Genomic DNA, 54759 nt, shown 5'->3' on the forward strand with positions numbered 1-54759 from the left:
GCAGACCGCGCTGAACGCGGTCTGGGGGATCGTCGCGCACCTGGGCGGGTCCACCCCGCCGGACAACCCCGGTCCCGGGGACCGGTTCGCCGAGCTCGCGCCGCCCGCGCTGCCGGACTGATGCGCGTCGCGCTGCTGCAGACCGTCTCCCGGCCGCACGACGTGGCCGGGAACCTCGCCCGGCTCGCCGAGGCGTGCGCCGCCGCGGACGCGGACCTGCTCGTCACCCCGGAGATGTTCCTGACCGGCTACGACATCGGCGCCGATGCGGTGGCCGCGCTCGCCGAGCCGGCCGACGGGCCGTCGGCGGACGCCGTCACCGCGATCGCGAGGACGTCGGGCACGGCGGTGCTCTACGGCTACCCGGAGCGCCACGGCGGACGGGTCGCCAACGCCGTCACCCTGGTCGGGCCGGACGGGACCCGGCTCGCCGGGTACCGCAAGACGCACCTGTTCGGCGCGCTCGACCGGGCCTGCTTCACCGCCTCGGACACCCCGCCCGCCGTCGTGACCTGGAACGGGTGGGGCCTCGGCCTGCTGGTCTGCTACGACGTCGAGTTCCCCGAGACCGTCCGCGCGCTGGCGCTGGCCGGCGCCGACGCGGTGCTGGTCCCGACCGCGAACATGCTCCCCTACGACCACGTGCCCCGGGTGCTCGTCCCGGCCAGGGCGTGGGAGAACCAGGTGTACGTGGCCTACGCCAACTGGTGCGGCACCGAGGGGTCGCTGACCTACGGCGGGCTGTCCTGCGTCGCCGGGCCGGACGGCGCCGTGGTGCGGGCCGGCCGCGACCCGGAGCTGCTGGTGGCCGAGCTGGACCGGTCCGCGCTGGCGGTGTCGCGGCGGGCGAACCCCTACCTGGCCGACCGCCGCCCCGACCTCTACGGCTGAGGGTCCGGCCGGGGGCCCGCCAGCAGGATCCACTCCAGGCACCCGCCGGGCCCGGGGGCGAGCACGTCGACCCGGTGGGCGTGCCCGCCCGCCACGTGCACGACCTCGTACGCGGCGAGATCCACCGACGGCCCGCCGGCCTCGACGCCCACCCGGGCCCGGCCGGCGAGGACGACGAGCAGCCGGTCGCACGGCGCGGCCGGGGCGTGCCACGCCCCGGCACCGGGGGTGAGCGCGAACCGTTCCAGGGCGAGGTCGCCGTAGCCGTCGTCGCGGCCGACGAGCAGCTGGCGCGACACCGGGGCCGGTTCCGGCGCCGGATGGTGCGCGGCTGCCGGCGTCGTGCCGATCGTCGCGGTCATGGCCTGCCTCCACTCATCTGAGCGGTCCCAACACCGTCGAGTACACGGCTGCGGGCACGGACGGTCAACATCACCGGCCGATGCGCGCGCTACGGTGCTCAGATGAGCGGTGACGACGATGCACCCGCCTGGGGCCCGGCCCGCCGGGTGCTCGCGGCCGAGGTGGCCGAGCAGGTGCTGCTGCACGGGCGGTCCCGGATCGCGGTCGGCACCGAACTGGGGCTCAGCCGGTTCCAGGTGGCCCGGCTGCTGGACGCGGCCCTCGAGCGGGGACTGGTCCGGGTCGACATCGACCCGGGCGCGGACGTCGACGCGCGGCGCTCGTCCGCCGTCCGCGCCGCCCACGGGCTGCGCCGCGCCCTGGTCGCCCGGGACGACGGCGGGGTGCCCGCGCTCGCCGCCGCGCTGCTCGCCGAGACCGTCGGCACCGGCGACGTCCTGGGCCTGGCCTGGTCCCGGACGGTCAACGACGTCGTCGGGCTCCTCCCCCGGCTCGCGCGCTGCACGGTCGTGCAGCTGTGCGGCGCCTACTCGCTGCCGTGGCGGCGCGACGGCTCGGCCACCGCGGTGTTCCGGGCCGCCGCGCTGTGCGGCGGCGACGCCTACCCGGTCTACGCGCCCCTGCTGCTGCCCGACGCCGACACCGCCCGCGCGGTGCGGGCCCAGCCGGGCGTCGCCGACGCGCTGGCCCGCTGCGCCGCGCTGGACACCGCGGTCGTCGGGATCGGGGCGTGGCGGGCCGGGCACTCCACCGTGCACGACGTGCTGACCGCCCCCGAACGACGACGGCTGGCCGCGGGCGGCGCGGTCGGCGAGGTCGTCGGGCTGCTGATCGACCGCGCCGGCCGGGTCCTCGACAGCGGACCGGCGCACCAGCTCGTCGCGGCCGGGGAGGCGGACCTGCGCGCCGCGGGCAACGTGATCGCCCTGGTCAGGGACCCGGAGCGGGCCGACGCCACCCGCGCCGTGCTGCGCTCGGGCCTGGTCCACACCCTGGTCTGCGACGCGGCGACGGCCGACGCCCTGCTCGCCCCGGGCGATGGGCGGCACCCGCCGGGCGGCGCCTGAGGTACCGGCCCCGGCCACGACGCCGTGGTGCTCACCAAGCGTCGGGCTCGACCTCGGCGGTCATGTCCCGCCACGCCACCGGCTCGGCGCAGTGTGTACAGGTGAGCCGGGGCTCGGCGGGTGGCCGCAGCCGCGGTGCACCAGCCGGACCGGCGGGACGTCGACGGCGTACCGGTCGCAGCCGGTCGTCGAGGACGTTGCTGCGCCCGCCCGCTACGTGCACTGCACCTTCACCGAGGTCCCGCCCGGCAGCGTCTCCGTGGCCGGGGAGCCGGTGGAGGGCCCGCGGATGGTCGGGCTGATCCACGACGGCCGCTCCCCCGAGGTCCGGGCCCGGCTGCTGCACGGGATCGCCGACGCGTGGTGCGCGGTCACCGGGGACGCGAAGTCCGACGGGGCGATCTTCCTGCACGAGGTGCCGCGCGCCAACGTGCTGGAGGACGGCGAGATCCTGCCCGAGGCTGCCGACGACCCGGTCGCCGCGCACGCCTGAGCTCGGGAGCGGGCCGGCCCTCTCGGCACGGGGACCGGCCCGGGGCGGTCAGGTCCCGGTGGCGAGCCGGTTCTCGGCCGAGGCCAGCGGGTCGTAGCTCGGCTCCATCAGCATCTCGTGCAGGTGCCGTCGCCGGACGCCCATGTTGCCGCCGTCGTACACGGGGAAGCACAGGACGTCCTGCATGATCCCGGCGATCGGGGTCTCGGTGGTGTAGGCGTCCACGCCGACCAGGCGCATCGCGTCGTAGACCACGTCGACCGACCGCTCCGAGGCGTAGATCTTCGTGATGTTGGCGAGCTCGCGGTCCTTGCCGCCGGTGCGGTCGAAGTGGTCGGCAGCCTTCCACGCCAGGTACCGGGTCGCCTCGATGCGGATCTTGATGTCGGCGAGCATGTACCCGGCGTTCTGGTACTCGATGACCGGGTGCGGGCCGGAGCGGCTGTCGGTCCTCGCGAACTCGTAGGCGTAGTCGAAGGCCGCCCGCATCCGCCCGACGCAGGCCGCGCCGATCGGCGCGCAGGTCCAGGTGAACGCGCTCTTCACGATCTCCATGCCGTCGCCGGGGCCCCCGATCATGTTCGAGAGCGGGACGCGGACGTCGCGGAACTCGACGCGCGGCGAGTTCGCGGCGCGGTGCCCGATGGTGTCGAGCATGCCGGTGATCTCCACGCCGGGTGTGCCCCGCTCGACCATGACGACCGCGAGCGACTCCAGTGGCGGCAGTGCCGGGTCGGTGCGGCAGACGACCGCGATGAGGTCGGCGCCCTGGCCGTCGAAGCCCGAGGCGTTGGTGGTGTAGTGCTTGGAGCCGTTGAGGACGATCTCGTCGCCCTCGATCCGGGCGAAGGTCTGCACCCCGACCTTCGGGTCCGGCGAGTCGTAGTTCGCGCCGCCGGTGACCTCGGTGTAGGCGATCGCGGCGAGCTTCGGCTCGGTCCCGCAGAAGGCCGGCAGCCAGCGCTGCTTCTGCTCCTCGGTGCCGAAGTGGACGACCGGGTACAGCCCGAGACCGGTGCCGAGGATCGCCGTGGGGGTGTTGACGTCGACGCGGGCCAGCTCCTCGACGGCCAGCACGAACTGCAGCGAGGTGAACCGGCCGCCGCCGTACTCGGCCGGGATGAGCGCCTTCACGAACCCGGCCTCGACCATCTGCCGGTAGAACGGCTCGATGGCGTAGAACCGCTCGGCGGGCTGCGGGTGCGGGGCGATCGCCGGCTCGACGCCGGTCAGGACGGTGTCGGCGAACTGCCGGGCCTGCTCGCGCAGGGCCAGCTGCTCGGCGTCGAGGGAGAAGTCCAGTGTCATCGTCGAATACCTTCCGGTCGGGCCCCGACCCGACCGTGGGGTCAGGGACGCGACGCGATGGTGGCCGTCACACCCCGTCCCGGGATCGAACCGGTGCGCACGGCGGCCGGTACCGGCGTGCACGCTCCGTCCGGGCCGCGGTCGACGTACTCCGACGGCAGGCAGCCGTGCTGGGCGCGGAAGACCCGGTTGAGGTGGGACAGGTCGGCGAAGCCCCAGCGGGCGGCGAGCTCGGTGAGGGTCCCGGTCCGCGCCGGGGCGGTGAGCTCGCGGGTGCACCCGTCGAGGCGCAGGGCCATGACGGTACGGGAGAAGCTGCGGTCGGTGCCCTCGTAGAGCTGGTGCAGCTTGCGGACCGAGATGCCGAAGCGGGATGCGACCGCGCCGGCCGAGGTGTCCCCGGTCCGCAGGTGCGCCGCCAGGTAGCGATTGACCGCGGCCCGCAGACCCGCGTCGAGGTCCGCGCGCCCGGTGTCGCGCAGCTCGTCGGAGCCACCGGCCGCGGCGGCGAGCAGCGTGGTGAACGCGGTGTCGGCGGCGTCCGCGCCGGCCGGGTCGAGCGCGTCGAGGCCGTTCCAGGTGGACAGCATGGTGGAGGCGACGATGCGGGCCATGCCGGGCGCGGTGCCGTCGTGGGTCGTCGCGGTGGCGCCGTCGAGGTCGACGACCAGCGGCAGCAGCCGGGCGCGCGGCACCCGGAACGAGACGCAGCGCCACTCCTCGGTCCGGTCGTCGGCGACGAACTCCAGCCCGTACTCGCGGGTGGTGTCGAACAGCGCGAAGCCGCCCGGCTCCACGACGCAGCGGCGCCCGGCCTGGGTCCCCACGCAGTGACCGCTGATCTGCAGGTTCACGAACACGTGGTCGGTGACGGTGCGCCGCACCTCGGCCGCGCCGTGGGTGATGAGCTGCGTCGCCGACGACACCTCGGCACAGTTGGTCGCGGTGAGCCTGCTGGAGCGCACCCAGCTGCGGATCTCGCGCGCGTGGGCCCGGCCGGTCCGCCGCGCGCCGGGCAGCTCCGCGGCGAGCGGAGTGAACGCCTCGCAGATCACCTCGCGCCAGTAGCTGAACTGCTCACCGGCCGGGCGGTCCTCAGTGGTCCAGTAGCGCACTCGGGGCCTCCTCGACAGCTCGCATCGGCTCCGCCGGCGTCGGCGCCGTGAGCAAGGACACTATCTCGCAGGCGCCTCGGAACCCAGGTTCCGGCGGGGGTACGCGGGGTGAGCGCGAAGCATGACCGCTCCGGGGTACATCGGTGTTTCCGCCGGTGAACTCCGGGTCACGACCCGGCTCGCGGGTCAGCAGGGCCGCGGACCCGCCGATCCGACCGGGCCGGTGACCGGGCGCAGGGAGGCGTCGCCGCCGGCCCGGGCCGGCGCCGCGCCGACGACCAGGTCCGCCGGCTTCACGTCGCGGTGCAGCAGGCCCGCGGCGTGCGCGGGCGTCCAGGGCGTGCGCGGCGCGCACCTCCCGCCGGAACCGCTCGACGACGACCGGGTCCCCGGCGAGGTGGGCGGGCAGCACCGTCAGCGCGACCTCGCCGCCGTGGCGGCGGTCGTGGGCCCGCAGCACGACCCCATCCCCCGGCCCCGAGCCGTCCCCGGATCTCGAAGTCCCCCAGCACCGCACCGACGGCCAGGTCCTCGTCCATGACCCCACCCCTCCCGCGTCGTGTGACCGTTCTACCGGCCGGCGGGGTCCCGTCGATCCGCAGCGCTACGCAGATCCGGCCTCGGGCCGCATCGTGGCCAGCAGCGCGGGGTGGTCGGTGGTCCCGCCCAGGTCGATCACCCGGGTGCGCGCAGCGGCCGCCGCGGGGATCACGACGACGTGCTGGACCCCGTCGTCGGCGGCCGGTGCCGACCCCGGGGGCAGACAGGACCGCAGGTCGAGGTCGTCGGCCGCCCCCAGGTTGAGGTCGGCCCCCACGACGACCGGTCCGGCGTCGGCGCGGGACCGCAGGCCCGCGACGACGGTGTCGAACAGGTACCCGCACTGGGCACGGGTGACGGCGCGGTCGGTGTAGGCCAGGTGCGAGGTGCAGACCCCGAGCGGGCCACCCGCGGTCGTCGTGTCCAGGCAGAGCCAGGCACGCTCCTCGGGGTCACGCGGGTCCTGCGCCGGGTGGATCCCGGCGCTCGCGACGCTCGACGGGGCACGCGAGACCACGCCGATGCCGTACTCGTCACCGTTCGCGCAGCGGTACGGCGCGCCGGTATCGCGCTCGCGGGCCGGCTGGAACGACGACGATGTCGACGACCCCGGCGCGGCCCCGGCGAGCGCCCGCTCGATCCGCTCGACGCCCGCGCGGCACACCTCGTTGAGGGTGACCGCGTCCGGCATCTCGGTCCGCACGAGATCGGCCGCGGCCTCGACGGCTCGCCCGGTGTAACAACCGGCGATCCCGCTGTCGCACAGGTTCATCTGGACGACCGTCACCTCCGGGGTGTCCGGCGGGCCGGGCGACGCGGGAGCCGCGGACCCGGGCGCGCAGGCGACCAGGAGCGGGAGCGCACCGGCGACGACCGCCATCCGCAGGCGACGGGACCGCGCGGCGGGGGAACGGTGACCGGGCACACCTCCATGATCCGCCCGAACCGGACGAACCGCATCCGGGCCCACCGTTTCCCGCGCCCGCCACGTGGTACCCGGTCCCACGCCGTGCGCGACACCCCCGCGGTGGCGCAGGACAGCGGTGACGAACGAGCCGAGGAGGCACCCATGGGAGCGGACGACAAGGTCGACAACAAGACCGAGGAGCTCGCCGGCAAGGCCAAGGAGACCGTCGGCAAGGTCACCGACGACAAGGAGCTCGAGGCCCAGGGCCAGGGCGACCAGGCGAAGAGCAACCTGAAGCAGGCCGGGGAGAAGGTCAAGGACGCCTTCACGAAGGACTGACCGGCTCCTGTCGGCGCGACCCCTCGGCCCCGGTCACGACGTGACCGGGGCCGAGAGTGCGAGTCGGCCGATCCGGACACGAGAACGGCCCCGACCATAGGTGCTGGTCGGGGCCGGATCCTGATGTGTGCGCCCGAAGGGATTCGAACCCCTAACCTTCTGATCCGTAGTCAGATGCTCTATCCGTTGAGCTACGGGCGCGTTGCTGTCTCTAGCGTAGCAATCTTCAGTTGTCGGCCGGCGACCGGTGTACCCACCGCCGTGCCGGTGCGGAGGCTCCGGGATTTGAACCCGGGATGGGGGGTTACCCCAAACCGCATTAGCAGTGCGGCGCCATAGACCAGACTAGGCGAAGCCTCCCCGGTGCCTGACGGCCACCAGCGAGCACAACACTACACGGGCATTCCGGCCGTCCGGAACCGGGGTCCCCCTGGCCGGGGACCCCCGGTCCGCCGCAGGTCAGGACCCTGCGAGGGCCACGAACGGGGTCAGCGCGTCGGGATTCTGGAGGGCGCCGGCCGACACCGCCTTCTCCGGCGCGGTGCCCGCGAGGATCTTCTTCACCGGGACCTCGCACTTCTTGCCGTTCAGGGTGCGCGGCACCGCGTCGACGACGACGAACCGGTCCGGCACGTGCCGCGGCGAGAGCTCTTTCCGCAGCAGCGAGCGCAGGGTCGGCTCGACGTCGTCGAGCGCGACGCCGTCGTCGAGGACGAGGAAGCAGAGCAGGGCCCCCTCCTCTCGCTCGCCGAGCGCGGTCGTGTCGATCACCAGCGAGTCCGCGACCCCGCCGACGTTCTCGACGACGGCGTAGAAGTCGGCGGTGCCCATCCGGACCCCACCGCGGTTGAGTGTGGAGTCCGAGCGACCGTAGATGACGTAGGAGCCGCGCGGGGTGCGGCGGACCCAGTCGCCGTGCCGCCAGTTGCCGGGGAAGTCCTCGTAGTAGGACTCGCGCAGGCGGGTGCCGTCCGGGTCGTTCCAGAACATGACCGGCATCGACGGGGTCGGCGTCGTGATGATCAGCTCGCCGACGTCGTCGAGCAGGTCGGTGCCGTCCTCGGCCCACGAGCGGACGTCGGAGCCGAGCGCCGCGCAGGAGAGCTCGCCCAGCCACACCGGCACCGTGGGGGCGCTGGTGAGGAAGGCCGCACAGACGTCGGTGCCGCCGGAGACCGAGCAGATCTGGATGTGCGACCCGGCGGCCTCGCCGATCCAGCGGAACCCGTCGACCGACAGCGGCGCGCCGGTGGAGCCGAGCGCGCGCATCGCGGAGAGGTCGTGGTCGTCGCCGGGGCGCAGGCCGGCCTTCATGCAGGACTGCACGTAGGGGGCGGAGACCCCGAACAGCGACACCCGGTGCCGCGCGGCGAGCGCCCACAGCGCGCCGAGGTCGGGGTGACCGGGGCTGCCGTCGAACATCACGATGGTCGCGCCCACGAGCAGGCCGCCGACCAGGAAGTTCCACATCATCCAGCCGGTGGTGGTGAACCAGAAGAACCGCTCCCCCGGCCCGAGCCCGTGCTGCAGACGCATCGCCTTCAGGTGCTCCACGACGATGCCGCCGTGGCCGTGCACGATGCCCTTGGGCAGGCCGGTGGTGCCCGAGGAGTAGAGCACCCACAGGGGGTGGTCGAACGGGACGGGCGTGAACTCCAGCGGGCCGGGCTCGGCGGTGAACCCGGCCCAGGTCGTCGTGCCGTCGAGGATCGCGTCGGGGTCGAGATAGGGCACGAGGACGGTCGCGCGCAGCGTCGGCAGCTGTCGCTGCAGGTCGGCGACCTTGTCGCGGATGTCGAAGCCCTTGCCGTTGTAGCGGTACCCGTCGACGGCGACGAGCACGGCGGGCTCGATCTGGGCGAAGCGGTCGTGCACGGCGCGGGCGCCGAAGTCCGGCGAGCAGGACGACCAGATCGCGCCGAGGCTCGCCGCGGCCAGGAACGCGACCAGGGTCTCGACGGAGTTCGGGGCGAGCGCGACGACCCGGTCCCCCTGTCCGACGCCGGCCCGGACGAGCCCGGCACGCGCGCGGGCGACCTGGTCGCGCAGCTCGGCGTGGGTGACGGTGCGCTCCAGGCCGTCCTCGCGGACGAACTCGACGGCGATGTCGTCGTCGGCGCGGCCCGGGCCGGGGGTCAGGGCGTGCTCGGCGTAGTTGAGGGTCGCACCCGGGAACCACTGCGCGCCGGGCATGTCACGGGAGCCGAGCGTGGCCGTGGGGCGGTCGTGGAACAGCACCCCGGAGTACTCGGCGACCGCCGACCAGAAGCCCTCCAGGTCGGTCACCGACCAGGTGTGCAGCTGCGCGTAGTCGGTGACGTCGGACAGCGGGGCGCTCCGCTCGTCACGCGCCCAGGTCGCGAACCGGACGATCTCGGTGTCCGCCACCCGGTCCGGGTCCGGGCTCCACAGGAGCTCGGGGGTGTCCGGATCGGTGACGGTCTGCGGCGACGACACGGGCGGCATGCCCCGAGCATCCCCGACGGCCCCGGCCGCGCACCAGTGGCCGGACCCCACTCCGGCCCGCCGCGACAGGGTGCCCGTCACAGGGGGACGGTCAGGCCGGGGCGCCGACGAGCGGCGGCGCGAGCCGGGCGAAGGCCTCCTGCCGCTCGTAGGGGAAGTACGGGTAGGGCGCGGGGCGGTGCGAGGCCGCGTCCAGCCGGGCGACCTGGTCGTCGTCCAGACGCCAGCCGACCGCGCCGAGGTTGTCCTCCAGCTGCGCCAGGTCCCGGGCGCCGACGATCACCGAGCTGACGGTCGGGCGGGAGGTGAGCCAGTTCAGTGCGATCTGGGGCACCGTGCGGCCGGTCTCGGCGGCGATCGCGTCGAGCACGTCGACGACGTCGAACAGCAGGTCGTCGGGGACGGGCGGGCCCGCCTCGGCGGTGGTGTGCAACCGGCTCCCCGCGGGCAGCGGGGCGCCCCGCCGGACCCGGCCGGTGAGCCGCCCCCAGCCCAGCGGGCTCCAGACCAGGGCGCCGACGCCCTCCTCGTGACCCAGCGGCATGAGGTCCCACTCGTAGTCGCGGCCGACCAGCGAGTAGTACACCTGGTGCGCGACGGGCCGCGGCCACCCGTGCCGGTCGGCCAGGTCCAGGGTCCGCACCAGCCGTCGCCCGGGGTGGTTGGAGACGCCGGTGTAGCGCACCTTGCCCGACCGGACGAGCACGTCCAGCGTCGCGAGCACCTCCTCGGGCGGGGTGCCCGCGTCGTAGGCGTGCAGCTGGAACAGGTCGATCCGGTCGGTGCCGAGCCGGCGCAGGGCGTCCTCGACGGCGCGGACCAGGTGGAGGCGCCCGGCGCCCGCGTCGTTCGGGCCGGGGCCGGTCGGCAGGCCGGCCTTGGTCGAGATCAGGACCTCGTCGCGGCGCTGCCGCAGCGCCGCCCCGAGGACCTCCTCCGACCCGCCGTCGGAGTAGACGTCGGCGGTGTCGAACAGGGTCACCCCCGCGTCGAGGCACCGGCCCACCATCCGGCGCGCTCCCGCGACGTCGACCGACCCCCACGCGCCGAACAGCTCGCCGCGCCCGGCGAACGTGCCCGCGCCGAAGCTCAGGACCGGGACCTGCAACCCGCTGCGACCCAACCGTCGGTACTCCATGCCCGTCCTCCTCTAAAGGAACTGTGGTTTCTTTAGAACGTAGCACGTCAAACGGGACTCGGGTTCCGTCACGGGTTAGGGTGGGCGCCGTGCCACCGGAGATGAGCAGGCCGGGCGGCCGGACCGCGCGGGTCCGGTTCGCCGTGCTGGCCGCGGCGGGCGACGCCCTGATCGAGCTCGGACTGCCGGGCCTGGACCTCGCCGAACTCGCGCGCCGGGCGGGTGTCGGCAAGACGACGGTCTACCGCCGCTGGGGCAGCGTGCCCGCGGTGCTGGAGGACCTGGTCACCGACATGATCGAGACCTCCGCCCCGCGCGCCGACACCGGCACGCTCGACGGCGACCTGCTCGCCAACGCCGAGCTGGTCCGATCCACACTGGCCGACCCGCGACAGGGGCCGCTGCTCGCCGCACTGGTCTGCGCCGCCGTCGACGACGCCGGGACCGCACGCGCGCTGCGCGGCTTCTACGACGCCCGGACCGCCGTCTGGGAGCCGTGCGTCACCGACGCCGTGGCCCGCGGCGAGCTACCGGCGGGCACCGACCCGGCCGGCGTCGTCCGCGCGGTCTCCGCCCCGCTCTACCACCAGCTCCTCACCCGCGGGACGCGTCCGGACACCGCGGACGCCCACCGTGCGGCCGCGGCGACCGCGGCCGCCGCGCGCGCCGGGGTCTTCGTCAGCGCAGGTGCGCGTCGAACCAGTTGAGGACCCGCTGCCAGGCCTCGGCGGCCGAGTCCGGGTCGTCGTCGAAGCGGTAGCCGGTGCTCGGGTAGATCACGACGTCGGTCGCCTTACCGGAGGACGCCGCGGCGTCGCGCAGGCGGGCGACGGCGTCGGTGTCGGAGGCCTCCGAGTAGATGCCCAGCCAGGGGCAGGTGAGCTCGGGCGCGGTCTCGACCAGGGCGGGCAGGCTGGACCACGGCGACGACTCGATCCCGCCACCCGCGACCGTGACCGCCGCGCCGAGGGTGCGGTTCGCCGCGACGTGCAGCGCGACCGTGCCCCCGAGGTCGAACCCCAGCACGCCCATCCGGTCGGCCTCGATACCCACGTCGCCCAGCCAGCCGAACGCGGTGTCGCAGTCGTCCATGACCTGGCGCGGCTCGAGGCTGCCGACGTGCTCGGCGACCTCGGCGTCGGAGCCGTCGGCGAGGTCACCGCCCGCACCGGCGTCGCGGTAGAGGTGCGGGGCGACGGCGAGCCAGCCGTCCGCGGCGAGGCCGGTGACGAGCAGCCTGATCGAGTCGGTGACCCCCCGTGCCTCCTGCAGGACGACGACACCGCCGCGGACCGGGCCGTCGGGTTCGGCCACGGTCAGGCGCAGCTCGCCCCCGTCGGTCAGCGGCACGCCCTCGGTCCGGACAGCGGTCGTCGTCATGACGTCACTCAACCAGAGCACGGGCCCGGGTTCGACCCCCGGCGGATACCGTTGCCGTCATGACGCTGATCCGTCCCGATCTGGACACCCTGCCCGCCTACGTGCCGGGGCGCACCGTCCCCGGGGCGATCAAGCTCGCGAGCAACGAGGTCGCCGCGCCGCCCGCTCCCGCGGTGCTGGAGGCCATCGCCCGCGCCGCCGCAGGTGGCAACCGGTATCCGGACCTCGGCGTCGTCGAGCTGACCGGACGCATCGCGGACCTGTACGCCCTGGACCCCGAGCGGGTCGCGGTCGGCTGCGGCTCGGTGACGCTGTGCCAGCAGCTCGTGCAGATCGGCTGCCTGGGCCCCGGCGACGAGGTGCTGTTCGCCTGGCGCTCGTTCGAGGCGTACCCGATCGTGACCCGGATCGGCGGTGCGGAGATCCGCACCGTGCCGCTGGACGCCGACTTCCGGCACGACCTCGTCGCGATGGCCGCCGCGGTCACCGAGCGGACCCGGGTGGTGTTCGTGTGCAGCCCGAACAACCCGACCGGCCCGGCCGTGCACCGCGACGAGTTCGTCCGTTTCCTGGACGCCGTGCCGTCGGACGTGCTGGTGGTGCTCGACGAGGCCTACGCCGAGTACGTCACCGACCCCGACGCCGTCAGCGGCCGGCCGCTGCTCGACGCCCACCGGAACCTGGTCGTGCTGCGCACCTTCTCCAAGGCCTACCGGCTGGCGGGACTGCGGGTCGGCTACGCCCTGACCTCCGAGGAGATCGCGACCGCGCTGCGCAAGGTGGCGCCACCGTTCGGGGTCAGCTCGGTCGCCCAGGCGGGTGCCGTCGCCGCACTGGAGCACCGGGAGGAGATCCTCGCCGACTGCGCCGCCGTCGTCGCGGAGCGGGACCGGGTGGCCGCCGGGCTGCGCGGGTCCGGGTTCACCGTGCCGGAGACCCAGGCGAACTTCGTGTGGCTGCCGCTCGGGGACCGGACCGCGGCGTTCGCGACGCACTGCGGCGAGCGGAAGGTGATCGTGCGTCCGTTCGCCACCGACGGGGTACGGGTCACCGTGTCCACGCCGGAGGAGAACGACCTGCTGCTCGACGTCGCGTCGTCCTTCGGATCCTGAGAATCCCGACTCAGCCGTCCAGCTGGTAGCCCAGCCCCCGGATGGTCCTGATCCGCTCGGGACCGATCTTGCGCCGCAGGTAGGACACGTAGACCTGCACCAGGTTGGCCGACACCGGTTCGGTCCAGGCGCGGCGGCCCAGGTCGTCGAGCGCGACCGGCTCGCCCGCCTGCTCGGCCAGCGCGAGCAGCAGCGCGTACTCGGTCGGGGACAGCGCGACCCGGCGGCCGTCGACGGACACCTGGCCGGCGTCGACGTCGACGGACAGGCCGCCGTGCCCGAGCACCGTCGGCGCGGGCAGCCCCGCGGCGGCACGCAGCCGGAGCCGGATCCGGGACGCGAGCTCGTCCGGGACGAACGGCCGGATGAGGAAGTCGTCGCGGTCGCCGCGCAGCATGCCGATCACCCCGGCCCGCCGTTCGCGCGGCACGACGATGATCACCGGGGTCGGCGGGGACTCGGACTGCACGGCTCCGAGCAGCACCGACGGCTCCGGGCCCGGCAGCTCCATGTCGAGCACGAGCAGGTCGGCGCCGCGGGAGCGCAGGGTGTCCAGCAGCTCGATGCCGTCGGCGACGACGACGAGGTCCACGCCCTCGGCGGCGAGGTCCTGGCGCAGCCCGCGGCCGAGCGAGGCGGTGCCCGCCGACGGCGGCAGCGCCAGCAGCACCCTGAGCGCGCGCATCTCGGCACGGGGAGCGGGGATCGGGAGGGACGGCGAGACGGGGGGAGCGTGATCGTTCACAGATCCTGCGGAGGTCGGGGAGCGGGGAGCTCGTGAGGTCGTGCGGGGAGCACCGGGGAGGCACGGCCACTGTTCCTCGACCGGCAGCCCGTCACAATCGGCTAACGGTGCGACGTACCGTGACCGCTTAGCCTGAACGGGTGATCCTGAGAGCCACGTTGCTCTATTCGGCCCAGCGATACTGCCGAAATGGCGGGATCTTGCTCTTCGGCGCTCTCCGTCGACCTGTCGGCGCGGAGACGCAACCACCCTTCTCAGCGAGGGTGTTCACACTCGGTCACCCTACCTAGAGTCCCTCCTCATGCGACGGAAGAGTTCCGCTGCGGCTGATCAGGTCGACCCCCGCGACCTGATCGCGCGACTCGCCGCCGAGCACAGCTCCCCCTCTGTGCCGTCTCCCCGGGGCAGGCATGCCGTGTCCTCCGCCCCAGCGGACGACACGGCCCGATCGGCCGTGCCCGCGGCCACCCTGCTCCAGGACCGGGTGAGCGCCTCCGGGCGGCACCGCGTCCTCGACGCCGGGTACGACGACACCGACCCCGACATCCCCGACGACACCGGTGCCGCCGTCACGGCGGACTCCCCCACCGGTGCCACGACGGCGGACGCCGGGCGGATCACCTGGGCCGACACGGCCGACCCCGACCCGTGGGCGCCGGGCGGCCGCGCGACCGGCAGCGGCTCCCGCGCCGTCACCGGCACCGGGGCGCACGCCGCCGCGGGGGACACCGCGGCCGCCGGGGACGAGACCGTCGCCGGGGGCACCGCGGTGACCGGGACGGGCGCGCACGCCGTGCCCACCACCGGGACCCCGGGCCGTCGCGCGCGACGGTCCACGCCGTCGTCGGCGGCCGGGCTGTCCGGTGTGGAGCTGTTCGGCGGGTCGTCTTCGCCCGAGGAGCCCGCGGCCCCGCAGGCCGAGGTGCCCGCACCGCGCACCGAGGTCACCGGCGGGGCCATCGCCGGCCTGCACGAACCCGAGGTGTCGGGGACGGGCTCGGTCGTCGCGATCGACCGGTCACGACCCGCCCGCTCCCGTGTCCGCCGGTTCGCCCCGCTGGGCGTCGGCGCCGCCGCGGTGCTCGCCGCGGTGCTCGCCGCGACGATGGTGCTGACGCTGCTGCAGCCCGGCACCGAGGACCCGTCGCTGTCCGCGGCGATGGTGAACGACTCGTCGCGCCGGTCGGCGTCGGACACCGCGCTGTCCGCCGGCCCGGTGCTGGCCAACGGGGGCGGCTCCGCACTCGGCGACGCCGCGCAGGGTGCGTCCGGCCAGATCGGCCAGGCCCTGGCCGCGCAGGAGGCCGCCGAGCGTCGCGCCGAACAGCGCCGCCGCGAGGCTGCCGAGCGGGCACGGGCCGCCGCGAGCCCCGGTGGTTCCGGGAGCTCCGGGAACTCGGGCGGAGCCCCCGCCGCCGGTCCGGTCGGTGGCGCCGTCCAGGTGGCCGGCGACGGCATCCAGGCCGCGCTGAAGATGGGCTGGCAGGCCATCGGTGGCGACGAGTTCCTCGGGTCCACCCTCGGGAACAACTGGTCCCCCTACAACGGCGCCGGCCACGACGGCCAGGGCCGCCGCACCTCCGACGCGATCTCGGTGGAGAACGGCAACCTCGTCATCCGCGGCGACTCGCAGGGCAACACCGGCGGCATGGCCTGGGGCACCTCCCAGAAGTACGGCAAGTGGGAGATGCGAGCGCAGTTCCCCAAGGGCGACAAGCAGTACCACCCGGTGCTGCTGCTGTGGCCGAGCGAGGTGTCCTGGCCGGAGGGCGGCGAGATCGACTTCGCCGAGACCACCAGCGCCAGCGACGACGTGTCCTTCTTCCTGCACTACGGCAGCTCGAACTCGCAAAAGGACGCCAAGAAGCAGCTCGACATCACCCAGTGGCACAACTACGCCGTGGAGTGGACCCCGGACGCGATCGTCGGCTACGTCGACGGCGTCGAGTGGTTCCGCTCCGAGGACCCGAACACGTTCCCCCCGGGTCCGATGCACGCCACGATCCAGCTCGACTACTTCCCCGACGGCGGCTCGCCGGAGCCGTCGGAGATGCGGGTCGCCTGGATGCGCCAGTACGAGTAGCACTCCGCACACACCACCGCCCGCCGCCCGGCGCTCCCCACCGGACGGCGGGCGGTCGTGTGTGCCGGGTCAGCCGGCCAGACCGCGCCGCGCCAGCAGCGGCGCGATCTCCGGGTCGCGGCCGCGGAACGCGCGATAGGCCTCCATCGCGTCGACGGCGCCGCCGCGGGACAGCACCTCGCGGCGGAACCGGTCGCCGTTCTCCCGGCGCAGGCCGCCGTGCTCGCCGAACCAGGCGACGGTGTCGGCGTCGAGCACCTCGGCCCAGATGTAGGAGTAGTACGCCGCCGCGTACCCGCTGCCGCCGAACACGTGGTTGAAGTAGGTACTGCGGTAGCGCGGCGGGACCAGCGGGTGCGCGGCCCCGGCCGCCTCCAGCGCCTGCTGCTCGAACGCGAGCACGTCGGTGATGCCGGCGGCCTCGGCCGGGGACAGCCGGTGCCACGCCTGGTCCAACAGCGACGCGGCCAGGTACTCCGTCGTCGCGAAGCCCTCGCCGTACCCGCGGGCGGCCTGCGACGCGGCCAGCAGCTCGTCGGGCAGCGGCTCGCCGGTCACGTGGTGGCGGGCGAACGAGGTGAGGACCTGCGGGTCCTCCAGCCACATCTCGTTGACCTGGCTGGGGAACTCGACGAAGTCGCGCGGCACCGACGTCCCGGCGAACGTCGGGTACTCCACCTCGGAGAACAGCCCGTGCAGGGCGTGCCCGAACTCGTGGAACAGGGTGCGGACCTCGTCGAGGGTGAGCAGCGCGGGCTCCCCGGCCGGGGGCTTGTTCAGGTTCAGCGTGTTCAGCACGACAGGCCGCGTCCCGAGCAGCGACGACTGGTCGACCAGCGAGTTCATCCATGCCCCGCCGCGCTTCGACGGCCGCGCCCACAGGTCGGCGCCGAACAGCCCGAGCGGCTCGCCGTCGCTGTCACGGACCTCCCACCAGCGCACGTCCGGGTGGTAGGCGGGCAGGTCGGTGCGCTCGGTGAAGGTGATCCCGTACAGCCCGGACGCGGCGCGGAACACGCCGTCGGTGATCACCCGGTCGAGCTCCAGGTACGGGCGCAGCGCGGCGTCGTCGACGGCGTAGCGCTCGCGGCGCACCCGCTCCGCCTCGAACGCCCAGTCCCACGGCTCCAGGTCGCCCTCGACGCCGCCGGCCAGCTCCGCGGCCTCCCGGTCGGCGTTGGCGACGGCGGCGGGGACCAGCGACTCCAGCATCGCGACGGCGGCCTCCGCCGTCCCCGCGGTCGCGTCGTCGATCACGTACGACGCGTGGTCGGGGTACCCCAGCAGCGCGGCCCGCTCGGCGCGCAGCCGCACGATCGCGAGGACGGTGTCACGGGTGTCGTGCTCGCCGCCCTGACCGCGCCCGGTGGACGCACGGAACAGCTCCTCGCGCAGCGACCGGTCGGTGAGCACCGCCAGTGCGGGCTGCGCGGTCGGCAGGACCAGGGTGATCAGCCAGCCGTCGTCGTGACCGCGTTCGGCCGCGGCGGTCGCGGCGGCGGCGACCGCGTCGTCGGACAGGCCACCGAGCCGGTCGCGGTCGGTGACGTGCACGGCCGCGGCGTTCGCCCCGGCCAGCAGCGCCGCACCGAACCGGGTGGTCAGCCCGGACAGCTCGGCGTTCAGCTCCCGCAGCCGGACCTGCTCCTCGGGGCCGAGCCGGGCCCCGGCGCGCACCATGTCGCGGTGGTGGCGCTCGAGCAGCCGCAGCGACTCGGCATCGAGACCGAGGTCGTGGCGACGGGCGTGCAGCGCGTCGATCCGGGCGAACAGGCCCGGGTCCAGCGCGATCGCGTCGGCGTGGGCGGCGAGCATCGGCGCGACCCGTGCCTCGATCTCGCGCACCGCGGGTGAGGAGTCCGCCGAGACGCGCGTGTAGAACAGCCGCGCCACCCGGTCCAGCGTGGCGCCGGAGCGCTCCAGGGCGACGACGGTGTCGTCGAAGGTCGGCCCGCCCTCCCCCGCGACGATCGCCGCCACCTCGGCGCGCTGCTCGGCCGTCCCGGCCTCGAACGCGGGCAGGTAGTGCTCGTCGGTGATCCGGGAGGTGTCGGGCAGCCCCCACGGCAGCGCGCTCGGGGCGAGGAACGGGTTGCTCATGGACCCGACCCTACGGCCGGGGACCGTCAGGAACCGGCCAGTTCACGGCGCATCGCGAGGCGCGGCCACACGTCGAGACCGCGCGCGGCCTCGTGCTCCCGGATCGCGCGCAGCCCCGGGCCGGGCGCGATCAGCTCACGGAAGCCGAGCCGCACCCAGTACGGGCCGTTCCACGGCACGTCCCGGTAGGTGGTGAGGGTCAGCGCGGGCAGGCCGCGGTCCCGGGCCCAGCCCGCGAGGTGCTCGACCAGGCCCTCCCCGATCCGCCGTCCGCGTTGCGACGGCAGCACCGACACCTGCTCGACGTGCGCACAGCCGTCGACGAGGTCGGCGATCAGGTACCCGACGAGCCCGGCACCGATGCTCGTTCCGCCTGCGCTCCTCTCGGCACCGATGCTCGTTCCGCCTGCGCTCCTCTCGGCCACCCACGCCCGCCCCGCCACGACGTACGCGGCCAGTACCGCGGCCGGTGGCGGCTCCTCGTCGGCGACGACGTCGAGCCCGATCTCCCGGAACGTCTCCCCCGCGGCGCGCTCGATCTCACGCAGGGCGGGGACGTCGGCGACGCGGGCGGGACGGATCACACCGCGGGATCCTCCACCACCGCGCGGATGCGTTCCAGGGTCGTCCGCATCCCCTCGCGGTTCGTGCGCCCGCGGGCCCACCCCAGCAACGTCCAGTAGAGCCGGGTGCCGGCCGAGGGCTCCAGCCGGAAGGACTCGGTGACGTCGGTGCCCGCGGTGCCGTCCGGCGCGGGGGCCGGGGTGAACCGGTAGTGCCAGTGGTTGATCCGCCGGCCGCCGGGCAGGAGCACGACGAAGCCGAACTCGCGGCCCGGCTCGCAGGCGGTGATCTCGCACTCCGACCAGTAGGTCGGGCCGCGTCCGTTGCGGACGACCTTGCCGCGGAACCGGACACCGACGGCCGGGCCGGTCGCGCCGCCCAGCCACTGCGCGTCGACGGTCTCGGGTGAGAACCGGCCGGTGTTGCGGATGTCGGAGACCAGCTCCCAGACCCGCTCGGCCGGTGCCGTCATGTGGACGGTGACCTCGTCATGCACGGTGTTCCCCCTCGATGCCGCACACCAGGTCGGCGGCGCGCTCCCCGATCATGATCGCGGTCGCGGCCGGTCCGCGCCGCGGCGCGCGGGGCAGGACCGAGGTGTCCGCCACCCGGAGCCCGGCCAGGCCGTGCACCCGCAGGTCGGCGTCCACGACGGCATCCGGCCCGGAGCCCATCGCGGCGCTGCCGGACAGGTGCACCGAGGTCGTCAGGTGGTCGCGGATCCAGCCGTCGAGCCGGGTGTCGTTGCCGAGCTCCCAGCCGGCGGGGCCGCCGTCGTCGGGGCCCGCGCGGTCCCAGCCCGCGGCGCGCAGGATCTCCGCGGCGATCCGCACCGCGGCCCGCATCCGGTGCCGGTCGGAGGTGGTGCGCAGGTAGCGGAAGTCCAGCCGGGGCGGGTCGTCGTGGTCCGGGGAGGTGATGGCGAGCATCCCGAGGCTGTCCGGGCGCTGGACCGCGCACATCAGGTGCGCGGGACCGCCGGGTGCGAACGGGTGCGCGAACAGCAGGATCTCCAGGTCACCGGCCGGGTCGGTCCCGGAGTCGAGGTTGAGCGCGGCCTGCGGGGCGACGGCGTCGGCGGGCGGGTCCGGCAGCCCGCTGCGCAACGGCAGGAACACCGCGGGGTGGTCCGACCAGCCACGCCCGACCCCGGGCAGCTCGTGCGCCACCGCGACGCCCGCGGCCCGCAGGGTGTCCTCCGGCCCGATCCCGGAGCGCTGCAGCAGCGCCGGGGTGCCGACCGCGCCCGCCGTCACGACGGTCTCGGCCGCGTGCAGGGTGCGACCACCGACGCGCACGCCGGTGACCCGGTCGCCGTCGAGCACCAGGGTCTCGACCGGGGTCCCCCCGAACACGGTCAGCGCGTCCTTCCACTCCGCGTTCCCCCACGGCGGCGGCAGGTAGGCGGTGGCGGCGCTGACCCGGCGCCCGTCGACGGCGTTGGTCGGGATCGGACCCGCTCCGGGTGGGCCACCGGCGTTCTTGTCCGGCTCCTCGGGGTGGCCGAGCGCGAGGCAGGCGGCCAGGAACGGGTCGGTCGTCGCGGCCCGCAGCCGGCCCGAGGGCCGTGAGATGCGCAGCGGACCGGCGTCGCCGTGCCGGTCGGAGGTGCAGAAGTCGAGGTCGCGCTCCAGCCGCCGGTAGTACGGCAGGACGTCGTCGTAGGACCAGCCCGGGACGCCCCAGTCCGCGAAGTCCGCCGGGACGGCGCGCACGAAGTAGCCGCCGTTGATCGCGCCGGAGCCGCCCAGCACGCGTCCGCGCGGCACGGTGCACTCCCGGCCCTGGCACAGCGTCGCCCGGTAGGCCCAGTTCAGGACGTGGCCGGGGGCGGTCGCGGCGAGCGAGGCGATCGGCGTCGAGTCCGGTGGGACGACGACGGCGCCCGCCTCGACCAGGGCCGTGCGCACACCGCGCCCGGCCAGCCGGCCCGCGAGGGTGCACCCCGCGGACCCCGCGCCCACCACCACCACGTCGAAGCTGTCGGTCATTGCTGCCAGGATGCCCCACGTGACCGACGCTGCACGTGACCTCGCCTCGTTCCTCACCGCGAGCCCGTCGCCGTACCACGCGGTGGCCGAGGCCGTCCGCCGGTTGTCCGCGGCGGGCTTCACCGAGCAGCACGAGGACGAGCCGTGGGCCGACGGGCCGGGCGGGCGCTACCTGGTCCGCGACGGCACGGTCCTGGCCTGGTGGCAGCCCGCGTCCGGGCCCGGTGCGCCGCTGCGGATCTTCGCCGCGCACACCGACTCGCCCGGGTTCAAGGTCAAGCCCAACCCCGACGTCGGCGTCGCCGGGTGGCGCCAGGTCGGGGTGGAGGTCTACGGCGGCGCGCTGTGGAACTCCTGGCTGGACCGCGACCTCGGCCTCGCCGGGCGTCTCGCGCTCTACGACGGCCGGGTCGTCCCGGTGCGGGTGGACCGGCCGCTGCTGCGCATCCCGCAGCTGGCGATCCACCTCGACCGCGGTGTGAACCAGGGCCTGACCCTGGACCCGCAGCGGCACCTGCTCCCGATCTGGGGGCTCGGCGACCCGGACGGCGGCGACCTGGTGGAGTTCCTCGCCGTGCGCGTCGGCGAGGACCCCGAGGACGTCGCGGCGCACGACCTGTTCACCTACGACCTGACCCCGCCGGCCACTCTCGGCCGCGACGACGAGCTGCTCGCCGCCCCGCGGCTGGACAACCTGGCCTCGGTGCACGCCGGGATCAGCGCGCTGCTCACCGCCGTCGAGCGGGACCCGGGCACCGTCCCGGTGTTCGTCGGGTTCGACCACGAGGAGATCGGCTCGGCCAGCGCGACCGGCGCGGCCGGGCCGCTGCTGGAGACGGTGCTGACCCGGCTGGCCGGCGGGTTCGACGCCCGGCACGCGGTGTTCGCCCGCTCGCGCTGCCTGTCGGTGGACGTCACGCACGCCGCGCACCCCAACCACCTGGACAAACACGATCCGGACCACCTGTCGGTGCCGAACCGGGGGCCGTCGCTGAAGGTCAACGCGGTGCAGCGCTACGCCACCGATGCGCCGGGCGCGGCCGCCTGGAAGCGGGCCTGCCGCACCGCGGACGTGCCGAACCAGGTGTTCGTCTCGAAGAACACCGTGCCGTGCGGATCCACCGTCGGGCCGATCATGGCGACCCGGCTCGGAATCCGGACCGTCGACGTCGGCATCCCGGTGCTGTCGATGCACTCGGCGCGCGAGCTGTGCGGCGTGCACGACCCGGGCCTGCTGGCCCGGGCGGGTGTGGAGTTCCTGACCGACGCCGGCTGAGGCCCGCGGTCAGCGCAGCACGGGCTGCCCCGGCATGGAGGTGTCGCTGTCCACGATCCGCGACCCCAGCGGCAGCAGCGACACCGGGATGAGCTTCAGGTTCGCCCAGGCCAGCGGCAGCCCGATGATCGTGACGGCGAGCGCGAGGGCGGTGGCGATGTGCCCGATCACCAGCCACCAGCCGAACAGCACGATCCACAGCACGTTGCCGATGGTCGACGCGGCCCCCGCGGTGGGGAGGCGCACGACGTCGCGGCCGAACGGCCACAACGCGTAGAGCCCGATCCGGAACGAGGCGATCCCGAACGGGATGGTCACGACCAGCACGCAGGCGACGATCCCTGCGAGCATGTAGCCGAGGAACAGCCAGAAGCCGGAGAGGACCAGCCAGACCACGTTCAGGATGAGGCGGAGCATGGCTCCAGGCTGCCCGCACCGCCCGTCCGATCCCTCGGGGTTCTCCCGGAGGACGGCCCGGAACCGGCGTGATCGACGTGCGGCCGGCCGCGGCACGGGGTGTCCTGGACACATGACGGATCACGGCCTGTTCGGGCCGCACTCGGTGACCTGGCGGGTGCACCTCGAACCGGTGATGTGGGTGGCCGGGATGCGCGCGCTGCTGCTGCAGTCGCTGGACCCGCGGGTGATGCGCGGGACGTACCAGAACTCGGCGCTGTTCGACCCGAAGAAGTCCTACGCGCGGTTCCAGCGGACCGTCGAGTTCGTCGGGACCCGCACGTTCGGACCGCTGGCCGACGTCGACCGGGCCGGCGCCCGCGTCCGGGGACTGCACGCCGGGCTGCGCGGCCACGACCCCGACAGCGGCGAGAGCTACCGGATCGACGCCCCGGAGGGCCTGCTCTGGGTGCACGCCGCGGAGATCGAATCCTACACCGACGTCGCCCGCCGGTCGGGTCTGCTCGACGACGACTCGGCGGACACCTACGTCGCCGAGAGCGTCCGGGCCGCCGAGGTGGTCGGCATCGACCCGGCGACCGTGCCGTCGTCGGTGGCCGAGATGGCCGAGTACATGGCCGCGGTGCGCCCCCGGCTGCGGATGACCGACGAGGCCCGCCGCGCCGCCGGGAACCTGTTCGCCCCGCAGGGCGCGGCGCCGCCGCAGGTCCGGCTCGGCATCGCCGGGCTGTCGACGCTGGCCCTGGCCACGCTGCCGCGCTGGGCGCGGCGGCTCTACGGCCTGCCCGGTCTCCCGACGACGGACTGGTCCACCACGCTCACCCTGCGCGCGCTGCGCACCGCCACCGGGGTGCTGCCGGACGTGCCGGGGCCGCCGGAGGTCGAGCAGGCGCGGCGGCTGGTGCGGGCGGCCCGCGGGGTCGCGGAATCCGCGTGACCGACGGATGCACCGACGGCCAGGCTGGGGACATGTACCTGCTGACCGGCATCCAGGCGTCGGGGAAGTCGACCGTGGCGCAGGCACTCGCCGAACGCCTGCCCGCGCCCGCGGTGCACGTGCACGGCGACCGGTTCCGCCGGTGGATCGTCACCGGACGCGCCGAGATGGGCCCCGACGCCGGCCCCGAGGCGCACCGCCAGCTGCGGCTGCGGCACACCCTCACCGCTCAGGCCGCCGACGGCTACGCCGACGCCGGGTTCTCCGTCGTCGTCCAGGACGTGGTGCTCGGGGCACACCTGCCGGCGACCGTGGCGGCGCTGCGGACCCGTCCGCTGTACGTCGTGGTGCTGGCGCCACGACCGGAGGTGGCGGCCCGGCGGCAGGCCGAGCGGGACAAGGTGACCTCGGACGCGTTCACCGCAGCGGCGCTGGACACGGTGCTGCGGTCGGAGACGCCCCGCATCGGGCTGTGGCTGGACACCTCGGAGCTGGACGTGGCCGCGACCGTCGACGCGATCCTCGACCGGACCGCGGAGAGCGCCGTCGGCACGGTGGGGACGGTCCGCGTGTGGCACACCGAGCAGGGCTGGGGCGTCGTCGACTCCCCCGTCACACCCGGCGGGTGCTGGGTGCACTTCTCGGCGGTCGCGGGCGACGCGGTCCCTGCCGCCGGCGACGTCGTGACGCTGGAGTGGGAGGCGGGCGAGCAGGACGTCTTTGCGTTCCGCGGAACGCGGCTGACCCCGCAGGACGACGGCCCGTCCGGGGCGTACCGCAGCTCGCTCACCCTCACGTTCGACCCGTGATCTCCTCGACGACGCTCTCCCCGGTGCCGGGCCGCGACTCCCAGGCCCAGGACTCGTGCGAGCGCAGCCGGCCGTCGTCGAGGATCTCGAGGCGGGCCTCACAGCGACCCGAGCTGGTGGTTCCGTCGGTGGAGACGTGCACGTAGCGGAAGCGCAGGACGTCGCCGTCGCGGGTACCGGCCAGCCGGCCCAGGCGGACGGCGCCACCGGCGTACTCGGCCCAGACCAGGCCGTCGGCCTCGTGGTAGTCGAAGACCGTGGCCCGCCCGACCTCACCGTCACCGGAGTTGCTCACGCCGGCGAACCGGCGGCCGTCCACGCTGGGTGCGCTGCTCATGTCCCGATCCGACCACGGGAGGATGGCGGGGTGGAGTTCCCCGTGACGTTCCTCCCGCCGCTGGTGCGGACCTGCACCGACTCGGGTGAGGGACCCTGGAACGAGCTGCTCGGGATCATCGCGCCCGACGATCCGGACGAGGAGACCTTCCTCGCCGCGTTCGACGTCGTCACCGAGAACCTCTTCGACGGCTGGACCGCGGACCGCGTCGTCGCGTTCGCGCTCGACGACGGGCTCGCCACCCATCATCCGCTGCTGTTCGTCGTCGACGAGCGGACCCTGGTCGACGACGGCTTCCCGATCGTCGCGGCCGACCTGCGGCAGGATCCCGGCCGAACCTTTCGGATCGCCGCAGCAGACCTGTGGTCGGTGGAGAACAACGTGGCGACCGCGAACATGGAGTTCGCCGACTACGCCGACCACGCGGAGCTGCAGCCCGACCGGATCTTCCGCGGGTTCTGCTGAGCGCCGCTACCGTCGACGTCGTGAGCTCCACGGTCTGGCCGGTCCTGCACTACGACGACCCGGGCGCCGCGGTCCGTTTCCTGGTCGAGGCAGCCGGGTTCGCCGCATCGGTCGTCGTCCACGACGAGGTCGGCGACGTCGTGCACGCCGAGCTCACCCGCGACGGCGGGACCGTCCTGCTCGGCGGCACGAAGCACGACGACGGCGTCCACGCCGGCCTGCACGCCGGCGCCGTGTACGTGGCGTGCCGCTCCGACGCCGACGTCGACGCCGTCCACCGGCGCGCCGCGGATGCGGGCGGGACCGTCGTGCAGGCGCCGCACCCCACCTCCTTCGCCGCGGGCGGCCCGACACGGGCCTGCACCGTCGCCGACCCCGAGGGCAACCTCTGGACCTTCGCGACCTACCCCGGCGGCGGCTGACTCGCGTTCCGCGGAACGCGGCCGGGCCGTCTCAGACGCCGGTGCTCCCGTCGATCCGCTCGCGGACCAGGTCGGCGTGCCCGACGTGGCGGGCGTACTCCGCGATGACGTGGGTGAGGATCCAGACCACCGACACCGCGTTCCCGCCCAGGGAGCCCGTGCCGTCCGGCCCGGCCGCCTCGACGACCTCGCGGGCCCGGCCGACCTCCTCCTCCCAGGCGGCGCGGGCCTCGACGATGCCCGCGCTCCCGAGCTCGAACCCGCCGTCGTGGCCGGTCCCGGGCTCGCGCGGGTGCAGCGGCGGCACGTCCTCGCCGCCCAGGACCTGCCGGAACCAGTTCCGTTCGACGGCGGCCAGGTGCTGCACCAGCCCCAGCAGGGTCAGCGACGACGGCGGCACCGACGCCGTCCGCAGCTGCTCGTCGGTCAGGCCGTCGCACTTCCCGGCCAGGGTGGCGCGGTAGAAGTCGAGCCAGGCCGTGAGCGTGGTGAGGGCGTCGGCCTGCATCGGGGGGTGCGCGCGGTCGGTCATGCCCGTGATCGTGGCAGCGGGGTCCGACATCTTCCGCTCCCGGCCGGGCGGTGGTCCACTGCGGTCGTGACCGACACCTCGCCAACCGTGGTACGCAGCAGCCGGACCGTCGCCGCCGACCCCGCGACGATCTTCGAGCTCATCGCCGACCCCGCCCGCCAGCCGTCCTGGGAGGGGAACGACAACCTCGCCGAGGCCGCCCCCGGCCAACGGATCCGCGCCGTCGGCGACGTGTTCGCGATGCTGCTGACCCAGGGCACCGTGCGGGAGAACCGGGTCGTCGAGTTCACCGAGGGACGGCTGGTCGCGTGGCTGCCCACGGAACCGGGGAGCCCGCCGCCCGGGCACCTGTGGCGCTGGGAGCTGGAGCCCGTCGACGACGCCACGACCCGGGTGACCTGCACCTACGACTGGACCGGCCTCGACCCGGACGACACGTTCCGGCAGAAGCGGGCCCGCGACACCACCGCCGACCGGCTGAGCGCCTCGCTCGACCGGCTCGCCGTCGTCGCCGAGAAGATGTGATCCGTGACACCTCCGGCGGACGAACGATCATGGAAAAGTGCTGACCTGCCGGCATGGATGCCGAGCAGGTGATCACCGTTCTCGCCGGGTTCCCCGGCACGCGGATCGTCGAGGGCAACGGGGACGCGTTCGCGATCCACAACCCGGACCACGACTACGAGCAGCGCCCCCGGCAGGGCTGGGCGACCGTGGTGCGGTCCGACGTGAACGACACCGCGTCCGACCTCGACCGCCCCGGGGCGTTCCGGCTCAACGTCGGGCTGCCCACCGCGCGCTACCGGGAGCTGTTCCCGACCGATCCGGGCATCGACCCGACGACCCGTGACCTGCTGTTCCCGCACCCCGTCCACGCCGCCCACCACTGGGTCGCGGTGGTGGAGCCGGACACGACCTGGCCGCGGGTGCGGGAGCTGCTCGACGACGCGTACGACTTCGCCGTCCGCAAGCACGACAACGCCATCCGGCGAGTTCATAGGATGTCCTGACGAACGTCGGCTGGTCACGATGCGCGTCACCCAGGACGACCTCGCGCCGTCGACCGCACGGCTGACGACGAGATCACCGGAGACCGGAGAACACGACATGGTCGATCCCGTACTCGGACGGAGCCGTTCATGAGCGCGGGAGCGAGGGCCGCGGCGGTGTTCGCACGGCTCCTACACTCACGCCCGCTGGCCCGAGCGCCGCTGGTGCTCTACCGCGCCGGGCTCGGTGCCGTGTTCGGCTCGCGGATGCTGCTGCTCGAACACACCGGCCGACGGAGCGGACAGACACGGCGTGTGGTGTTGGAGGTCGTGTGGCGCACCGGTCCCGGCCGCTACGTCGTGGCGTCCGGGTTCGGCGAGCGCGCTCAGTGGTTCCGCAACATCACCGCCGAGCCGCGGGTCCGGGTGTCGGTGGCAGGACGACGGTCCGTTCCCGCACGAGCCCGGCTGCTCGACCCGGCCGAGGGCGGCGAGGTGCTGGCCCACTACATCGCGGCCGACGACAAGCGCTGGACATGGTTCCGGCAGGTCCTGGAACGCACCCTCGGCCGCCCGGTCACCGCCGCAGACCCGCCCCCCATGGTCGAGCTGAGCCTCGATCACTGAAGGTCGCCGATCAGGACTGCGACCTGTGGCGGAAGCGGGGGGATTCGAACCCCCGGTCCTTTCGGACGCCCGCTTTCAAGGACGGCACACCGTAGTTCGGACCGGACCGTCCGCGCCCCGGGTCCAAGTAGACCGGTGCCGACTCCCACCTATCGACGGAGATGAACGTCGGCAACTGCAACCACGAACGCAACCGCTCCGCAGGCGATGAACGCCCCCACCGAGGTCCCGCACTCTTGAACCTCCGCACGCTGAGACCGACGACCACCAGCGGCCCCACGCCACGACGCGTCCGTTGCGGCGCGAACTTAACCGGCTCTTCCCAGATGAGGGTGTAGGTCGGCCGGGCGCGTCGGTCCGCAGATAGACGTCGAGGTCTCCCGACGATGGAGGTTCCTACGCCATCCATCCGAAAGACCTCGACGTGTCCGACGCTACCCCGCCGGCCGGCTTCGGCCGCCCTGACCTGACCGCCTTCGCGGCTCATCCCAATCGACCCTGATCGGGTCTGCTGACCCCCTCGACGAGAACGCAGCGACATCACAGCCACCCAACCCCGACCGTCCGGGAAGCCGGGGCACGTCACATGGCCTGTGCTGCGGGCGTGTCGAGTGGGTCGTCCAGGGGCGACGCAGGAGCGTCGACGCGACGTGCTGAGAGGTGGTTCCAACCGAGCGCTAGGTGTACTGCCCGGACAGGTTGGTCAACCTGCTGATCGGTGGGAGACCACCGATGGCGGTGTGGGGCCTGTGGTGGTTGTACTCGTGCAGCCACCCGGGTAGCGCCTTTCGGCGTTGCGACTCGCCGGTGTAGAGCCGGGCGAAGGCCCAGCCGTCGGCGAGAGTGCGGTGGAACCGTTCGATCTTTCCGTTGGTCTGTGGGCGGTAGGGACGGGTGCGTTTCGGGGTGATCCGCAGCGCGTGGCAGGTGTCGCGCCAGGCGTGGGAGCGGTAGGCCGAGCCGTTGTCGGACAGGACTCGGCGGGTGGTGACCCCGCGGGCGGAGAACCAGGCCACCGCGCGGCGCAGCACAGCGATCGCGGTGGCGGCGGTCTCGTCGTCGTGGATCTCGGCGTAGGCCAGGCGGGAGTGGTCGTCGAGCACGGTGTGCACGAACGCCGTGCCCATCTTCGCCTGGTGGTGGGCGTTGCGAAGTTTCCCAGGGGTCGCGGCCCGGTTGCGGTCTCCCTGGGCGCGCCCGACATAGCGCCAGCCGCCGCCGTCGGGGATGTTGCCCAGCTTCTTCACATCCACGTGCAGCAGATCCCCGGGGGCGGGGTGTTCGTAGCGACGCACCGGTTCTCCGGTGGCGCGGTCGACATGGGCGAGGCGGTTGATCCGACACCGCACCAGCACCCGGTGCACGGTCGAGGCAGCGACACCGACCCGGTCGGCGATCTGGACCGGGCCCAGGCGCTTCTTCCAGCGCAGGTGCACGATCCGGCGCACCACCGGTGCCGGCGTCGCCCGCGGCGAGTGGTGCGGCCGGCTGGAGCGATCGGCCATGCCGGCCGGGCCGTCGAGGCGGTAGCGGTCGGCCCAGCGTTTCGCGGTCGGCCAGGCCACCTGGAACCGGGCAGCGGCCGCAGCGATCGGCACGTCGCCCTCGACGATCAGACGCGCCAGGCGCAGTCGGCCGCGTTCGGACAGTGGAGCGTTAGCGTGGACCACGAGGACCTCCTGTGGTTGTGGGTGCGGGTGCCTTCGACAGCTCCACACCCTCCGCAGGAGGTCCTCACCCTTCAAGATCAGCTAGATCGTGTCGTCACACGAGTTCGACCAACGTCTCCGGTCAGTACAGCTAGGACACCGGCTACAGGCATGGCGATAGGTCAGGAACGGCGTCGCTCCCTGCGCAGGAGGGAGCGCAGAGTCTCGGCGTTCGCGTAGCCGACCCGTCGCGCGATCTCGGCGGAGGTGAGGTCCGTGGTTGCTGAGAGGTGCCGAGCTCGTTCGATGCGAAGCCGTTGGACGAAGCCGAGCGGAGTGAGGTTGAGCGCCGCACGGACTCGTCGTTCGAGGGTGCGCCGGCTGGTGCCGAGCGACTGCGCGACGACGGCGACGTTGAACGGTTCGTCCAGGCGGACGCGCACGAAGCGTTCGAACTCGACGACGATCGGGTCCTCGTGCCGGAGATGTTCGTAGGCGACGAAGGCCGCCTGCGACGGGCGCTCGTCGATGATGAGGAGCTTGGCGACATGTTGGGCCAGGTCGGGGCTGATCGATCGCACGAGTGAGAGCGCGAGGTCGATGTGGGCGAAGGCGGCGCCGGCGGTGACGAGGTTCCCGTCGACCACGACCATGGTGTCGAGATCGAGGGCGACGGTCGGATAGCGCTTCAGGAACTCCGGCCCCAGGAACCAGCTGGTCGTCGCCCGCCGATGATGCATCCGTCCGGTCTCGGCGACGGCGAACACGCCGGTGCACGCCGCGGCGATCCGGGTGGTCGCGTCGTCGAGGCGCCCGAGTGAGGCGATGACCGAACGAGCATCTCGGCTCTGGAGGGCGTCGTGGGTCGCGGCGGCCGTGAGGGTTCCAAGCGCAGGGACGACGACCACGTCGAACTCTCCGGACTCCGACAGCGGGTGGTCCACCGACAGGGTCATCGATGCCGTCGTGGTCACTCGCCGTTTCGGTCCGAGGATGGCGAGTTCGATCGGGTCGATCCGCGGGTCGACATCGCCGCGGACTCCGTCGGCCACCCGCACGATGTCGATGACCGACGCGACCGCCGAACCGAAGCAGCCGTCGATCGCGATCAGTCCGATACGCATGGCGCGAACAATAGCAATACTGCCGTATACGCCACTCCCCACCGGCCCTCGCTCGTCGTACGCTGAACTCGCCCCACGAAGAACCCCGACTTCAAGGAGAACCCCTCATGTCCACACCCGCATCACTTCCGTATGCCTTCGTCGCCAAGATCGTCGCTGCCGATGGACAGCACGACGCGCTCGCCGATCTGCTCGCCGGCGCTGTCGCACTCGCCAACGAAGAAGTAGGAACGATTGTCTGGTTCGCGGCTAGGACCCACGCCGACACCTTCTGGATCTTCGATGCATTCCCCGACGAGGCCGCTCGCGACGCCCACGCCAACGGCGCCATCGTCGCAGCCCTGATGGCCAACCAGCACCTCCTCGGCGCAGCACCCGAGATCCTGGCGGCCGACGTCCTCGCGTCCAAGCTCCCGTAGTCCGCCAACGCACGAGACGATCGCGCCCCGCCGAGCCGTCGGACCCGACCGCCTCGACACCCGCACCACGTTGACGATCCCCGACGGGCCGATCACGAGGAGGCCAGGCAACACCAGGCGCAAGCCTGGAGCGGCACTGTTTCACCGGTGGTCATCGAGAGAGCCAGCGCGGTTCCATGGCAGCGCAACTGTGTCAACTTGCCCTCCGTCCCGCGAGGCGCCGTGGGCGGGTCGTGGTTGCGATCCGTTGCCGTGACGGGAGACGCGTTGCGCGTCGCAGCGATGACGGGTCGTTGGCGTTGCGTTCGTGCGCGCCGCGCGTGCGGCATGGATCATCTCGCTGCGCACACAACGATCGCTGGGCCGACGCACCGTTGACACCTCGCACGTCCAGGTCGCGACACAACGCCACGCTGCGTTGCCGAGCGGAGCGAGGCATATCGGCACACGGACAGGATGCCGGCCGCGAGCGCTCAGCCGGCGAGGGGTCCGTCGCAGAGGAGAGCGACGTCGGTGTCGGGCAGAGCCGTGAGGCCAGCGCATCGCGCGACCACCAGAACCGAACCGCCCCTGCCCTGCGTTTGCGCAGGTCAGGGGCTGTTCGCCGGAGCCGCCTGTCGGAATCGAACCGACGACCTAATCACGTCGGCTTTGCGGGCTCTTCCCAGATGAGGGTGTAGGTCGGCCGGGCGCGTCGGTCCGCAGATAGACGTCGAGGTCTCCCGACGATGGAGGTTCCTACGCCAACCATCCGAAAGACCTCGACGTGTCCGACGCTACCCCGCCGGCCGGCTTCGGCCGCCCTGACCTGACCGCCTTCGCTCGACTCGACGACCTCGGTCTGAGCGTGACCGGGCAACGACTTGAACCGGATCGTGCGGTCCTCGCGTGCCCGGACGCGGTCACGGTGATGGATCCCTTCCACGTCGTGCGCCTGGCCGGTGACGCCCTCGACAGGTGCCGGCGCCGGGTCCAACTCGCGATCCACGGGCACCGTGGGTTCAGGGACGACCCGCTCTACAAGTCGCGGCGCACGCTGCACACCGGCGCGGACCTGCTCACCGACAAGCAGAGCGACAGGCTACGCGCGCTGTTCGTTGATGACGCTCACGTCGAGGTCGAGGCGACCTGGGGTGTCTACCAGCGCATGATCGCCGCCTATCGCCACGAGGACCGGCAACGTGGCCGCGAGCTCATGGAGAAGCTGATCACCGACCTCAGCGCCGGCGTCCCCAAGGTGCTCACCGAGCTCACCACCCTGGGCCGGACCCTGAAGAAGCGAGCCGCCGACGTGCTCGCCTACTTCGAACGACCCGGCACCAGCAACGGGCCGACCGAGGCGCTCAACGGACGGCTCGAACACCTGCGCGGCTCCGCACTCGGGTTCCGCAACCTGACCAACTACATCGCCCGAAGCCTGCTCGAGACCGGCGGCTTCAGACCCCAACTCCTACACCCCCGATTGGGATGAGCCACTTAACCGGCTCTTCCGGATTTAGAGTGCGAGCGCTCCGCAGTGCAGTAGCGACCGGATCCGATAATTGATCAGGTTGCGGAAGCCCATGGCGTTGCGGCGGAGGGCTTCGAGTCGGCCGTTGATGGCCTCGGTGGGGCCGTTCGAGGCGCGATGGGAGAAGTAGGCCAGGATGTCGACGCGGCGCCGGTGCAAGGTTCGGCCGAGTGTGGTGAGCTCGTCGAGCCCGGGCGGTAGCCCGGTGCGTAGCCGGTCGATCACGCCGCTGAGCAATGCTTTGCCGCGTCGGCGGTCCTGGTCGGCGTAGGCGGCGATGATCTGCTGGTAGGCCCACCAGGTGACCTCGACCGCGACGTGCTCGTCGGCGGCGAAGACCGCCTCAAGCCGGGTGCGTTGGCGGTCGGTGAGCAGTCCGAGGCGGGTCCGCAGGGTCCGCCGTGCCCGGTAGAGCGGGTCACCGGTGCGGCCTCGGTGGCCGAGGGTGTCCTGCTGGACACGTTGGCGACACAGGTCGAGCTTGTGCCCGGCCAGGGCGACGACGTGGAACGGGTCCATCACCGTGACCGCATCGGGCAACGCGTCGGTGGCGGCGTTCTTGTAGCCGCCAAAACCGTCCATCGCCACGACCCGGACCCGTCGCGGAAGGCCGGGTCGCGGGCGTCGAGCCAGGTCTTCAGGGCCGCCGCCGAGCGGCCCGGGACCAGGTCGAGCAGCCGCGTACGGCCGTGGCCTGCGACGACATCGGTGAGGTCGGTGATCACGGTGACGAACCCGTCTCCGTCGGCGCCGAACACGTGCGCCCACTTGTGCTCGTCGACCCCGATCACCCGCACCCCGTCCAGGCGGGCCGGCCCGGCGGAGCGCAGCAGCTGCTCGGTCGCGGCGACCGCGACGCTGTTCACGGTGTCCCAGCTGCGGCCCAGCTCACGGGCGACCGCGGCGACCGTCGCCTTGTCGATCGCCAAGCGGCGCAACACGTACTCCGCGCAGCGCCGGGTCGTGGACGCACCGGGACGGGCCAGGCGGGTCGAGTCGTGGGCGAAGATCTCGCGGGCGCAGTCACCGTGGACACACCGGTAGCGCGGCACCCGGACCCGCAGTTGCAGCGGATGGCCGACCACCGGGACGTCGCTGACGCGGCGCTCGGTGCTGTCGCGGTAGATCCCGGTCAGTCCGCACCCCGGGCAGGCGCCGGGCCCGTCGGTGAGCAGGTCGCACCACAGCACCGTGGTCTCCCCGGCTAGGGCGGCGTCGGTGATCCGCACCCCGAGCTCGACGGTACGGATGATCGTGTCGGCCACGATCTGGGCAGGCGGGCACGTAGGCTGCGACATCGGGTCCCCGGGCTTGTTGACGGTGTTCGGCGTAGGAACCTTCATCATCAACTTCTCGGGGCCCGCCTCACCGCAGCGACACGACCCCACCCGCGCGGTCGATCACGCCCTCACCTGCACTCCATTTCCGGAAGAGCCGGAAAACGCAGGCCGCCGTCACGAAGAAGGTCCGTGCGCTGGAGAAGAACCGTGACGCCGGTACCGTCGCGCAGCCCGGGGCGAACTGGACCGTCGAGAAGTGGTTGAGGCACTGGCTGGACACCGTCGCGGCCCCACCTGCGATCAGCCCGAACGCGCACGACGCGTACTCGACGGCGATCCGGATTCACCTCATTCCCGGCATCGGCGCACACAAGCTGGACAAGCTGCAGCCGGAGCACCTCGAACGGCTCTATCAGAAGATGATGCGGAACGGCGCCGCGCCCGGCACCGCTCACCAGGTGCACCGAACGATTCGTACGGCGCTGAACGAGGCCGTCCGGCGGCGACACGCCACGACGAATCCCGCCCTGCTCGCGAAGGCCCCGCGAGTGCGCACCACCGAGGTCGAGCCCTACACGGTCGACGAGGTCTCACGGATTCTCAAGGCCGCGTCGGCCGAGAGGAACGGTGCCCGCTGGGCCGTCGCTCTCGCACTCGGTCTGCGCCAGGGAGAAGCCCTTGGTCTGCGTTGGCAGGACGTCGACCTCATGGGCGGATTCATCGTCGTCCGCCGCAATCGCCTACGCCCGAAGTGGGCTCACGGCTGCGACGGGACGTGCGGACGGAAGCAGGCCGGCCGCTGTCCTCACCGACTCGCTCTCCGGCCCGAGACCGCGGAGACGAAATCGGAGGCCGGCCGTCGGGGAGTCGGTCTGCCCGATCCGCTCGTCAAGCTACTCCGGGAACACGCCAACGAGCAGTACGACGAGCATGTGCGGGCTGCCGACCTGTGGGTGGACACCGACTACGTCTTCACGACCGAATTCGGCACCGTCCTGCACCCTCGAACCGACAACAAGAACTGGAAGCAGCTCCTCGTCTCGGCGGAAGTCCCGGAACGGCGGCTGCACGACGCTCGACACACCGCCGCGACAGTCCTGCTTCTGCTCGGGGTGACCGAGCGGGCCGTCATGGGCGTGATGGGCTGGTCGAACACCGCGATGGCTGCGCGGTACCAGCACCTCACGTCAGCGGTGCGGCAGGACGTCGCCTCACGGGTCGGTGGGCTGCTCTGGCAGACGTCCGACGGGCCGCCGACGACCGTCTGAGAAGGCGGAATGCCACCACAACTGCAACCGCCGCGGGTTCCCGGAGGTCCGGGAGCGCGCGGCGGTTGCGTCTTTGCAGGTCAGAGATGGCGGAAGCGGGGGGATTCGAACCCCCGGTCCTTTCGGACGCCCGCTTTCAAGGCGGGTGCATTCGGCCGCTCTGCCACGCTTCCGCACGGGAGGGTAACGGGACCGCTCAGCACTCCGCGCGGTAGTAGGTGACCGGCCCCATCCTGGTCGTCCCGTGCCCGACCACCGTCGCGTCGGTGAACCCCGCGGCCGCGAGCAGCTCCGGCACCGGCTGCGCCCCGTGGCCGTGGCCGTGGCCGTGGCCGTGGCCGCCATGGTCTCCGTGGGCGCCACGCCGGGAGCGGCGGTGGGCCGGGTCGAGGCGGGCCAGCAGCGACAGCACCCTGTTCACGGTGCGCATCCGTCCGCCGCTGCGCGGGTCGTGGTCGAGGTCGACCAGGTGCAGGCTCCCGCCCGGCGCCAGGACGCGGTGCGCCTCCCGCAGCGCTGCGACCTGGGCGTCGGCGGCGATGTGGTGCAGCATCAGCGAGGAGAGGACCCGGTCGACGCTGCCGTCGTCGAGGGGCAGGTCCTCGGCCACACCGACCTGGAGCTCCAGCTCGACGCCGGCCTCGGCGGCCTTGCGGCGGGCCATGGCCACCGCCTCGGGGTCGGGGTCGACGCCGGAGACGGTGGCCGTCGGAACGGCCTCCTTGGCGCGCAGCAGGACGTTCCCGGTCCCGCAGCCGATCTCGAGCACGCGGTCCCGCGGGCCGATGCCGGCCTGGGCCAGCAGCCGCCAGTACATCGGGACGGCGCCGCTGAGCCGGGCCACGGTGTCGTAGCCGGGCAGCAACCGCGAGCTGACGAGCGCGGGTGTGTGGGCGTGCGTGGTCATCGCATCCTCTCGGACGAACTTCGTGTTCTCCAGCCACCCTCCCTGGCCTCTGAACAGGTCACAAGGCACTATCCGTGGCCGTGATGGGACGAAGTTCGGACATCCCGCTGATTGGCTTCGCACACACGCCGGTACCGATCGCGGCGTACCGCGTCGACGGGCCGGTGCAGCTTCCGCGGGTGCAGGGGCCGCACGCGCACGATTTCCTTACCCTCGTGCACGTCGTGCGCGGCACCTGTACCTACCAGGTCGACGGGCAGGTCTGGCGGCTCGCCGAGGGCGATGCGTTCGTCATCGCACCCGGAGCCGTGGTCGACCACGCCGCGGAGACCTCGACGCCGCCCGGCGAGCTGTGGTCGGTCGTCTTCCCCGCGGAGGCGGTCGCGCCCGCGTCCTGGCAGGACCATCCGCTGCTCGCGCCGTTCGTCGGGCGCCACCGCGGGGGCGGGCAGCGGATCGGCGTCCCACCGGCGGACCGGGCGACCTGGCGGGCCCGCCTCGTCGACCTCGACGACGAGCTGACCCGCCGCCGCGACGGTCACGCCGAGGCCGCCCGCGCCCACCTCACCCTGCTGCTGGTGGCACTCGGCCGGCTCGTCGACGACGTCCCCGCCGAGTCGGGCGACCCGCTGCTCGCGGCGGTGTTCGCCGTCGTCGAGGAGCGGTTCGCCGGCCGGCTGTCGCTGCGCGACGTCGCCGCGGCCGTCGGACTCACCCCCGGGCACCTGACGACCGTCGTCCGGCGCGGGACCGGGCGGACCGTCCAGCAGTGGATCACCGAGCGCCGGATGCGGGAGGCGCGGCGGCTGCTCGTCTCCACCGACCTCCCGGTCGCCGAGGTGGGCGCCCGGGTCGGCTACCCCGACCCCGGCTACTTCGCCCGCCGCTTCCGGGCCGCGCACGGCGTCGGCGCCGCGACCTGGCGGGCCGGCTCCGGGACCCCCTGACGGGTGGCGGGGGACGTCCGCGCCGGTGCGGTCCGGCGCGGTGTGGTGGGATTCTCCCGGTCTCATCTCGGGAGGACGACGTGCGGTTCGACGAGAACGCCCGGCTCGACACGTCCGGCGTGGACGACCTGCGCGGATCCGGCGGTGGCCGGGGCGGCGGGGTCGGCGGCCGGGTGGCGGGCGCGGGCGGCGGCCTGGGCCTCGTCGGCGTCATCCTGTACCTGCTGCTGTCGAACTTCGCGGGCGTCGACATGTCCGGCATGGGCGCGGGCGGCGGCTACCCGGGGCTCGACCAGGTCGGCTCCGGCCAGACCGCGGACAACTCGTCACTGCAGGAGAACTGCGCCACCGGCGCCTCGGCGAACACCTCGACGGACTGCCGCGTCGTCGCCGTCGTCAACTCCCTCGACGACTTCTGGGCCACCCAGTTCTCCTCCGGCTTCACGGAGCCGCGGACGAACTTCTTCTCCGGTGGGGTGAGCACCGACGGCTGCGGCTCGGCCTCGTCGGACAGCGGGCCGTTCTACTGCCCGGCCGACTCCGAGATCTACATCGACCTCACCTTCTTCCAGGAGCTGCAGACCCGATTCGGTGCGCAGGGCGGACCGTTCTCGCAGGCCTACGTGATGGCCCACGAGTACGGCCACCACATCCAGAACCTGCTCGGCACCAACCGCAAGGCCGGCAACGACACCGGCCCCACCTCCGGCTCGGTGCGCCTGGAGCTGCAGGCCGACTGCTACGCGGGCGTCTGGGCGAACCACGCGACGACGACGCCCGGCCCGTCGGGGCGGCCGCTGATCAGCGAGCTGAACCAGTCCGACATCGACGCCGCCCTCGACACCGCGTCCCGGATCGGCGACGACTACATCCAGTCCAACCTGGGTGGCGGCCGGGTCGACGAGTCGCAGTTCTCGCACGGCAGCTCCGCGCAGCGCGAGAAGTGGTTCACCACCGGCCTGCAGAGCGGCGACCCCGACTCCTGCGACACCTTCGCCGCGCGCAGTCTCGGCTAGGGCTGCCCGGCCGGCGGATCGGCGGCCAGGAACCCCGCGAGATCGTCGGTGTAGCCCGCGACGCGCAGCTCCCACCCGGGCCGCACGAACGCCTCCCGCGTGAGGAGCACCCGGTACTCGGTGACCCGGGCGTCGCCGTGGTCGATCGTGGCGGTGCCGTCGTCGCGGTACCCGAGCCGGGCCGACACGGCCGCCGACCTCGGGTTGCCCTCGACGTACTCCGAGCGCGCCGCCAGCGCGCCGAGGTGGTCGAAGGCGAAGGCCAGCACCGCGGCCCGCATCTCGGTGCCGTAGCCGCGACCCTGTGCCCGTCGCACCAGGTACGAGCCGGTCGCGACCTCACGACGCACGCCGAACCGGTCGCCCACGACGTCCTGCAGGCCGACCACCCGGCCCTCGGCGCGCACGACGAACTGCAGCGTCCACCAGTCCGGCGACGCCTTCGCGCGGTTCGACCAGACGTACTGCGCGATGCCGCGCCCCAGGTGCCGCGGGTCGGCCCGGGTCCACGGGACGCGGAACGGCATCTCCGACGACGGGTGGATCCCGCTCTCGTGCACGGCCGCGATCAGCTCCCGGACCGACGCGTCGTCCTCGACGCGCAGCTCCAGGCGCGGGGTCCGCAGGGTCAGCCCGGACATCGGCCACGGGTCGGGCACCGGGTCGATCGGCGCGGGGAGCACGTCCATCGGTCGACCGTGCCGGATCGCCGACGGGCGCGCCACGGAATACCGTCGGCTCCCATGTGGGCGATCACCCTGACCGAGTACGGCGGACCCGAGCAGATGACGTGGGCGGAGGTGCCCGATCCCGAGTCCGGCCCGGGCGAGGTCGTGCTCGACGTCGTCTCCTCGGCCGTCAACCGGGCCGACCTCCTGCAGGTCCAGGGGAACTACCCGGTCCCGCCCGGCGCGTCGGAGATCCTCGGCCTGGAGTGCGCGGGCCGGATCGCCGCTCTCGGTGACGGCGTGACCGGCTGGTCGGTCGGCGACGAGGTGTGCGCCCTGCTCGCCGGCGGCGGCTACGCGACGAAGGTCGCCGTCCCGGCCCCGCAGCTGCTCCCGGTCCCCGAGGGCGTCTCCCTGACCGACGCCGGCGGGCTGCCCGAGGTCGCCTGCACCGTCTGGTCGAACGTGTTCCTGGAAGGCCGGCTCGCCGAGGGCGAGACGTTCCTGGTCCAGGGCGGCTCGTCGGGCATCGGAACGCACGCGATCCAGGTCGCGAAGGCGCTCGGCGCGCGCGTCGCCGCCACCGCGGGCCACGCCGACCGGCTGCAGTTCTGCCGCGACCTGGGCGCCGACATCGTCATCGACTACCACGACGACATCGCCGAGGAGCTGAAGGAGGCCACCGACGGCCACGGCGCCGACGTCATCCTCGACAACATGGGCGCCAAGGGCCTGGCGAACAACCTGTCCGCGCTGGCCCGCGACGGCCGCCTGATGATCATCGGGATGCAGGGCGGGGTGAAGGCCGAGCTCAACATCGGCGCGCTGCTGGCCAAGCGCGGCCACGTCTCGGCGATGGGCCTGCGCGGCCGCCCGGTCGACGGTCCGCACTCGAAGGCCGAGATCGTCGACGGGGTCCGCGAGAACGTGTGGCCGCTGTTCGCCGACGGCCGGGTGAAGCCGGTGGTCTTCGAGCGGTTCGCGATGTCCGACGCCGCCGACGCGCACCGCAGGCTGGACGCCGGTGGGGTGACCGGCAAGCTCCTCCTCGTGAACTCCTGAGCGGGCGGGTCCAGAATGGCGGGCATGAGCGACGAGCAGGAGACCCCCGGGGACCGGGTCGTGGTGGTCGGCGCCGACGGGCGCCCGGTGGGCATGGCCTCGGTTCCGCAGGACGACGAGGGTCAGAGCCCCGCGTCGATGGTGGAGCAGCCCGCGAAGGTCATGCGGATCGGCACCATGATCAAGCAGCTGCTCGAGGAGGTGAAGGCCGCACCGCTGGACGAGGCGTCCCGCGAGCGGCTCAAGGAGATCCACGAGAACTCCGTCAAGGAGCTCGAGGAGGGCCTGGCGCCGGAGCTGCGCGAGGAGCTGCAGCGGCTCAGCCTGCCGTTCACGGCGGACACGATCCCGTCGGAGGGTGAGCTGCGGATCGCCCAGGCCCAGCTGGTCGGCTGGCTGGAGGGTCTGTTCCACGGCATCCAGACCGCGTTGTTCGCCCAGCAGATGGCCGCGCGGGCACAGCTGGAGCAGATGCGTCGCGGGCTGCCCCCGGGCGTCGGCGGGCCGGAGCAGGGCGGCGTCCCCGAGGGCATGGGCCGGGGAACCGGGCAGTACCTCTGACGCACGACGACGACCTGCGGTTTCGCGGTGTCCCGGCCGGGGCCTCCCCTGCCGGGCCCGCGGACCGCGTCTGAGTACCCTCACCGGGTGGCCGTGACCGTGACCGACGAGCCGGGTGACGTCGTCGACCCGTCCGAGGTGTCGAGCCCGCGCAGCTGGCGGCGGGCCTTCGCGGACCTCGCCCAGGGCTGGCGGCAACGGCCGCTGTGGGGCTACCTCGGCTGGCAGGACATCAAGCAGCGCTACCGCCGCTCCGTCCTGGGGCCGCTGTGGATCTCGATCAGCATGGGCGTCATCGCCCTCGGCCTGGGGATCCTCTACTCGGCGCTGTTCCAGATCTCGCTGGCGACGTTCCTGCCGCACGTCGCCGTCGGGCTGCTGATCTGGAACTTCGTGTCCGGCTGCATCCTCGAGGGCAGCGAGGTCTTCATCGCCAACGAGGGCCTGATCAAGTTCCTGCCCGCCCCGCTCAGCCTGCACATCTACCGGCTCGTGTGGCGGCAGACGCTGTTCTTCCTGCACAACCTGGTCGTCTGGGTCGTGCTGATGATCGTGTTCCCGCATCCGCTGGGGCTGTCGACGCTGCTGGCGATCCCGGCGTTCGCGCTGCTGGCGATCAACGGCGCCTGGGTCGCGATCCTCGCCGGGATCCTCGCGACCCGGTTCCGCGACATCCCCCCGATCATCGCCAGCATCACCCAGCTGGTGTTCTACCTGACCCCGATCGTCTGGTCGGTCGACATCCTGAGCGACAACCCGGCCGCGCGCGAGCGCGCCCAGCTGGTCGAGCTGAACCCGGTCTTCCACTTCGTCGAGATCGTGCGCCAGCCTCTGCTCGGCCAGGAGATCGTCGGCCGGTACTGGCTGGTCACGGGCGTGATCACGATCGTCGGCTGGGCCGCGGCCCTGATCTGCCTGCGCAACTACCGCTCCCGCGTCGCGTACTGGGTGTGAACCTCTGTGACTGAACCCCGTATCCGGATCGACCGCGCCGCCGTCGACTTCCCGATCTTCGACGCCAAGACGCGGTCGCTGAAGAAGGCCGTCCTCGGCAAGGCGGGCGGCCGGATCGGCACCGACGCCAAGGTGCCGATCATCGAGGCGCTGCGCGACATCACCGTCAGCCTGGACAAGGGCGCCCGCGTCGCGCTCGTCGGGCACAACGGCGCCGGCAAGTCCACGCTCCTGCGGTTGATGGCCGGCATCTACGAGCCCACCCGCGGTCGCTCGCTGGTCCGCGGCAAGGTCGCGCCCGTGTTCGACCTCGCCGTCGGGATGGACCCGGAGATCTCCGGTTACGAGAACATCCTGATCCGCGGCCTGTTCCTGGGCATGACGCGCAAGCAGATGGAGGCGCGGATCGACGACATCGCCGCCTTCACCGAGCTGGGCGACTACCTGGAGATGCCGCTGCGGGCCTACTCGACGGGTATGCGGGTGCGGCTCGCCCTCGGCGTCGTCACCTCGATCGACCCCGAGATCCTGCTGCTCGACGAGGGCATCGGCGCCGTCGACGCGGAGTTCCTGAACAAGGCCCGCGACCGGCTCCACGAGCTCGTCGACCGCTCCGGGATCCTGGTCTTCGCCTCGCACTCCGACGAGTTCCTCGCCGACCTGTGCGACACCGCGCTGTGGATGGAGCACGGGACGATCAAGGAGTACGGCCCGCTGCACGAGGTCCTCGACCACTACAAGGGGCGGACCCCGTCGTGACCGGACCGCTCCCGCCCGGCTCGGTCGTCGGCGTCGTCGTCACGCGGCACCGGGCCGAGCTGCTCGTCGACTCGCTCGCGGCGATGGCGAAGCAGACCCACCCGCTGGCGCACCTGATCGTCGTCGACAACGGGCCGGACCGGCCCGCGCGTGACGCGGTCGAGGCCTGCCCGCTGCCGACGACGTGGCTCCCCTCGTGGTCCAACCTCGGCGGCGCGGGCGGCTTCGCCCTGGGGATGCTGCACGCACTCGCCATGGGCGCGGAGTGGATCTTCCTGGCCGACGACGACGGCCACGCCGCCGACGAGTCCACCCTCGCCACGCTGCTCGACGTCGCGTCGCGGCACGGACTCGCCGCGGTGTCACCGGTGGTCGCCGACAAGGCCGACCCGGAACGCCTCGCCTTCCCGCTGCGCCGCGGCGTCACCTGGCACCGGTCCCGCTCGGCCCTGGGCCCCGACGACCTGCTCCCCGGGATCGCCTCGTTCTTCAACGGCGCCCTCTTCCGGGCCTCCACCCTGGAGGTCATCGGGGTGCCGGACCTGCGCCTGTTCGTCCGCGGCGACGAGGTGGAGATGCACCGCCGGATGGTCCGGTCCGGGCTGCCCTTCGGCACCGCCCTGCAGGCCACCTACCTGCACCCCTACGGCTCCGACGAGTTCAAGCCGATGCTGGGCGGGCGGCTGCACGCCCAGGACCCGGGCGACGAGGTCAAGCGCTACTACACCTACCGCAACCGCGGCTACCTGATGTCCCAGCCCGGGATGCGGAGGATCGGCCTCCTGGAGCTGCCGCGGTTCGCCTGGTACTTCCTGGTGACGAAACGCGACCCGCGCGCCTTCCGCGACTGGCTGACCCTGCTCCGCCAGGGCCGCCGCGAGCAGTTCCACCGCGCCCCCTGACCGATCGCCCACTAGTCCCGATCAGGCGTGGCGACCTGTGACGTCGTGCGGCGACCGCCGCGGCGAGCGCCGCGGGACGTGACGGGTCGCCACGAACCTGTCCACAACCGGCAGGTTCGTCCACAGGGCGGTGGGGATGTCGGTGGCTGGCGGCGTACGGCGGCAGTCTCGGACGCATGGATCGCCTCGACCACGTGCCTCCGGATCCGGCCGGGCTCCTGCACCGGTCGGCGTTGCTGGGCGCAGGCCTCGCCGTCGACGAGATCGACCGCCTCGTCCGCGCCCGCGTGCTCGTCCCGGTCCGGCGGGGCTCCTACCGGCTCGGTGACGACGAACCGCGCTCGCCGGTGCATGCCCACCTGCTCCGAGCCCGGGCCACGGCGCCGCACCTCGCTCCCGGCTCGGTCCTCGGCCATGTCACCGCGGCCCTCGTCCTCGGGCTCCCGGTCTGGAACCTGCCTCTCGACCGGGTGCACGCCGTACGGGAACGCAGTACCGGTGGCGGCCGGAACCGCCACGGCACCTCCGTGCACCGGGCTCCGCTACCGGACGACGACGTCCGCGAGCTCGACGGTCTGCTGGTCACCTCGCCGGCCCGGACACTCGTCGACCTGGCTCGGACGGTGCCCGCCGAGCAGGCGCTGGTGACGGTCGATGCGGCCCTGCACCAGCACGTCCGGCTGCGGCCACGGTCCGAGCGCCCGCCGCCCGGCGCGACCACGGTCGACGAGCTGACCGAGGTGCTCTCCCGGTTCGGCGGACGCGTCGGTACCCCCGCGGCACGGCGTGTCGTCGCGCTGGCAGACGCCCGCTCCGAGAGCCCGGTGAGTCGCGTAGCCGGTTCCGGATGTACCTCGCGAGCCTCCCGGACCCGGCCACCCAGTGGGAGGTTCCAGGTCTGCCGTTCCGCGCCGACTTCGCCTGGCCGGAGCACGGAGTGGTCGGGGAGTTCGACGGCCGGATCAAGTACGGCCGCCCACTGCGGCCCGGTCAGGATCTCGGTGAGGTGCTCTGGGAGGAGAAGCGGCGGGAGGACCTCATCCGTTCCACGGGCCTGACCGTCGTGCGATGGGTCTGGTCCGACCTCGCCGACGGCAGCATGGTCGCCCGCCTCGCCCACAGTCTCGGAACCGCACGGCACCCCGTCGCGTCGCGTGGCGCCCCGTGCGACGGTCGCCGGGCGACGTGACCGGTCGCCACGCCTACGAGGGTCAGTTCTTGAAGATGACCCAGCGCAGCATGACGAAGTTGATCGCGGTGGCGGTGCCCTGCGCGACCAGCCAGGCGAGGCTGGTGTCGTAGGTCAGCGGCGGCAGCAGGTGCAGGACCAAGGAGTTCACACCGACGTTCACGGCGAAGGTCGTGCCGTAGAGGGCCACGAAGCCGGCGAACCTCGCGCGGCCGCCGGTGTTCGCGCCGGTGAAGGTGAACCGCTTGTTGAGCAGGTACGCCGTCGTCGTACCGAGGATGAAGCTGATGCCCTTCGCGAACGGCACCCACAGGCCCGCGTTCAGGAGCAGGTGGTAGACGCCGAAGTCGACGATCGCGGAGAGCACACCGATCGCGACGAAGCTGCCCAGCTGGCGGACGAGGCCGAGGCGCGGGGCCGGGCCGTCGGCCGGACCGGTGGCCGGGGGCTCGGCCCGGGTGGGCTCGGTGGCGGTCACCCATCGAGGGTAGCGGCGCACGCCGCAACGACCGCGTCGACCCACCGGAGCGCAGGCCGTGCCCCTCCGAGCTGCCGATCCGTTCTCGACCGTGGACAAGGCAATGCACTTTGCAGTACAAAGTTAGTGACAGAGCAAACCAGTTGGCAGTGGGGGAACCATGCAGGACCGGACGGACACCGACGTCGACGACCAGCCGCCGCGCTCACCCGCCGACGCGCTCGCGATCATCGAGCGTGAGCAGGCCCGGCAGATCCCGCCGTACTGGATCTTCTATCTGATCTGGGGCGCGGCCTGGGCGGTCATCGGGCTCGCCTGGTTCGCGAACGGGACCGGCGCGGTCACCGCGGCCACCGCGGGCGTCCTCACGGGGCTGGCGATCGCCGGGGGGTCGATCGCCAGCGGTCTGGTCGGCGCCCGGATGGGACGCGGCGTCACCGGGCCGAGCCAGCTCCACGGCGCCCTCTACGGCTGGGTGTGGCCGGTGGCGATGATCGGGGTCGTCGCGCTGGCGGTCGGTCTGGGCCGGCTCGGGGCGCCGGTCGGGTTCGCCATGCCCGCGCTGTTCGTGTTCGTCACCGGCGGCCTGTTCGCGGTCGGGGCCGCGGTCTGGCGCAACATCCCGGACTACGCGCTCGGGCTCGGCCTGCTGGTGCTCGGCGCGGCGCTGCCGTTCGTCCCGGCGCCGTGGCACGCGCTGACACTGGCGGTCGTCGGCGGTGGCGCCCTGGTCGCCACCGGGCTGTGGACACGGGCGCGGGCGGTCCGGTGACCGAGCTCGACCCGGTCATCCACGCCCAGGCCCGGCTGCGGGTCACCGCCACCCTCGCCGCCCTCGACGACGGCGACCGCATGACCTTCCCTCGGCTGCAGGAGCTGCTCGGCATGACCGCGGGCAACCTGTCCACCCACCTGCGCAAGCTGGAGGACGCGGGCTACGTCGCGATCACCAAGACCCACCAGCGGCGCACCCCGGTGACCTTCGTCGAACTGACGAGAACGGGCAGGCGGGCCTTCGAGGACTACACGGCCGCGCTGCGGGCGCTGCTCGACCCGGCGGCCGACCCGTCGGAGGTGCCGTCGTGACCGCACCGGTGGAGCTGCACGGGGTGACCCGCCGCTACGGCGACACCGTCGCCCTCGACGACGTCGACCTCGTCCTGGAGCCCGGCAGCCTGACCGGCCTGCTCGGACCGAACGGGGCGGGCAAGTCGACGCTGGTCAACCTCGTGTCCGGGCTGCGCCGACCGGGCACCGGCACGGTGCGGCTGTTCGGCGGGAACCCGCGTGACGCGGCGACCCGGGTCGCGCTGGGCACCACCCCGCAGCAGACCGGGCTGCCCGACACACTGCGCGTCGGGGAGATCGTCCGGTTCGTCGGCGCCCACTTCCCCGACCCGGTCGGGGCCGGTGAGCTGCTGGGGCGCTTCGGCCTCGACGGGCTGGAACGACGCCAGGCGGGCGGGCTGTCCGGCGGCCAGAAGCGTCGCCTCGCGCTCGCGCTCGCGTTCACCGGCCGTCCTCGGCTGGTGCTGCTCGACGAGCCGACGACCGGCCTGGACGTCGAGGGCCGCCGCGCCCTGTGGGACACCGTGCGCGCGTTCCACGCCGGCGGCGGGACGGTGCTGCTGACCACCCACTACCTCGACGAGATCGAGTCGCTGGCCGAGCGCGTCGTCGTCCTGGCGGGCGGGCGGATCCGCGCCGACGGCGACGTCGACGCCGTCCGCGGAGCCGTCCGGGTGGGGCGGGTGTCCTTCCGCGCGGCGACCCTTCCCGACCTGCCCGGCGTCGAGCGGACCGAGCGCGACGGCGACCACGTCACCCTGCACACCGCCGACGCCGACGAGCTGGTCCGCACCCTCGTCCGGCACGACGTGCCCTTCACCGGCCTGTCGGTGTCCCGGGCGTCGCTGGAGGACGCGTTCCTGACCCTGACCGGAGGCCCGTCGTGAGCATCGCCGCAGCGCACGCCCGCTACCTGATCCTGGAGCAGCTGCGGATCCCCGTCGCGGTGCTGTCCACCGCGCTGTTCCCGGCCCTGACCCTGTGCTTCTTCGTGCTGCCGTTCGACTGGGGCGACGACCCGGCCGCCGCGACCCGCGCGGTCGCCCAGCTCGCACTCTTCGGGGTGCTCAGCGGGTTCCTGTTCACCTTCGGCGTGGGCGTGGCCGACGACCGGGAGAAGCCGTGGGACCCGTACCTGCGGACGTTGCCGGCGCCGCCGTCGGCCCGGGTCCTGGGGCGACTCGCGGTCGGGGCGCTGTTCGCGCTGCTCGGGATGCTGCCGGTGGTCGTGCTGGGGGCACTGCTCACGCCGGCGTACGTGGAACCGGCGCGGCTGCCGTTCGCGTTCGTGACGCTCCTGGTGGCCGGGCTGCCGTTCCTGTTCGGCGGGCTCGCGATCGGCTACTCGCTGCCGACCAAGGCAGCGCTGCCGGTGACCCAGCTGGCGTTCTTCCCGATGGCCTTCGGTGGCGGGCTGCTGCTGCCGCCGGAGCTGTTCCCCGGCTGGCTGGCCCGCGCGACCGAGGTGCTGCCCACCCGAGGGGCGCGTGACCTGCTGCTCTGGTCGCTCGGCGGGCCGGTCCCGAGCGGTCTGGCGCTGGGCGCGTTCGCGGCGTGGACGGTCGGGCTGGCGCTGCTGGTGGGCTGGGCGTACCGCCGCGACGAGGGGCGCCGCTTCCGGTGAGCCCCGGGCCGGCGCTCAGAAGTGGCGGCCGGCGAAGGTGTAGCGGGTCCGCACCGTGACCGACCCGGCGGCCGTCCGGCCGTAGACGCGGAAGTGCGGGCGGCCGTGGACGGCGCGGCTGGGCATCTTCGAGCGGACCGAGCCGTACTGGGAGACGAGGCCGTCGACGTCGGCGGTGGCGTTCTCCGGGACCAGCAGCCGGGCCGACCCGGCGCCGAGCTCCAGCTCCACCTCGACGACGGGCATGGGCAGCTGCGCGTCGCAGAAGTCCAGCAGGACCGCGCCGAGCGAGGTCTGCACCCGCAGCCGGGCCGGGACCGCCCAGTCGCCGCGGCGCTTGACCCCGCCGACGCCGCCACGCAGCACCGTGGGCGGACCGACCGGGGTGGCCAGGACGTCCGCGGACAGGTCCAGCGGGTCCCCGGGCAGGTCGGACAGCACGGGGAGCAGCTCGGAGCCGAACCGGGCGCCGTAGACGACCGACAGCCGCTCCTGCAGCTCCTCGACCGAGATGCGGCCCTCGGCCATCGCACGGTTGAGCCGCGTCGCGGCGCGCTCGCGGTCGGCGTCGGAGATCCTGATCTCCCGACCCTCTCCAGGTAGCCGCGCACCGGTCACCCCACCAGGGTAAACACCTATCCGACGGGTGCGGCGTCCGGCAGCCGGAACAGCCACACCCCGCCGTCGAACCGGCCGGGGTCGCCGGTGACCCGCCGGGTCCAGGTCAGCGCACGGGCCTCGTCGCCGCCGGCGAACCCGGGGACGAACGCGACGGCGGTGATCCCCAGGTCGCGCAGCTCGCGGTGGGCGGCGGCGGTGTAGTCGTCGCTGGGGTCGTTCTTGCCGTCGGCGACCCACTGCGCCCCGATCTGGTACCGGTTCCAACGGGACTGGATCGCGACGTCGTCCTCGGGATCGGAGGCGATGAAGTAGCCGCCGCGGATGCGGAACGCGGGGCCGGAGGCGGCCTGCCAGCGCAGGCCCTGCGCACCGTCGTCCCAGGCCGCGGTGATCCGCGGGTAGATCTCGACGACGTCGGCCGGGCCCAGCGGCGCCGCCCCGCCCGCGAAGAAGGCGGGCACCGGCGCGGGCCGGACCTCCTGGGCGTCGGCGGGCAGCCAGGACACCACCGCCAGCGCGGTCAGGGCGACGGCACCGACCGCCGTCGCCGGGGTGTCGAGCGGCATCCGGTCCACCCACAGCGCGACGACGACGGCGACGCACAGCGCCGTCACCACCTGGATCCGGACCGGCTCGACCTCCGACAGCAACGGGACCTCGGCGAACCCGAGCCAGGGCAGCGGGATCCCCGTGTAGTCGCCCAGCAGCACGACACTCGTGCCGAGCGAGGCGACCCAGGACAGGAACCCGACCGCGGCGACGACCCGCAGCGTCGTCGACCGTACGACCAGCACCGCGACGACGACCAGCGCCAGCAGGGCGACGCCGACGTAGCCGCCCTGTTCGCCGATGTGGCCGCCGAGTTCGGTGTCGACGCCGTCGGGCACCGCCCGGACGGCGGTCAGCCGCGTCGGGACGAGCAGGTTCGCCAGGTCCGCGCCGGTGGCGTGCACGTTGCGGATCGCGCCGCGCGGGCGGTTCGGCCCGGCCAGCACCAGGTACAGCGGGTAGGCGCCGAGCACCACGAACACCCCGACGCAGGCCAGGCCGGCCCGGAGCAGCCCCGGCAGGTGCGCGCGGACCCGGCGTGGGAACCGCAGCGCGAGCACCACCGCGGTGACGACCAGGAAGATCACGCCGATGGCGAGGGTCTGGGTGTAGAGGACGAGCTGCCCGGCCAGCGCGAGTCCGGTGAGCGCCCCCACGAGCCACGGGCGACGCAGCGGGCCGCGCGCGAACAGGTGGTGCGCGACGAGCAGCAGCAGCGGCGGCAGCAGCGACCACGTGAGGTTGAGGTGCCCGGCGATCGCGTGCGCCAGATGGAACGGGGAGAACGCGTACAGCGCACCGGCGATCCCGCGGGCGACCCAGCCGCGGGTGCCCGCGCCGACGTAGGGGCCGAGCGCGGCGACCAGGACCAGTCCGGACACGACCGGGCCGAGGACGAGCCCGACGTTGAACGCGGTCACCGAGCCCGCGACCAGGGTCACCGGGGCGAGCGCCAGTGCCAGCAGCGGCACCGCGGTGTTCCACAGCGCGTTGAGCCCGTGAGGCCAGTGCATCCAGTCGGTGACCAGCGGGTTCTCCCCGTGCGTCACGGCGAACGGGAACCGGTGGAGCCACCAGGCGAACATGTCGGCGTCGGCGGTGACGTGCCCGATCAGCAGACCGCCCGGGTCGGCGAGCACCCGGCGCTGCAGCCACAGCGAGACCAGCAGGTAGCCGAGCCCGAGCAGCACGTACAGCCCCGCGGTCGTGCCCCGGCGCCGTTCCGGGGGCAGCGGGAGGCGGACCTGCCGCTCGTCGAGCACCCGCCCAGGGTCGCACCCGTCGTCGTCGGTGGTCCTCGCTACCCTGGCGACGATGACGGACACGACCGTTCCCAGCAGCACCAGGACCGACGCCCCGGCGCGACGGACCGCCTCCCTGCACGGCTGGGGACGGACCGCACCGACGATCGCCCAGCTCGTCACCCCGCGCGACGCCGAGGACGTCGCCGAGACCGTCCGCACGGCGGGCGAGCGCGGCGTGATCGCCCGCGGGCTCGGCCGGTCCTACGGCGACCCGGCGCAGAACGCGGGCGGTGTCGTCCTCGACATGCCGGGCCTGAGCCGGATCCACGCCATCGACCCGGACACCGGCGTCGCGGACGTGGACGCGGGCGTCAGCCTGGACCAGCTCATGCGCGCCGCGCTGCCGCTCGGGCTGTGGGTCCCGGTGCTGCCGGGCACCCGCCAGGTCACGATCGGCGGGGCGATCGGCGCCGACGTGCACGGCAAGAACCACCACACCAAGGGCAGCTTCGGCAACCACGTCGAGTGGCTGCAGCTCGTGACCGCGGACGGCTCGGTCCGCGAGCTGACCCCGTCCGGGCCGGACTCGGAGCTGTTCTGGGCGACCGTCGGCGGGATGGGCCTGACCGGCGTCATCGTGCGGGCCAGGGTGCGGCTGCACCGGACCGAGTCGGCGTACTTCGTGGTCGACACCGACCGCACCGACGACCTCGACGGCCTGCTGGAGCTGCTCACCGACGGCTCGGACGACACCTACGGCTACTCGGCCGCCTGGTTCGACACCACCGCGACCGGCGCCCGGATGGGCCGGTCGGTGCTGACCCGCGGCTCGCTCGCGACCGTCGACCAGCTCCCCGCGAAGCTGCGGTCCGAGCCGCTGAAGTTCGACGCGCCGCAGCTGCTGACCTTCCCGGACGTCTTCCCGAACGGGCTGGCCAACAAGTTGTCGCTGACGGCGTTCTCCGAGCTATGGTTCCGCAAGGCACCGAAGCGCCAGCGCGGCTCGGTGCAGAACATCACGGCCTTCTACCAGGTGCTCGACGTCTTCGGGGACTGGAACCGGGTCTACGGCTCGAAGGGCTTCCTGCAGTACCAGTTCGTCGTCCCGATGGGGGCGGAGACCGAGCTGCGCCGGATCCTGGAGAAGATCGCGGCGTCGCCGCACAAGTCCGGGCTGAACGTGTTCAAGCGCTTCGGCGCGGGCAACGACGCACCGCTGTCGTTCCCGACGAAGGGTTGGACGATCACCGTCGACTTCCCGATCGCGAACGGGCTGTCCCGGTTCTGCACGGAGCTCGACGAGATGGTGCTGGCCGCCGGCGGGCGGCTGTACCTGGCGAAGGAGTCGCGCACGTCGCCGGAGGCCTTCGCCGCCGGCTACCCGCGGTTCGCCGAGTGGAAGGCGATCCGCGACGGCGTCGACCCGGCCGGCGTCTTCGCCTCCGACATGTCCCGCCGCCTCGCACTGACCCTCTGACGTCCGGAGCCCGCACCATCATGATCGACGCAGTCGGCAATCCGCAGAGCATCCTGCTCCTCGGCGGCACCTCAGAGATCGGCCTGGCCACCGTGCGCGCGTTCGCCGCGGACCGCCCGTTGCGGATCGTGCTCGCCGCCCGACCCGGCCCCCGGCTCGACGCCGCCCGCGCCGAGCTCGAGGCGCTCGGGTGCGGCGTGGAGACCATCGAGTTCGACGCCACGCGCATCGAGACCCACCCCGAGGTCGTGAAGAAGGCCTTCGCGGGCGGGGACATCGACGTCGCCGTCGTCGCGTTCGGGCTGCTCGGCGACAACGAGAAGGCCTGGACCGACGTCGACCACGCCGTCGAGCTGGCGCAGGTCAACTACACCGCGACCGTCTCCACCGGGGTCGCGCTGGCGGAGAGGTTCCGCGAGCAGGGCCACGGCTCGCTCGTCGCGATCTCCTCGGTCGCCGGGGAGCGGGCCCGCCGCTCGAACTTCGTCTACGGCTCCACCAAGGCCGGGATGGACGCGTTCTACACCGGGCTGACCGAGGCGCTGCGCGAGTTCGGCGTGACCGTGACGATCGTCCGGCCCGGCTTCGTGCACTCGAAGATGACCGAGGGCCTCGACGCCGCACCGCTCGCGACCACCCCGCAGGCCGTCGCCGACGTCATCGTCGACGCGGTGCGGACGGGCAAGGAGCTGGTGTGGGCACCGGCGCCGATGCGCTTCGTGATGAGCGCCCTGCGCCACGTGCCCCGGCCGATCTTCCGCAGACTCCCGATCTGATCCGGGGGGGCGGCCTACCAGCCGTCGACGTGCAGGACGGTGTCGAGCGGCTGGCGCTTCGCGGGCTTGAACGTGTCGCCGGTGTAGTACGCGACCGGCAGCAGGACGCCCTGCCGCACGTTCTCCGGGATGCCCAGCAGCTCGGCGATCTCCTTCTCGTACTGCAGGTGCAGCGTCGTCCAGGCGCTGCCCAGGCCGCGGGCGCGCAGCGCGAGCTGCAGGCTCCACGCGGCCGGGAGGAGCGACCCCCACATCCCGGCCTGGTTCGACGCCGGCAGCTCGGCCTTCGCGTTCATCGCGCCGATGACCAGCACCGGGACCTCCCCCATCCGGTCCGCGAGGTACTGCGCGCTGTCCGCGACGCGGAGCTGGGTGGCGTCGCGGTCGGCGTCGCCGTGGGAGCGGGTCGTCGGGTACTGCGAGGAGTTCCGGTAGGCGGTGAACGCCTTCCGGTAGTACTCGCCGACGGCCTTGCGCTTCTCGGCGTCGGTGAGCACCAGCCAGTGCCAGCCCTGCTGGTTGGAGCCGCTCGGGGCCTGCAGAGCGACCTCGAGGCTCTCCCGGACCACCTCCAGCGGGACCGGACGCTCCAGGTCCAGGCGCTTGCGGACCGATCGGGTGGTGGTGAGCAGCTCGTCGGGCCCGAGGGGCAGCACATCGCTCATGCCCTGCACGCTACGGCGCCGCCGGTCTCCTCGCGATGATCACCGCGCGCTCCCCCGCGCCCGCCTCGCACGTGAGGCGTCCCGCGGACCGCTGCGCACGGGTCGCGGCCAGACGCGGGTCGGCCCAGGTGGGGACACCGCCGTAGGGGCCGCGGGTCAGCCCGTCGGAGCCCTCCCGGACGATCTCGAACCCGGCGTCGACGAGGATCTCCCGGATCCGCAGGTGCCCGCGCGGGACGCGGGGCGGCACCCAGCGGGCACCGGCCAGCTCCCGGCCGCGGCCCTCGGCGTCGGCGGCGACGACGAGTGCGCGCCCGCCCGGCTCGAGCGCCCGGAACCAGCCGCCCGGACCGAGGTCACCGGCCAGCGCCGCGTCGGGGAGCCGGTCGAGCACCTCCACCGCGGTCAGCGACGCGACCGGCCCCGGCAGGGCATCCGGGGTCAGGTGCACGGGGCATCCCGGCGCGCCCGCACGCATCGCCCCGGCCTCGTCCTCCGAGCCGGCCAGCCCCGAGACCGGGCCGAGCCGGGCCAGCCCGGCGAGCAGGACCCCGCCGGCACCGGCGACGTCGAGGTAGGGGCCGCGGCCCAGGTGGTGGCGGGCCAGGCGCAGGTACCAGTGCAGTGCGGCCCGCTCCGGCGGTGTGGCACCGGCGGGCTCGGGCAGGTCGGCGAGGGGCGGGGTCGTGGGGATCATCGGTCCATCGCGTCGGTGGGCGGGACCCGTCCTGGTCGCGACGGGCGGGCCCGTCCATTGTCACCGACGCGGCGGGCCGCGGTGTCCGGGCACCTGCGTCACGTCCCGGGCACCGGGATGCGGCGGCACCGGACCACTCCCCGGTGCGTGGACCACCGCAGGGCGGGCACCGCCGGTCTCCCCGTCCCGCGGGACCGGATCCCGCGCGGGTCGGCGGACGCGACCGTGCCCCCGGACCATGGTGGTGGTCCGGGGGCACGGCCGTGTCACCCGCTCCCCAGCGGAGTCTCAGGCCCCGTGAGCCGGCTTCTTCCGGCGGCGACGGGCCGCGGCGGCACCGGAGGCGGCGACGATCGGTGTCGCGGCGCTGGCGTGTGCGTCGTCGCGACGACGGCCGGCCCGCCCGCAGTTCTCGGCGCCGGTCCGCGTGCCGGGCAGCGCCGACGCGGAGCGCATCGCCCGCGGTGCCGGGACGACACCGCGGTCGTCGGCGAGACCGCGGGCCGCGATGTGCAGCGACCGCAGCCGCTCCATCCGGTCGACACCGGTGGTGGTGCCGGTGCCCTCGACGACCGGGGTGAACAGGTCCCCGCCGGTGCCGGCGCCGCCGCTGCGCATCCGGGCGACGGCGACGAGGTCGGCGGACAGGTCGCTGTGCCCGGCGCCGTCGAAGTCGGCGGCGCGGGCCGCGGCCAGGCGCTCGAGCACCCAGCGGGCCGAACCGGCCGGGGCCGGGACGTCGATCTCGGCCGCGGCGGGCACGTCGGCGGGATCGGCCTCAGGGCGTCGCGGTGCCCGGGTGGGCAGCGCGGGCGCCGGGACGACGATCGGGTCGGCAGGGGCCGGCTCGGACGCCGGGGCGGTGGGCTCGGGCTCGGCGACCGGCGCGGACGGGGCCGCGACGGGCGGGACGACCGGCAGGGCGGCGGTCCGCGCGTCGTCCGCCGGGGCCTGCTCCGGCGCCGTGGTGGGGGTCCAGCCCGACGTCGTGGCGACGGCGGGGCCCGCCGAGCGGCGGCGGACCACCGGAAGCGCCTCCGTCACCGAGGGCACGTCGCCCTGCTGGGCCGGCGCGAACGGCTGCGCCGGGGCCGACGGCTGCGACGGCACGGACCGCCGCGCCACCCGCCGGGCGGACACGGCCGCAGCCGCTGCGGCGGGATCGGCGGTGGCCGGGGCGGCAGACACGACCGGCAGCACCGAGGTCACCGGCTCGTCGGTGATCATCGGCAGCACGGAGGTCTCCGGGTCACGGCGCGCCTCGTCGTTGGCCACGACGCGGCGGGCGGCCGGGACCGGGTCGGGGGCGACGACCGCCTCGACGGCCTCGGGGGTGGGCCGGGCCCGGCCCCGCATCCACCGGCGCGCGGGACGTTCGACGAGCGAGTACAGCAGGTGTGCCACGGGCAGAGTCCCCACGAAGACGGTGAGCGCGATCAGGTGCCCCGTCTCCCCGCCGCGGGGGAGGACACCGGAGTCGCTCAGGAACCAGAAGATCTCGAACATCGGGATGTGGACCAGGTAGAGGGCGTAGGAGATCCGCCCTCCGTGCACCATCGGGCCACGGGTCAGCAGGTGGTGCACCGGTCCGCGGTCGGCGAGCGCGAGGGCTCCGACCAGGACCGGGAAGGCGACGACGGCCAGGCCGTGCAGGCCGCCGCCGACGACGGACCCCGCCAGCAGGACGAACGGCACCGCGGCGACGGTGGACGTCGCCGTCGCCGAGGCCGCGGAGCGGACCCGCTCGGTGGCGCGCAGCCGCCGCACGGCCAGCATCGCCAGGACACCGGCGGAGAACCCGCCGAGGATCCGGACCAGCCAGCTGTACGGGTAGTACGGCGAGCCGACCACCAGGAACGCGGCCGCCATCGGCGCGGTGCACAGCAGCGACCCCGCCGCCAGCACCGCGAACGGCAGGTTCCGCAGCCGGAA

Annotated in this window: 57 protein-coding genes, 3 tRNA genes and 2 pseudogenes (2 of these 62 running past the window's edge); 33 read left to right on the forward strand and 29 right to left on the reverse strand. The window is 73.5% G+C overall.

Annotated features, from left to right (window positions below):
* On the forward strand, window positions 1–121 hold the 3' end of the coding sequence (locus DMP15_RS01690) for a flavin monoamine oxidase family protein (protein WP_100879227.1). Its footprint begins 1541 nt before the window's first position; only the last 121 of its 1662 coding nucleotides appear in the window; its start codon lies off the left edge, out of view; the stop codon is at window positions 119–121.
* A complete protein-coding gene (locus DMP15_RS01695; protein ID WP_073575628.1) occupies window positions 121–891 on the forward strand; it encodes a carbon-nitrogen hydrolase family protein in 771 nt (256 codons plus the stop codon). Before DMP15_RS01690 ends, DMP15_RS01695 begins: the two co-directional genes overlap by 1 nt.
* On the opposite strand, the gene DMP15_RS01700 is transcribed toward DMP15_RS01695, so the two are convergent.
* Entirely contained in the window at window positions 882–1253 is a 372-nt protein-coding gene (locus DMP15_RS01700; RefSeq protein WP_073575627.1) for a hypothetical protein, read from the reverse strand. The genes DMP15_RS01695 and DMP15_RS01700 overlap by 10 nt on opposite strands.
* A gap of 102 nt (window positions 1254–1355) precedes the next feature.
* Here DMP15_RS01700 and DMP15_RS01705 point away from each other — a divergent pair, with 102 nt between their 5' ends.
* A complete protein-coding gene (locus DMP15_RS01705) occupies window positions 1356–2321 on the forward strand; it encodes a sugar-binding transcriptional regulator (protein ID WP_100879226.1) in 966 nt (321 codons plus the stop codon).
* Between the two features lie 91 nt (window positions 2322–2412).
* The gene (locus tag DMP15_RS01710) at window positions 2413–2814 is read left to right on the forward strand and encodes a hypothetical protein (RefSeq protein WP_157818410.1); all 402 of its coding nucleotides are present in this window, start codon (window positions 2413–2415) and stop codon (window positions 2812–2814) included.
* A 48-nt stretch (window positions 2815–2862) separates the two neighbouring features.
* Here the strand turns inward: DMP15_RS01710 and DMP15_RS01715 are convergent, their stop codons facing one another.
* From DMP15_RS01715 to DMP15_RS01725, 3 genes are all read right to left on the reverse strand, one after another.
* The gene (locus tag DMP15_RS01715) at window positions 2863–4122 is read right to left on the reverse strand and encodes an acyl-CoA dehydrogenase family protein (protein ID WP_100879224.1); all 1260 of its coding nucleotides are present in this window, start codon (window positions 4120–4122) and stop codon (window positions 2863–2865) included.
* 41 nt (window positions 4123–4163) lie between these two features.
* Window positions 4164–5237, reverse strand: a complete 1074-nt coding sequence (locus DMP15_RS01720) for a helix-turn-helix domain-containing protein (RefSeq protein WP_100879223.1) — start codon at window positions 5235–5237, stop codon at window positions 4164–4166.
* 604 nt (window positions 5238–5841) lie between these two features.
* Entirely contained in the window at window positions 5842–6702 is an 861-nt protein-coding gene (locus tag DMP15_RS01725; protein WP_157818409.1) for an endonuclease/exonuclease/phosphatase family protein, read from the reverse strand.
* A 144-nt stretch (window positions 6703–6846) separates the two neighbouring features.
* On the opposite strand from DMP15_RS01725, the gene DMP15_RS01730 reads away from it, so the two are divergent.
* On the forward strand, window positions 6847–7023 hold the full coding sequence (locus DMP15_RS01730; RefSeq protein ID WP_062404020.1) for a CsbD family protein: 177 nt from the start codon (window positions 6847–6849) through the stop codon (window positions 7021–7023).
* A 128-nt stretch (window positions 7024–7151) separates the two neighbouring features.
* Here the strand turns inward: DMP15_RS01730 and DMP15_RS01735 are convergent.
* The 4 genes from DMP15_RS01735 to DMP15_RS01750 all read right to left on the reverse strand — a co-directional run bounded on the left by DMP15_RS01735 (window position 7152) and on the right by DMP15_RS01750 (window position 10627).
* A tRNA-Arg gene (locus DMP15_RS01735) sits at window positions 7152–7224 on the reverse strand.
* A 69-nt stretch (window positions 7225–7293) separates the two neighbouring features.
* Window positions 7294–7383, reverse strand: a tRNA-Ser gene (locus DMP15_RS01740).
* Between the two features lie 99 nt (window positions 7384–7482).
* Complete coding sequence (locus DMP15_RS01745; protein WP_100879220.1) at window positions 7483–9489, reverse strand: acetoacetate--CoA ligase; 2007 nt, start codon at window positions 9487–9489, stop codon at window positions 7483–7485.
* Between the two features lie 91 nt (window positions 9490–9580).
* Window positions 9581–10627: an aldo/keto reductase gene (locus tag DMP15_RS01750; RefSeq protein WP_100879219.1), complete on the reverse strand. Its 1047-nt coding sequence runs from the start codon at window positions 10625–10627 to the stop codon at window positions 9581–9583.
* Between the two features lie 89 nt (window positions 10628–10716).
* On the opposite strand from DMP15_RS01750, the gene DMP15_RS01755 reads away from it, so the two are divergent.
* Window positions 10717–11334: a TetR/AcrR family transcriptional regulator gene (locus DMP15_RS01755; RefSeq protein ID WP_208623013.1), complete on the forward strand. Its 618-nt coding sequence runs from the start codon at window positions 10717–10719 to the stop codon at window positions 11332–11334.
* On the opposite strand, the gene DMP15_RS01760 is transcribed toward DMP15_RS01755, so the two are convergent.
* Entirely contained in the window at window positions 11306–12007 is a 702-nt protein-coding gene (locus tag DMP15_RS01760; protein ID WP_073575620.1) for a dienelactone hydrolase family protein, read from the reverse strand. The two genes, DMP15_RS01755 and DMP15_RS01760, sit on opposite strands and share 29 nt — an antisense overlap.
* Before the next feature lie 59 nt (window positions 12008–12066).
* Here DMP15_RS01760 and hisC point away from each other — a divergent pair, with 59 nt between their 5' ends.
* Window positions 12067–13119, forward strand: a complete 1053-nt coding sequence (hisC, locus tag DMP15_RS01765; RefSeq protein WP_073575619.1) for a histidinol-phosphate transaminase — start codon at window positions 12067–12069, stop codon at window positions 13117–13119.
* 10 nt (window positions 13120–13129) lie between these two features.
* Here the strand turns inward: hisC and DMP15_RS01770 are convergent, their stop codons facing one another.
* Window positions 13130–13804: a response regulator transcription factor gene (locus DMP15_RS01770; protein ID WP_202417453.1), complete on the reverse strand. Its 675-nt coding sequence runs from the start codon at window positions 13802–13804 to the stop codon at window positions 13130–13132.
* Between the two features lie 514 nt (window positions 13805–14318).
* Between DMP15_RS01770 and DMP15_RS01775 the strand changes: the two genes are divergently transcribed.
* Window positions 14319–15947 carry a family 16 glycosylhydrolase gene (locus DMP15_RS01775; RefSeq protein ID WP_337825378.1) on the forward strand — a complete coding sequence of 543 codons (1629 nt, stop codon included), beginning with the start codon at window positions 14319–14321 and terminating at the stop codon, window positions 15945–15947.
* Window positions 15948–16016: 69 nt separating this feature from the next.
* Here the strand turns inward: DMP15_RS01775 and DMP15_RS01780 are convergent, their stop codons facing one another.
* Genes DMP15_RS01780 through DMP15_RS01795 form a run of 4 tightly spaced genes read right to left on the reverse strand, consistent with a single transcriptional unit; the run spans window position 16017 to window position 20602 of the window.
* Window positions 16017–18047, reverse strand: a complete 2031-nt coding sequence (locus tag DMP15_RS01780; RefSeq protein WP_337825379.1) for a M3 family metallopeptidase — start codon at window positions 18045–18047, stop codon at window positions 16017–16019.
* Window positions 18048–18073: 26 nt separating this feature from the next.
* On the reverse strand, window positions 18074–18631 hold the full coding sequence (locus DMP15_RS01785) for a GNAT family N-acetyltransferase (RefSeq protein WP_208818650.1): 558 nt from the start codon (window positions 18629–18631) through the stop codon (window positions 18074–18076).
* A complete protein-coding gene (locus tag DMP15_RS01790) occupies window positions 18628–19107 on the reverse strand; it encodes an SRPBCC family protein (protein ID WP_073575615.1) in 480 nt (159 codons plus the stop codon). The genes DMP15_RS01785 and DMP15_RS01790 overlap by 4 nt, the downstream gene beginning before the upstream one ends.
* The gene (locus DMP15_RS01795; protein ID WP_073575614.1) at window positions 19100–20602 is read right to left on the reverse strand and encodes a GMC family oxidoreductase; all 1503 of its coding nucleotides are present in this window, start codon (window positions 20600–20602) and stop codon (window positions 19100–19102) included. Before DMP15_RS01795 ends, DMP15_RS01790 begins: the two co-directional genes overlap by 8 nt.
* A 10-nt stretch (window positions 20603–20612) precedes the next feature.
* Here DMP15_RS01795 and DMP15_RS01800 point away from each other — a divergent pair, with 10 nt between their 5' ends.
* Complete coding sequence (locus DMP15_RS01800) at window positions 20613–21878, forward strand: M18 family aminopeptidase (protein WP_073575613.1); 1266 nt, start codon at window positions 20613–20615, stop codon at window positions 21876–21878.
* Window positions 21879–21887: 9 nt separating this feature from the next.
* On the opposite strand, the gene DMP15_RS01805 is transcribed toward DMP15_RS01800, so the two are convergent.
* Window positions 21888–22295: a YccF domain-containing protein gene (locus DMP15_RS01805; RefSeq protein ID WP_073575612.1), complete on the reverse strand. Its 408-nt coding sequence runs from the start codon at window positions 22293–22295 to the stop codon at window positions 21888–21890.
* Window positions 22296–22407: 112 nt separating this feature from the next.
* Between DMP15_RS01805 and DMP15_RS01810 the strand changes: the two genes are divergently transcribed.
* On the forward strand, window positions 22408–23232 hold the full coding sequence (locus DMP15_RS01810; RefSeq protein WP_073575611.1) for an oxygenase MpaB family protein: 825 nt from the start codon (window positions 22408–22410) through the stop codon (window positions 23230–23232).
* A complete protein-coding gene (locus DMP15_RS01815; RefSeq protein WP_337825380.1) occupies window positions 23229–24041 on the forward strand; it encodes an AAA family ATPase in 813 nt (270 codons plus the stop codon). The genes DMP15_RS01810 and DMP15_RS01815 overlap by 4 nt, the downstream gene beginning before the upstream one ends.
* Here the strand turns inward: DMP15_RS01815 and DMP15_RS01820 are convergent.
* Entirely contained in the window at window positions 24025–24378 is a 354-nt protein-coding gene (locus tag DMP15_RS01820; protein ID WP_073575609.1) for a hypothetical protein, read from the reverse strand. The two genes, DMP15_RS01815 and DMP15_RS01820, sit on opposite strands and share 17 nt — an antisense overlap.
* A gap of 30 nt (window positions 24379–24408) precedes the next feature.
* On the opposite strand from DMP15_RS01820, the gene DMP15_RS01825 reads away from it, so the two are divergent.
* Window positions 24409–24843 (forward strand): DUF6924 domain-containing protein, encoded by a 435-nt coding sequence (locus DMP15_RS01825; protein ID WP_161151811.1) that lies wholly within the window; start codon window positions 24409–24411, stop codon window positions 24841–24843.
* Window positions 24844–24863: 20 nt separating this feature from the next.
* Window positions 24864–25265 carry a VOC family protein gene (locus DMP15_RS01830; protein ID WP_062399291.1) on the forward strand — a complete coding sequence of 134 codons (402 nt, stop codon included), beginning with the start codon at window positions 24864–24866 and terminating at the stop codon, window positions 25263–25265.
* 31 nt (window positions 25266–25296) lie between these two features.
* Here DMP15_RS01830 and DMP15_RS01835 read toward each other — a convergent pair whose 3' ends face one another.
* Window positions 25297–25797, reverse strand: coding sequence for a DinB family protein (locus DMP15_RS01835; RefSeq protein WP_161151810.1), 501 nt, complete (start codon window positions 25795–25797; stop codon window positions 25297–25299).
* Window positions 25798–25863: 66 nt separating this feature from the next.
* Between DMP15_RS01835 and DMP15_RS01840 the strand changes: the two genes are divergently transcribed.
* The 3 genes from DMP15_RS01840 (at window position 25864) to DMP15_RS01850 (ending at window position 27413) form a co-directional block, all read left to right on the forward strand.
* Window positions 25864–26322 (forward strand): SRPBCC family protein, encoded by a 459-nt coding sequence (locus DMP15_RS01840; RefSeq protein WP_337825381.1) that lies wholly within the window; start codon window positions 25864–25866, stop codon window positions 26320–26322.
* 53 nt (window positions 26323–26375) lie between these two features.
* Window positions 26376–26807, forward strand: a complete 432-nt coding sequence (locus tag DMP15_RS01845; RefSeq protein WP_161151808.1) for a DUF6194 family protein — start codon at window positions 26376–26378, stop codon at window positions 26805–26807.
* Window positions 26808–26936: 129 nt separating this feature from the next.
* Window positions 26937–27413, forward strand: a complete 477-nt coding sequence (locus tag DMP15_RS01850) for a nitroreductase family deazaflavin-dependent oxidoreductase (protein ID WP_073575604.1) — start codon at window positions 26937–26939, stop codon at window positions 27411–27413.
* Between the two features lie 677 nt (window positions 27414–28090).
* Here the strand turns inward: DMP15_RS01850 and DMP15_RS01855 are convergent.
* Together DMP15_RS01855 and DMP15_RS01860 are read right to left on the reverse strand one after the other, a co-directional pair.
* Entirely contained in the window at window positions 28091–29083 is a 993-nt protein-coding gene (locus DMP15_RS01855; RefSeq protein WP_337825382.1) for an IS481 family transposase, read from the reverse strand.
* 161 nt (window positions 29084–29244) lie between these two features.
* Window positions 29245–30186: a GlxA family transcriptional regulator gene (locus tag DMP15_RS01860; protein WP_073575402.1), complete on the reverse strand. Its 942-nt coding sequence runs from the start codon at window positions 30184–30186 to the stop codon at window positions 29245–29247.
* A 107-nt stretch (window positions 30187–30293) separates the two neighbouring features.
* Here DMP15_RS01860 and DMP15_RS01865 point away from each other — a divergent pair, with 107 nt between their 5' ends.
* Together DMP15_RS01865 and DMP15_RS01870 are read left to right on the forward strand one after the other, a co-directional pair.
* Entirely contained in the window at window positions 30294–30605 is a 312-nt protein-coding gene (locus DMP15_RS01865) for a putative quinol monooxygenase (protein ID WP_006247389.1), read from the forward strand.
* An 892-nt stretch (window positions 30606–31497) separates the two neighbouring features.
* A pseudogene (locus tag DMP15_RS01870) lies at window positions 31498–32076 on the forward strand (ISL3-like element ISPfr2 family transposase); the annotation flags it as partial.
* A 24-nt stretch (window positions 32077–32100) separates the two neighbouring features.
* On the opposite strand, the pseudogene DMP15_RS30260 reads toward DMP15_RS01870, so the two are convergent.
* Window positions 32101–33413 (reverse strand): annotated as a pseudogene (locus DMP15_RS30260) (ISL3 family transposase).
* Between the two features lie 176 nt (window positions 33414–33589).
* On the opposite strand from DMP15_RS30260, the gene DMP15_RS01885 reads away from it, so the two are divergent.
* Window positions 33590–34663, forward strand: coding sequence for a tyrosine-type recombinase/integrase (locus DMP15_RS01885; protein WP_202416187.1), 1074 nt, complete (start codon window positions 33590–33592; stop codon window positions 34661–34663).
* An 87-nt stretch (window positions 34664–34750) separates the two neighbouring features.
* On the opposite strand, the gene DMP15_RS01890 is transcribed toward DMP15_RS01885, so the two are convergent.
* Both DMP15_RS01890 and DMP15_RS01895 read right to left on the reverse strand, forming a co-directional pair.
* Window positions 34751–34836: transfer RNA gene (locus DMP15_RS01890), tRNA-Ser, on the reverse strand.
* 23 nt (window positions 34837–34859) lie between these two features.
* Window positions 34860–35570, reverse strand: a complete 711-nt coding sequence (locus tag DMP15_RS01895; protein WP_161151195.1) for a class I SAM-dependent methyltransferase — start codon at window positions 35568–35570, stop codon at window positions 34860–34862.
* Between the two features lie 83 nt (window positions 35571–35653).
* Here DMP15_RS01895 and DMP15_RS01900 point away from each other — a divergent pair, with 83 nt between their 5' ends.
* On the forward strand, window positions 35654–36517 hold the full coding sequence (locus tag DMP15_RS01900; RefSeq protein WP_202416173.1) for an AraC family transcriptional regulator: 864 nt from the start codon (window positions 35654–35656) through the stop codon (window positions 36515–36517).
* An 80-nt stretch (window positions 36518–36597) separates the two neighbouring features.
* Window positions 36598–37533 carry a KPN_02809 family neutral zinc metallopeptidase gene (gene ypfJ / locus DMP15_RS01905; RefSeq protein ID WP_073573818.1) on the forward strand — a complete coding sequence of 312 codons (936 nt, stop codon included), beginning with the start codon at window positions 36598–36600 and terminating at the stop codon, window positions 37531–37533.
* On the opposite strand, the gene DMP15_RS01910 is transcribed toward ypfJ, so the two are convergent.
* Window positions 37530–38222 carry a GNAT family N-acetyltransferase gene (locus DMP15_RS01910; protein ID WP_161151194.1) on the reverse strand — a complete coding sequence of 231 codons (693 nt, stop codon included), beginning with the start codon at window positions 38220–38222 and terminating at the stop codon, window positions 37530–37532. The genes ypfJ and DMP15_RS01910 overlap by 4 nt on opposite strands.
* Before the next feature lie 54 nt (window positions 38223–38276).
* On the opposite strand from DMP15_RS01910, the gene DMP15_RS01915 reads away from it, so the two are divergent.
* The 6 genes from DMP15_RS01915 to DMP15_RS01940 all read left to right on the forward strand — a co-directional run bounded on the left by DMP15_RS01915 (window position 38277) and on the right by DMP15_RS01940 (window position 43628).
* Window positions 38277–39263 (forward strand): NAD(P)H-quinone oxidoreductase, encoded by a 987-nt coding sequence (locus DMP15_RS01915; RefSeq protein WP_337825384.1) that lies wholly within the window; start codon window positions 38277–38279, stop codon window positions 39261–39263.
* 15 nt (window positions 39264–39278) lie between these two features.
* Window positions 39279–39824, forward strand: a complete 546-nt coding sequence (locus DMP15_RS01920) for a bacterial proteasome activator family protein (RefSeq protein ID WP_073573815.1) — start codon at window positions 39279–39281, stop codon at window positions 39822–39824.
* Between the two features lie 87 nt (window positions 39825–39911).
* Complete coding sequence (wzm, locus tag DMP15_RS01925) at window positions 39912–40778, forward strand: galactan export ABC transporter permease subunit Wzm/RfbD (RefSeq protein WP_161151192.1); 867 nt, start codon at window positions 39912–39914, stop codon at window positions 40776–40778.
* Between the two features lie 6 nt (window positions 40779–40784).
* Window positions 40785–41537: a galactan export ABC transporter ATP-binding subunit Wzt/RfbE gene (wzt, locus tag DMP15_RS01930; RefSeq protein ID WP_062399276.1), complete on the forward strand. Its 753-nt coding sequence runs from the start codon at window positions 40785–40787 to the stop codon at window positions 41535–41537.
* The gene (gene glfT1 / locus DMP15_RS01935) at window positions 41534–42439 is read left to right on the forward strand and encodes a galactofuranosyltransferase GlfT1 (protein WP_161151191.1); all 906 of its coding nucleotides are present in this window, start codon (window positions 41534–41536) and stop codon (window positions 42437–42439) included. The genes wzt and glfT1 overlap by 4 nt, the downstream gene beginning before the upstream one ends.
* A gap of 847 nt (window positions 42440–43286) precedes the next feature.
* The gene (locus DMP15_RS01940) at window positions 43287–43628 is read left to right on the forward strand and encodes a hypothetical protein (protein ID WP_179761408.1); all 342 of its coding nucleotides are present in this window, start codon (window positions 43287–43289) and stop codon (window positions 43626–43628) included.
* Between the two features lie 22 nt (window positions 43629–43650).
* On the opposite strand, the gene DMP15_RS01945 is transcribed toward DMP15_RS01940, so the two are convergent.
* Window positions 43651–44106, reverse strand: coding sequence for a GtrA family protein (locus DMP15_RS01945; protein ID WP_179761409.1), 456 nt, complete (start codon window positions 44104–44106; stop codon window positions 43651–43653).
* A 160-nt stretch (window positions 44107–44266) separates the two neighbouring features.
* Between DMP15_RS01945 and DMP15_RS01950 the strand changes: the two genes are divergently transcribed.
* From DMP15_RS01950 to DMP15_RS01965, 4 genes are read left to right on the forward strand one after another with little or no spacing between them, the layout of a single operon-like run.
* Window positions 44267–44878 carry a hypothetical protein gene (locus DMP15_RS01950; RefSeq protein ID WP_073573812.1) on the forward strand — a complete coding sequence of 204 codons (612 nt, stop codon included), beginning with the start codon at window positions 44267–44269 and terminating at the stop codon, window positions 44876–44878.
* Entirely contained in the window at window positions 44875–45192 is a 318-nt protein-coding gene (locus DMP15_RS01955) for a transcriptional regulator (protein WP_073573850.1), read from the forward strand. The genes DMP15_RS01950 and DMP15_RS01955 overlap by 4 nt, the downstream gene beginning before the upstream one ends.
* Window positions 45189–46061: an ATP-binding cassette domain-containing protein gene (locus tag DMP15_RS01960; RefSeq protein WP_161151187.1), complete on the forward strand. Its 873-nt coding sequence runs from the start codon at window positions 45189–45191 to the stop codon at window positions 46059–46061. The genes DMP15_RS01955 and DMP15_RS01960 overlap by 4 nt, the downstream gene beginning before the upstream one ends.
* A complete protein-coding gene (locus tag DMP15_RS01965) occupies window positions 46058–46798 on the forward strand; it encodes an ABC transporter permease (RefSeq protein ID WP_073573810.1) in 741 nt (246 codons plus the stop codon). Before DMP15_RS01960 ends, DMP15_RS01965 begins: the two co-directional genes overlap by 4 nt.
* A 15-nt stretch (window positions 46799–46813) precedes the next feature.
* Here the strand turns inward: DMP15_RS01965 and DMP15_RS01970 are convergent, their stop codons facing one another.
* Together DMP15_RS01970 and DMP15_RS01975 are read right to left on the reverse strand one after the other, a co-directional pair.
* On the reverse strand, window positions 46814–47416 hold the full coding sequence (locus DMP15_RS01970; RefSeq protein ID WP_062399264.1) for a DUF1707 SHOCT-like domain-containing protein: 603 nt from the start codon (window positions 47414–47416) through the stop codon (window positions 46814–46816).
* Window positions 47417–47433: 17 nt separating this feature from the next.
* Window positions 47434–49230 (reverse strand): hypothetical protein, encoded by a 1797-nt coding sequence (locus DMP15_RS01975; protein WP_337825385.1) that lies wholly within the window; start codon window positions 49228–49230, stop codon window positions 47434–47436.
* A gap of 52 nt (window positions 49231–49282) precedes the next feature.
* Here DMP15_RS01975 and DMP15_RS01980 point away from each other — a divergent pair, with 52 nt between their 5' ends.
* Together DMP15_RS01980 and DMP15_RS01985 are read left to right on the forward strand one after the other, a co-directional pair.
* On the forward strand, window positions 49283–50689 hold the full coding sequence (locus DMP15_RS01980; protein ID WP_179761412.1) for an FAD-binding protein: 1407 nt from the start codon (window positions 49283–49285) through the stop codon (window positions 50687–50689).
* 20 nt (window positions 50690–50709) lie between these two features.
* Window positions 50710–51465 (forward strand): decaprenylphospho-beta-D-erythro-pentofuranosid-2-ulose 2-reductase, encoded by a 756-nt coding sequence (locus tag DMP15_RS01985; protein ID WP_073573807.1) that lies wholly within the window; start codon window positions 50710–50712, stop codon window positions 51463–51465.
* Between the two features lie 14 nt (window positions 51466–51479).
* Here the strand turns inward: DMP15_RS01985 and DMP15_RS01990 are convergent, their stop codons facing one another.
* The 3 genes from DMP15_RS01990 to DMP15_RS02000 form a co-directional block, all read right to left on the reverse strand.
* The gene (locus tag DMP15_RS01990; protein WP_062404007.1) at window positions 51480–52130 is read right to left on the reverse strand and encodes a nitroreductase family protein; all 651 of its coding nucleotides are present in this window, start codon (window positions 52128–52130) and stop codon (window positions 51480–51482) included.
* Window positions 52131–52140: 10 nt separating this feature from the next.
* A complete protein-coding gene (locus tag DMP15_RS01995; RefSeq protein WP_073573806.1) occupies window positions 52141–52827 on the reverse strand; it encodes a hypothetical protein in 687 nt (228 codons plus the stop codon).
* Window positions 52828–53115: 288 nt separating this feature from the next.
* Window positions 53116–54759, reverse strand: partial view of an acyltransferase family protein gene (locus tag DMP15_RS02000; RefSeq protein ID WP_337825386.1) — the 3' portion only. Its footprint extends 510 nt past the window's final position; 1644 of the gene's 2154 nt are visible here — the last part of the coding sequence; its start codon lies beyond the right edge, outside the window — the gene reads right to left on this strand; its stop codon occupies window positions 53116–53118.

Origin of the sequence: Pseudonocardia sp. UM4_GMWB1, assembly GCF_017312155.1 — a bacterium.
In the GTDB taxonomy this organism is placed as follows: domain Bacteria; phylum Actinomycetota; class Actinomycetes; order Mycobacteriales; family Pseudonocardiaceae; genus Pseudonocardia; species Pseudonocardia alni.

What these genes read in the sequence shown, in the direction of transcription:
- DMP15_RS01695 (WP_073575628.1), top strand. Translation starts at nt 121, where the DNA reads ATGCGCGTCGCGCTGCTGCAGACCGTCTCCCGGCCGCACGACGTGGCC.
- DMP15_RS01700 (WP_073575627.1), bottom strand. Translation starts at nt 1,253, where the DNA reads ATGACCGCGACGATCGGCACGACGCCGGCAGCCGCGCACCATCCGGCG.
- DMP15_RS01705 (WP_100879226.1), top strand. Translation starts at nt 1,356, where the DNA reads ATGAGCGGTGACGACGATGCACCCGCCTGGGGCCCGGCCCGCCGGGTG.
- DMP15_RS01715 (WP_100879224.1), bottom strand. Translation starts at nt 4,122, where the DNA reads ATGACACTGGACTTCTCCCTCGACGCCGAGCAGCTGGCCCTGCGCGAG.
- DMP15_RS01730 (WP_062404020.1), top strand. Translation starts at nt 6,847, where the DNA reads ATGGGAGCGGACGACAAGGTCGACAACAAGACCGAGGAGCTCGCCGGC.
- DMP15_RS01745 (WP_100879220.1), bottom strand. Translation starts at nt 9,489, where the DNA reads ATGCCGCCCGTGTCGTCGCCGCAGACCGTCACCGATCCGGACACCCCC.
- DMP15_RS01750 (WP_100879219.1), bottom strand. Translation starts at nt 10,627, where the DNA reads ATGGAGTACCGACGGTTGGGTCGCAGCGGGTTGCAGGTCCCGGTCCTG.
- DMP15_RS01760 (WP_073575620.1), bottom strand. Translation starts at nt 12,007, where the DNA reads ATGACGACGACCGCTGTCCGGACCGAGGGCGTGCCGCTGACCGACGGG.
- hisC (WP_073575619.1), top strand. Translation starts at nt 12,067, where the DNA reads ATGACGCTGATCCGTCCCGATCTGGACACCCTGCCCGCCTACGTGCCG.
- DMP15_RS01770 (WP_202417453.1), bottom strand. Translation starts at nt 13,804, where the DNA reads ATGCGCGCGCTCAGGGTGCTGCTGGCGCTGCCGCCGTCGGCGGGCACC.
- DMP15_RS01780 (WP_337825379.1), bottom strand. Translation starts at nt 18,047, where the DNA reads ATGAGCAACCCGTTCCTCGCCCCGAGCGCGCTGCCGTGGGGGCTGCCC.
- DMP15_RS01795 (WP_073575614.1), bottom strand. Translation starts at nt 20,602, where the DNA reads ATGACCGACAGCTTCGACGTGGTGGTGGTGGGCGCGGGGTCCGCGGGG.
- DMP15_RS01800 (WP_073575613.1), top strand. Translation starts at nt 20,613, where the DNA reads ATGCCCCACGTGACCGACGCTGCACGTGACCTCGCCTCGTTCCTCACC.
- DMP15_RS01805 (WP_073575612.1), bottom strand. Translation starts at nt 22,295, where the DNA reads ATGCTCCGCCTCATCCTGAACGTGGTCTGGCTGGTCCTCTCCGGCTTC.
- DMP15_RS01810 (WP_073575611.1), top strand. Translation starts at nt 22,408, where the DNA reads ATGACGGATCACGGCCTGTTCGGGCCGCACTCGGTGACCTGGCGGGTG.
- DMP15_RS01820 (WP_073575609.1), bottom strand. Translation starts at nt 24,378, where the DNA reads ATGAGCAGCGCACCCAGCGTGGACGGCCGCCGGTTCGCCGGCGTGAGC.
- DMP15_RS01835 (WP_161151810.1), bottom strand. Translation starts at nt 25,797, where the DNA reads ATGACCGACCGCGCGCACCCCCCGATGCAGGCCGACGCCCTCACCACG.
- DMP15_RS01845 (WP_161151808.1), top strand. Translation starts at nt 26,376, where the DNA reads ATGGATGCCGAGCAGGTGATCACCGTTCTCGCCGGGTTCCCCGGCACG.
- DMP15_RS01850 (WP_073575604.1), top strand. Translation starts at nt 26,937, where the DNA reads ATGAGCGCGGGAGCGAGGGCCGCGGCGGTGTTCGCACGGCTCCTACAC.
- DMP15_RS01860 (WP_073575402.1), bottom strand. Translation starts at nt 30,186, where the DNA reads ATGCGTATCGGACTGATCGCGATCGACGGCTGCTTCGGTTCGGCGGTC.
- DMP15_RS01865 (WP_006247389.1), top strand. Translation starts at nt 30,294, where the DNA reads ATGTCCACACCCGCATCACTTCCGTATGCCTTCGTCGCCAAGATCGTC.
- DMP15_RS01895 (WP_161151195.1), bottom strand. Translation starts at nt 35,570, where the DNA reads ATGACCACGCACGCCCACACACCCGCGCTCGTCAGCTCGCGGTTGCTG.
- DMP15_RS01900 (WP_202416173.1), top strand. Translation starts at nt 35,654, where the DNA reads ATGGGACGAAGTTCGGACATCCCGCTGATTGGCTTCGCACACACGCCG.
- DMP15_RS01910 (WP_161151194.1), bottom strand. Translation starts at nt 38,222, where the DNA reads ATGGACGTGCTCCCCGCGCCGATCGACCCGGTGCCCGACCCGTGGCCG.
- DMP15_RS01915 (WP_337825384.1), top strand. Translation starts at nt 38,277, where the DNA reads ATGTGGGCGATCACCCTGACCGAGTACGGCGGACCCGAGCAGATGACG.
- DMP15_RS01920 (WP_073573815.1), top strand. Translation starts at nt 39,279, where the DNA reads ATGGCGGGCATGAGCGACGAGCAGGAGACCCCCGGGGACCGGGTCGTG.
- DMP15_RS01940 (WP_179761408.1), top strand. Translation starts at nt 43,287, where the DNA reads ATGTACCTCGCGAGCCTCCCGGACCCGGCCACCCAGTGGGAGGTTCCA.
- DMP15_RS01950 (WP_073573812.1), top strand. Translation starts at nt 44,267, where the DNA reads ATGCAGGACCGGACGGACACCGACGTCGACGACCAGCCGCCGCGCTCA.
- DMP15_RS01980 (WP_179761412.1), top strand. Translation starts at nt 49,283, where the DNA reads ATGACGGACACGACCGTTCCCAGCAGCACCAGGACCGACGCCCCGGCG.
- DMP15_RS01985 (WP_073573807.1), top strand. Translation starts at nt 50,710, where the DNA reads ATGATCGACGCAGTCGGCAATCCGCAGAGCATCCTGCTCCTCGGCGGC.
- DMP15_RS01990 (WP_062404007.1), bottom strand. Translation starts at nt 52,130, where the DNA reads ATGAGCGATGTGCTGCCCCTCGGGCCCGACGAGCTGCTCACCACCACC.
- DMP15_RS01995 (WP_073573806.1), bottom strand. Translation starts at nt 52,827, where the DNA reads ATGATCCCCACGACCCCGCCCCTCGCCGACCTGCCCGAGCCCGCCGGT.